This is a genomic window from Rathayibacter sp. AY1H2 (genome assembly GCF_002931985.1).
GTDB lineage: Bacteria > Actinomycetota > Actinomycetes > Actinomycetales > Microbacteriaceae > Rathayibacter.
The window spans coordinates 1-56178 of the sequence record NZ_PSUV01000013.1 but is presented as its reverse complement, the minus strand read 5'-3'; the positions used below and the strand labels follow the sequence as shown (position 1 = coordinate 56178).

Sequence of the window (56178 nt, the reverse complement as noted above, 5' to 3'; positions counted from 1 at the left end):
TTGAAACCGCCGCCCGCGCCGACGATGAGCAGGATGCCCGCGATCGGCGGCAGCGAGCTCGAGAGCGAGGCCTGCAGCTCGGTGCGGTTCATCCGGCCGCCGCGTCCGAGCAGGACCAGACCGGCCAGAAGCGCGATCCCCAGCGCGATGGTCGGTGTGCCGAGGAAGTCGAGGGCGCCCTTCCAGGCGTCCGTGGATCCGGGGGCCGCGATGTCGGCGATCGCCTTGCCCAGCATCAGCACGACCGGCAGCAGGATGCTCGCGACGGCGGCGGCGAAGCCCGGGCGGTGCTCGCGCGTCTCGCCCGCGCCCTCGCCGAAGAGCGGCGGCGTCTCCACCGGCGCCCAGCGGGCGGCGACCCGGCCGAAGAGCGGGCCGGCGACGACGACGGTGGGGATCGCAACCAGGACGCCGAACGCGAGGGTCACGCCGAGGTTCGCGCCGAGCGCGTCGATCGCGACCAGCGGTCCGGGGTGGGGCGGGACGAGGCCGTGCATCACCGAGAGGCCGGCGAGCGTCGGGATCGCCACCTTCATCAGCGGCAGACCGCTCCGGCGGGCGACCAGGATCACGACCGGGATCAGCAGCACGAGCCCGACCTCGAAGAACATCGGCAGCCCGATCAGCGCGCCGACGAAGCCCATCATCCAGGGCAGCGCGCGAGTGCTCGAGCGGGCGATGAGGGTGTCCACGATGCGGTCCGCGCCGCCCGAGTCGGCGAGGAGCTTGCCGTACATCGCGCCGAGGCCGATGAGGATGCCGACGCCGCCCATGGTGTTGCCGAACCCCAGCGCGAAGCTGGCGACCGCGTCCGCCGCCGCCAGCCCCGCGATCAGGCCCGTCGTCAGCGCTCCGATCAGCAGGGAGACGAAGGGGTGCAGCTTCAGCCAGGTGATCAGCACGACGATCACGGCGATGCCGACGACGGCGGCGAGGATCAACTGCCCCTGCCCGGCGGTGGTGGCGGGGGCGTCCCCGGCGGCGGCGCGGAGGGCGGGGAGGAGGGTCGGTGTCATGAGCGTCCTTGGTCGAGCCGACGGCCAGCGGCCGGCTTTTGTCCGACATAACCTGCGTGTGTCCCGATCATGCCTGAAGATCGGCCGGGGCGCGACTCCGGCGATGGCAGGATGACCGCATGCCCGCGCCGACGCCCTCGCTGCACCACTCGGTGCTGGACGAGCTCGGCTCGCAGATCGTGCGCGGCGAGCTCGCGCCGGGCACCACCTTCAGCGCCGACGAGCGTGCGGAGCGGCGCGGGGTCTCCCGCTCGGTGATGCGGGAGGCGGTGCGCGTCCTCGAGACGCTCGGGCTCGTGACGTCCCGCCGCCGCGCGGGGACGCGGGTACAGCCTCCGGAGTGCTGGAACGCCCTGGACACGCGGGTCGTCGCATGGGGACTGGACGGCCCGGACCGGCGGCGCCAGCTGCACCAGCTCAGCGAGCTCCGCCTCGGGGTGGAGCCGCTCGCGGCCCGGCTCGCCGCGGCGAACGCGACCGAGGAGCAGCGGCGGACGCTCACGGAGGCGGGCGACGCCCTCTCCACCCACTCCCGCGCAGCCGACCAGTCCGCCTACCTCGCCGCCGACACCGCCTTCCACCGCTCCCTCCTGGCCGCGTCCGGCAACCGGATGCTCGCGCATCTGGGCGATCTGGTCGCCGAGGTCCTCGCCGGCCGCACCCGCAATGCGCTCATGCCGCGCGAGGCCGACTCCACCGCGGTGCGGCTGCACCGGGCGGTGGCCGCCGCCGTCGCCTCGGGCGACGCGGACGCTGCGGAGGCCGCGATGCGGGCGATCGTCGAGGAGTCGGACCGGGCGGTGCAGGAGAGCTGACGGGGTTGCACGCCCGCAGCGCCGCGCGCACAGTGGAGCGCATGGTCGAGGGATACACGTCCGCGCAGGTGCGGGCCGCCGAGGCTCCGCACCTGGCCCGGCGGGAGCCGCTGATGCAGCGCGCCGCCGACGGCCTCGCCCGCGAGCTGCGTCTCGTGCTCGCCGGGCGCTCCGACCGCTCCCGTCCGGCCTCGGTGCTCGTCCTGGTCGGTCCGGGCGACAACGGCGGTGACGCGCTCTACGCGGCCGCCGAGCTCTCCTCCTCCGGAACCGACGTCGTCCTCGTCCTCACGGCCGAGCGGGTGCACCGCCGGGGCCTCGCCGTGGCGCTCGACGAGGGCTGCGGGCAGGTGCCGGCCGACGACGCGCCCGGCCTCGCGGCGGCGGTGGCGCGGGCGGACGTCCTGGTCGACGGGATCCTCGGCATCGGAGCGACGGAGCCCGCGCTGCGGGGGCGGCCGCGCGTCGTCGTCGAGGCGGTGCTCGACGCGCTGGAGCGGCGGGCCGAGCGCCCGGTGGTCGTCGCGGTCGACCTGCCGAGCGGCGTCCATCCCGACGACGGGTCGGTCCCCGATCCCACCGTGCTGCGCGCCGATGTGACGGTCGCCTTCGGCGCGATCAAGGCCGGTCTGCTGCTGCCTCCGGGCGACTCCTACGCGGGCCGTCTGCGCCTGGTCGACATCGGCCTCGGCCCGGACCTGGCCGGAGTGGAGCCCGCGGTCCGCGAGTGAGTGAGCGGCTCAGGAGGGAGCGAGGAGGTGCGCCTTCTCGGGGTGCTGCTCGAACCACTGCCCGACGTACCAGCACATCGGTACGACGCTCCGCCCGCCGGCGGCCTCGATGTCGTCGACGGCGAAGGAGACCAGCTCCCCTGCGAGCCCGCGGCCTCGGAAGGGCGGGGTCGTGAAGGAGCGGACGAGGGAGACGCTGCCGGGCGCCTCGCGGTAGTCGAGGACGCCCACCAGGGCGCCGTCGAGGTGGAGCTCGTAGCGCGACGCGTCGTCCGCCCGGCGGAAGTCCTTGGCCATGCCTCCAGAGTAGGACGGCCCGGACGGATCAGGCCTCGTCGCCGAGCATCTCGCCGTCGACGTAGAGCCAGCGACCGTCCTCGCGCAGGAAGCGGCTGCGCTCGTGCACGAGGCCGGGGCCGGCGGGCGAGCGGTAGGAGGCGCGGAACTCGACCAGGCCCTCCTCGTCGCCCTCCCCGCCGAACGAGGTGTCGACGATCTGGAGCCGGCGCCACTGGACGTCGGGATCGAGGTCGATGCGGCGCGGCCGGGTCGAGGGGTGCCAGCTCGCGAGCAGGTAGGGAGCGCTGCCGAGGACGTTCGCGCTGTAGCGGCTGCGCATCAGGCGCTCCGCCGTCGGCGAGGGCTCCTCGCCGAGGTGGGCGGGGCGGCAGCAGTCGGCGTAGTGGCGGCGGCTTCCGCAGGGGCAGGAGTCGGCGGGGTGCATCCGGCCAGTGTGGCAGGCGATGCGACGCCCCCGGCCCGCCGAGGCTCCGGCGAGCGCCGCGACTCCCCGGACCGTCCAGGTGTGCATCCCCTCCACATCCGCTCCGCCGCCTTGAGGGTGCCGCCGGATCCCGGCAACGTGGCCCCCTCATCGACCACGGACGGAAGGAACGACCCGATGCTCACGCTCACCGACAACGCCAGCACCGTCGTCAAGACCATCACCGGGCAGACCGAGACCCCCGTCGAGGGAGGCCTGCGCATCAGCGGCACCGATCTCGACGCCCGCAACTTCGCGGTCGCGGTCGCCGCGGCCCCCGAGACGACGGACGCCGTCGTGGAGCAGGACGGAGCGCGCGTGTTCCTCGACGTCGCCGCCTCCGTCGCTCTCGGCGACAAGGTCCTCGACGCGCAGGTGGACGAGGGCGGCTCCGTCAGCTTCGGGATCGCTCCCCAGGACTGACCCCGTCGACATCGGAGGCCGCCCCCACCGCAGTGCGGGAGGGCGGCCTCCGTCGTCCCAGGATCAGGAGAGGACGTCGCGAGTGGTGAAGCGGCCGATCGCGAGCGACCCGAACACGGCGACGTAGGCGAGCTGGAGCAGCGCGTTCTCGCCGAAGGAGCTCCACGCGATCGGGTCGCGCAGGAGATCGGCGAAGTCGAACCACCGGTCCGTCAGCAGGAACGGGTGGAGGGCGTCCAGCTGCGAGAGCGAGCCGACGATCTGCGCCGCGATGGAGACGACGACGGTGGCCGCCATGGCGCCGACCGGCACATCGGTCAGCGTCGAGATGAAGAGGCCGATCGCCGAGAGCCCGACGAGCGAGAGCGCCGCGTACACGGCGATCGCCAGGGCCCGGCCGATCGCGTCGCCGAGCGGGACGGTGCTGCCGGAGAGCAGCGTCACCGGTCCCGCCGGGAAGAGCGCCAGGCCGATCAGGATCCCGACCACCATGACGGTGAGCGCTGCGGCGAGGCAGAAGGCGAGGGAGGCGGCGAACTTCACCGCGAGCAGCCGCACCCGGCCGACGGGGCTGACCAGCAGGTAGCGCAGCGTCCCGAGCGAGGCCTCGCCCGCGATCGCGTCGCCGGCGACGACCCCGACCGTGAGCGGGAGGAACAGCGGGACGGCGACCGTGATGGCCGCGAAGCCGGTGAAGAGGCCGTTGCCGGCGATCGCGCCCACGAAGGAGGGCCCGCCTCCGTCGCCGCCCGAGAGCCGCACCGCGACGGCGAGCAGGATCGGGATGGCGGCCAGGGCCGCGAGCAGCGCCCAGGTGCGGCGCCGGCGGAAGAGCAGGGCGAGCTCGGAGGCGAGCAGGGACCCGATCCCCGCGCGGCGGACGGTCGCGTCAGCGCTCGACATCGAAGCCCTCCCCGGTCAGCTCGACGAAGCGCTCCTCGAGCGAGGGGCGGCGGACGGCGAACCCGCGGACGCGGACGTCGGCCCGCACGAGGTCGGCCACCAGCGTCTCGGCCGCGAGCAAGGGCGGCAGAGCGGCGACGACCAGCGGCGGATCGGCGGGGTGCGGGCCCGGCGCGGTGCGCGGCTCCAGACCCCGGGTGTGCAGAGCCACGATCGCGCGCTCGCGGTCGGGCGTCAGCAGCTCGACCGAGGCGGCGTCCCCGCGCAGCTCGTCGAGCCCGCCCTGGGCGACGAGGCGCCCGGTGCGCATGACGGCGGCGTGGGTGCAGAGCTGCTCGATCTCGGCGAGGAGGTGGCTGGAGACGAGGACGGTCGTGCCGTCCTGGTTCAGTCCGCGCACCAGAGCGCGGACCTCGCGGGTGCCCTGCGGGTCGAGGCCGTTCGTGGGCTCGTCCAGCACGATCAGGTCGCGCGGCGAGAGCAGGGCGACCGCGATGCCGAGCCGCTGCTTCATCCCCAGGGAGTAGGAGCCGACCTTCTTGCGCGCCGCGGCCGAGAGGCCGACGCGGGCGAGGGCCTCCTTCGCGCGGGTGTCGCGGGTGCGGGACGAGGTGCCCGCCTCCGCGGCGTCGAAGCGCCGGAGGTTGGCCGCTCCGGAGAGGAACGGGTAGAAGCCCGGCCCCTCGACCAGCGCCCCCACCCGGGGCAGGACCTCGGCCGCGCGCCGGGGCATCGCCTGCCCGAGGACGGTGATGCTGCCCACGGTCGGCGCGGCGAGGGCGAGCAGCATCCGGATCGTCGTTGTCTTGCCCGAGCCGTTCGGGCCGAGGAAGCCGAAGACGGCGCCGCGGGGAACGGCGAGGTCGAGACCGGAGACCGCCTCCTGGCGCCCGAAGCGCTTGGTGAGGCCTCGCGTCTCGACTGCGAGCTCGCCCGCCGTCACCGAGCGGAGGCCGCGTCGCGGAGCGCCTCGGCCGGGACCGCGCCGGCGAGGACGCGTCCGTCGTCGGTGACGAGGACGGTCAGCAGGGCGGAGGAGAGGATGCGGCCCCCGTCGACCGGCGTGGTGACCGCGTCGAGCGAGGAGAGCGCGTCGGCGTCACCGGCGGGCAGCTCGACGACGCTCGTCCAGCCGGAGCCCGTGGTGACGACGTCGGAGCGCTCGGCCGTGTCCGCGGCGGGCGCGTCGGAGGCGTCCGCCGCGTCGTCGACCGGAGCGGCCTGCTCCGTCACCTCGGCGCCGGCCGGGGGCGTGAAGGAGAAGAGGGACGCGTCGGGTGTCGAGAAGTCGATGCTCGTGTACGCGACGCTGAACGCGGGCGCGGTGCCCCCGCGGGCGGTCACGGCTACCCCGAGCGGGAGGCCCGTCTCGCCGTCGATCGAGACGGTCACGGAGCCCACGAGGGTGCCGCCGTCGCGGGGCGTGAGCACGAGCTCGTACGCATCGCGCCCGGCGACGCTGACGTCCGAGCCGACCGCGACCGTGGTCGTCGGGTCGATCGCGGCGAGCAGCTGCTCGGCGGCGGACGACGGCGTCACGACCTGATCGCCCGGCGAGGCCTCGGGCGCTCCGCCCGCGGGAGGCACGAGGTGGGTGGCGGTGTTCGCGCTCGAGTCGTAGATCCAGACTCCGTCGGTCGTCGAGGCGACGACGTCGCGCTCGGCCAGCCGGTCGAGCACCTGGAGGCGCGCGCCCTTCTCGGCGTCGACGTACACGCGCGCCTGGTGCGAGCCGGTGGCGAGCTCGACGAGGGAGTCGGCGGGGTCGGCGGACGCCGAGCCGGCGGAGCCGCCGAGCGCCGAGAGGTCGGGCAGGCCGAGGTCCGAGGTCTGCTGGATCTCGCCGGAGAACGCCGTGGCGTCGCTCTCGGCGACGAAGGCGAGGAGGTCGGCGGCGGACTTCTCGGGGAGGTCCCCCGCGGCGCTCGCCGAGAGGGGGAGGGCGACGGCCGCGGCGACGACGACCGCGGGGACGACGGCGACGGGCGTCCAGCGCTTCCAGTCAATGCTCATGCCGGGAACGCTACGCCTCGAACCTCCGCGGCGGGCCCGGAACGTGCCGGTCCACAGCCTTCCGGAAGGGGGTGCGGTCGGAGACCGCGGCCGGGATGATCAGGGCATGGACCTCCCGTTCGCGCTCCCCCTCGCCCCGATGCTCGCCAAGGCCGTTCCGGCGGTGCCGGAGCAGACCGCCGTCGCGGGCGGATACTCCTACGAGCCGAAGTGGGACGGGTTCCGCGCGATCGTCTCGGTCTCCGGCGGGGAGTGCGAGATCGGGAGCCGCGGCTCCAAGCCGCTGACCCGGTACTTCCCCGAGCTCGTCGAGGCCTTCCTCCGGCTGCTCCCCGACGGCTGCGTGGTCGACGGCGAGATCGTCCTGGCGACCGGCGAGCCGGGAGCGCAGCGGCTCGACTGGGACCTGCTCTCGCAGCGCATCCATCCGGCCGCGAGCCGCGTGAGGATGCTGGCGGAGACCACCCCGGCGATGCTCGTCGCCTTCGACCTGCTCGCCGTGGACGGGCGCAGCATGCTCGAGGAGCCGTACTCGGCGCGGCGGGAGGCGCTCGCCGCGGTGATGGCCGGCGTCCCGCATCCGCTGCACCTCGGCCGCGCCACCGACGACGAGGCCCTGGCGCGCGACTGGCTGGAGCGCTTCGAGGGCGCAGGACTGGACGGCGTCGTGGCGAAGCCCCTGGCCGCGCCCTACTCCCCCGGGAAGCGCGCCGTGCTCAAGGTCAAGCACCACCGCACGGCCGACGTGATCGCGATCGGGTACCGCGAGCACGCCTCCAAGCCGGGCGTGGGCTCGATCCTGCTCGGCCTGCACGGCGACGACGGAGAGGTCCGCCAGGTCGGCGGGGCCTCGGCCTTCAGCGACGAGCGTCGCGTGCAGCTGCTGGAGGAGCTCGCGCCCGCGGTCGAGCGCGACGCGGAGGGAGCACCGGTGCGCGGCGAGGGGGAGCGGAGCCGGTTCTCGAGCGGCCGCGACACCTCCTTCGTGCGCCTGCGTCCCGAGCTCGTGCTCGAGGTCCGCTACGACCAGCGCGAGGGCGACCGCTTCCGGCACACCGTGCAGTTCGAGCGCTGGCGCCCGGACCGCGACGCCGCCTCCTGCACCATGGAGCAGCTGGAGCAGCCGACCGCGTACGACCTCGGCGACGTCCTCGTCTAGGCCTTCTTCGCGCGGCTGGGCTGCACGCGGGGCGGCTCGCCCGGCATCTTGGGGAAGTCGGGCGGGAACGGCAGCTCGCCGAGGCCGGCGGCGACATCGCGCTCCCACCAGCCGAGCAGGGCGTCGAGGTGACCGGGGGCGTCGTGCATCCGGGCCCACGGATCACCGCGCTCGGCGAGGCGCGCCGGGACCGTGCGGATCGTGAAGGCCCGCGGGTCGACGCCGTCGAGCTCGTCCCAGTCCAGCGGAGTGGAGACGGGAGCGTGCGCGAGCGGCCGCGGGCTGTAGGCACCGGCGATCGTGCGGTCGCGGTTGGCCTGGTTGAAGTCGACGAAGATCCGCTCGCCGCGCTCCTCCTTCCACCACGCCGTCGTGACCTGCTCGGGCATCCGCCGCTCCAGCTCGCGCGCCGCGGCGATCACCGCGTGGCGGACGTCGAGGAACTCGTGCTCGGCGACGATCGGCGCGAAGACGTGCAGGCCGCGGTTGCCGGACGTCTTCACGAACGGGTCGAGGCCGGCCTCCCGCAGGACCTCCCGCAGCGCGTGCGCGGCGACGACCGCGTCGGCGACGTCGGTGCCGGGCTGCGGGTCGAGGTCGATCCGGAGCTGGTCGGGCAGGTCGGGCGCATCGGCGCGGGACGCCCACGGGTGGAAGACGACGGTGTTCATCTGCGCCGCCCAGACGGCGGCCGCGGGCTCGTCGATCACGAGCTGCGGATGCACCCGCCCGCTCGGGTACGTCACCGGGACGGACCGGACGTACTCGGGCGCGCCCTTGGGCGGGTTCTTCGAGAAGAACTGCTCGCCCTCGATCCCGGAGGAGAACCGCTGCAGCGAGACGGGGCGGCCGCCGTTCGCCGCGACGAACGGCTCGCCGACGGCGATCAGGTACTCCGCGACCTCGCGCTTGGTGATGCCCGGCTCCGGGAACAGCACGCGCTCGGGGCTCGAGATCCGCACCTCCCGGTCGCCGTGCGGTCCGGGGACGGTGAGGACGACGGCGTCGCTGCTGGGCATCTGCTGAGGCTAGCCCGCGGCGCCGCCCGGCGACAGGGGTCCTCCGGGGCGTCGCCGCAGCCGGATCGGGCCCTTCGCCCGCGAGGGGTCGACGACCTGTCCGCCCTGCACGATGTCGATCTCGCCCCGGTCGACCAGGCGGCGCGCGGCCCGGCGGACGGGCTCCATCAGCGGCCGCCACTCCTCGCCGCCGACCCGGCGCGCGACCTCGGACGGGCACGCCGTCGACGACGCCGCTCGCGCGAGCAGGACGGTGCGGATCTCCTCCTCGAGGCGCGCCTCCTCCGGTCCGACTCCGCGACGGCGGCAGGCGTCCGAGCAGTAGCGGACGTCGTTCCAGTCCCGTGCCCACTTCGCGCGCCACTCGATCTCGCGACCGCAGGAGGCGCAGGTCTTGCTCTCGGGATGCGCGGTGGACGTGCGCTGACGGTGGGCCATGCCCTCGAGTCTGCGCGCAGACCGCGGCCGCGGCGACGGGTTGCGCTGAGGGCGAGCGACGGGTGCGCGGGCTCCGGCGCCGAGGACGGGCACCCGATGCGGCGTGATCGGGAACAGGGAGCGGCGGATCGGCGTTCCCCGAGGTGGCGGCGTCATACTCCGCAATGGGGCGGCCCTCCCCCGGCCGGTGCGCCAGTCTGGAGGAGCCGTGCTGCGGCGCGACGGCGGGCCACCACCCCGTGCCGCATCCTCGATCGATCAGGAGTCTCCGATGAGCCGCGAGAACCTCGCCACCACCCCGGACCGCGAGCCGGAGCACCGCGCCTTCGCCGGACTCTCCCCGGAGGACTTCAAGCTCGCGTTCCGCAACCACGCCGCCGGAGTCGCGCTGATCACCGCCGACCCGGGCACCGGCCCGGTCGCCCTGACCGCGACCTCCGTCTTCTCGGTGAGCGCCGAGCCGCCGCTGTTCGTCTTCTCGCTCTCGTCCGCCTCGTCCAGCTCTCCGGCCATCCAGGCGTCCGAGACGCTGGTCGTGCACCTGCTCGGGGCGGAGCAGCTCGACCTGGCGCGCCTGGGCTCGACCAGCGGCATCGACCGCTTCGCCGACACGTCGCTCTGGTCGCGGCTGCCCACGGGCGAGCCGTTCTTCCCGGGCGCCGCCGCCTGGATCCGCGGCACGGTGATCAACCGCATGGAGGCGGGATCGTCCACGATCGTCGCCGTGCACGCCCTCGAGGCCCACGTGCCCGAGGACTCCGAGACCACGGCGCCGCTCGTCTACCACAACCGCACCTGGCACCACCTCGGCGAGCACTCCCGCCTCAGCTGAGCTCCGCGGGCGCTCCGGAGCAGGCGGTTCAGGCCTCCGACCCGGTCGCCACCGTCCGGCCCGGCGTGCTCGACCACTGCGACCAGGAGCCCGGGTAGAGCGCCGGCGCGAAGCCCGCGAGCGTGAGCGCGACGACGTCGACCGCGGCCGAGACGCCGCTGCCGCAGTACACGCCGACGGGGGCGTCCTCCCGCACGCCGAGCGCCTCGAATCCCGCGCGCAAGTCCGAGGCGGGCCGGAACCGCCCCTCGGAGTCGAGCGCCGCGGACGCCGGAGCGTTCCGAGCGCCGGGGATGCGGCCCGCCCGCGGGTCGATCGGCTCGACCTCGCCGCGGTACCGCTCAGGGGCGCGGGCGTCGAGCAGGACGCCCGCCGAGGGCAGCGCCGCCGCCTCGTCGATGTCCAGCACCGGGAGCCGACCGTAGGCCAGCTCGACGTCGCCCCGCTCGCGCGGGACGTCGCCCGTCTCGAGCTCCCGCCCCGAGCGGATCCAGCCGGCGAGCGACCCGTCGAGCAGGCGGACGTCCTCCACTCCCGTCGCCCGCAGCAGCCACCAGGCCCGCGCGGCCGGGACGCTACGCGCGTCGTCGTACACGACGACGGACCGGCCCCGGCGGAGCCCCCAGCCGCGCGCCGCCTCCTGCAGCACCTCGATCGGAGGCAGCGGGTGGCGCCCCTCCTCCGGCTCGCCGTGGGCGGCCAGCTCGTGATCGAGGTCGACGTGCACCGCGCCGGGCAGGTGACCCGCGAGGTACTCCGGGCGGCCGTCGGGCCGGTCGAGGCGCCAGCGCACGTCGAGGACGAGCGGCGGCTCGGTGGAGGCCATGAGCTCGGCGAGCTCGTCGGGGGTGACCAGCAGGCTCTCGCGGCTGGAGGGGGTCGTCGGGGTCATGGCGTCCTTCCGATCCGCGTCGTCGGCGGAGTCCTGCCCCAGCATGCCGGGTCGCCCGGCGGCGCGGGAGCTCGGGCGGCAGCGGAGCATCAGTGCGCGAGGCGCCTTGTCGATGGTCGTCTGCCGGAGAGCCTCTCGCGCAGGCGGGTCGTCTTCGCCACTCGATACCCGCGAGCGTGGCCCGGAGGCCTGCAGGGGACCGCTCGGGCCTGAGAGCGGAGGGCGGCGGCTCTCGTCGTCCGAGGACCGCCGAAGGCCCGCCCCTCCGGCAGGGGCGGACCTTCGCTGCCTTCAGTTGGACTCGCAGGCGAACCCGTCGTCGTCCCTGTCGAGCCCTGCGACATCGCCGTAGTACGGGTAGTACAGGTCGAAGTACCGCTGAGCTGAGGCCTGGTCCGGGAAGTCGTCGCAGTTCACAGCGTCGCCGGGATAAGCAGGTCGTCCCGGGCCGGGCGCCGGTGCCGGCGCCGGCGCCGCGGCCTGCGTGCTCGCCCAGAGTGCGCGGCCCTGCGGCGAGTAGATCACCAGGTTGCCGTCGTTCTGCATGACCATCCGGGAGCCCGGGCTGCCCGCCGTGCCGGACTGCCAGCGCGCTCCGCCGGAGCCCGCGTAGACCACGGCGTTGCCGTCGGACTGCATCTCGAGCCGGTTGCCGCCTCCGGACGTGCCGGCCGCCCAGCGGGCCGAGCCGCGCGAGTAGACGACGAGGTTGCCGTCGCCCTGCATGACCGCCTCGCTCCCTCCGTCGGAGGAGCGCAGCAGCTGACCGGACGTGAGCCGGTTCCCGGAGGAGAGGGTGTCCCGGACGGCGGGCGCGGGCGGCGCCGGAGGAGTGTCGCTCGCCCACAGCGCGCGGCCCGAGGCGGAGTAGACGACCAGGTTGCCGTCGTTCTGCATCTGCAGGCGGGATCCCGGGTTGCCCGCCGTACCCGAGGCCCAGAGGGGTCGGCCCGAGGCGGAGGTGACCACGGCGTTGCCGTCGGACTGCATCGAGAGCGTCTCGCCCTCGCCCTGGGTGCCGGCGCCCCAGCGGACGTCCCCCCGCGAGTAGACCGCGAGATTGCCGTCGCCCTGCAGGGAGGCGCGCGACCGGCCGTCCGGCGAGGTGAGCTGCTGTCCCCGGCTGAGCCGCGAGCCGGAGGAGAGGACGTCGCGGATCTCAGGCGCGCGCGAGGTCGAGCTCGCCCAGAGCGGCCGTCCGGAGGCGGCGGTGATCACCAGGTTGCCGTCGTTCTGCATCCGCATCCGCGCGCCCGGGTTCCCGGGCGTTCCCGCCTGCCAGCGCACGCCGGACCCGGCGGCCGAGACCACCGCGTTCCCGTCGGTCTGCATCGCGAGGCGGTTGCCCGCTCCGGAGGTGACGGAGCTCCAGCGCGGGGATCCGTCCACGGAGACGACGAGATTGCCGTCGCTCTGCATCGCGGCGCGCGAGCGGCCGTCGGAGGCGGTCAGCTGCTGTCCCGGAGAGAGCTCGCGCCCGCTGTCGAGGACGTCGGCGATCGGCTCCGGCTCGGGCTCCTGCTCGTCGGCCGAGGACCAGGCCGTGTCCCCGTTCGGGCGGACGAGCACGAGCTGCCCGTCGTCCTGGATGAGGGCGAGCGCGCCGGTCTCTCCCGCGGTCCCGGACGCCCAGACGGGCGTGCCGGAGCCGGTCACGACGACGAGGTTGCCGTCCTCCTGCATCCGCACCGTGGTCGCTCCGGTGCCCTGGGTCCTGGTGCTCCAGACGGGGCGGCGCCCGGCGTCGTAGATCACGGCGTTGCCGTCCGCCTGCATCTCGAAGCTCGCGGAGTCTCCGTTCGAGAAGATGCGCTCCCCCGCGTCGAGCGAGTCGCCGCCGAGGAGAGCGTTCGTGTAGGTCTGCGATCCGCGCGCCTCTGCGGGCGGAGTCTCCCCCGGGACGAAGGCGGTCGGAGTCTCGGCGACGGCCTGCGTCGCGAGGGCGGACGGCGCCAGAGCGGCGGAACCGCCCGCGGCGAGCAGGCAGGCGAGGGCCATCGCCGCGAGGCGATGAGGAGGTCGTGGCACGGAGAGCCCTTTCGGAGGCGGCGGCGGAAGCCGGGGTCGAGCGGAGCCTGGCACGCGCTCGCCACGGCCGTCCATCCGGGCCGCGCGGAACCACTCAGCCGGAGCGGGCGATCCGCGCCGGCTGCGCGGGCGCCGCCTCCGGACCACGGAGCCTCCGGCCGGCTCGCGCGCCCCGGTCGGGGGCGGCGGCGATCGACGCGGATCGACGGAGGACGTGCTCCCACGGCCGGAGCGCACCCCGCGCGGGCGCCCCGGGAGGCGGCTCGGACCTCCCGCGGCACGGAGGAGGTCCCCGTTCCTCCTAAAATCGGAGGCATGTCGAAAGTGTTGAGCAGTCTGCCCGTGGGCGAGCGTGTCGGAATCGCATTCTCGGGAGGCCTCGACACATCCGTCGCCGTCGCCTGGATGCGCGAGAAGGGCGCGGTGCCCTGCACGTACACGGCCGACATCGGCCAGTACGACGAGCCCGACATCGAGAGCGTCCCGTCCCGCGCGGCCCAGTACGGCGCCGAGATCTCGCGCCTCGTCGACGCGAAGAGCGCGCTGGTCGAGGAGGGGCTCGTCGCCCTGCAGTGCGGCGCTTTCCACATCCGCTCCGGCGGCAAGACCTACTTCAACACCACCCCCCTCGGCCGCGCCGTGACCGGCACCCTCCTCGTCCGCGCCATGCGCGAGGACGGCGTCGACATCTGGGGCGACGGCTCGACCTACAAGGGCAACGACATCGAGCGGTTCTACCGCTACGGCCTGCTCGCCAACCCCCGCCTGCGCATCTACAAGCCCTGGCTCGACGTGCAGTTCGTCAACGAGCTCGGCGGCCGCACCGAGATGTCGGAGTGGCTGGTCGCCCGCGGCTTCCCCTACCGCGACGCCACCGAGAAGGCCTACTCGACCGACGCCAACATCTGGGGCGCCACCCACGAGGCCAAGCGCCTCGAGGAGCTCTCCAGCGGCCTCGAACTCGTCGAGCCGATCATGGGGGTCGCGTCGTGGCGCGACGAGGTCGAGATCGCCTCCGAGGTCGTCTCGGTGCGCTTCGAGGCCGGCCGCCCCGTCGCGCTGAACGGCGTCGAGTTCTCGGACGCCGTCGCGCTCGTGCTCGAGGCGAACGCGATCGGCGGACGCCACGGGCTCGGCGTCTCGGACCAGATCGAGAACCGGATCATCGAGGCCAAGAGCCGCGGCATCTACGAGGCCCCCGGCATGGCGCTGCTGCACATCGCCTACGAGCGCCTGCTGAACGCGATCCACAACGAGGACACCGTCGCCCAGTACCACTCGGAGGGCCGTCGTCTCGGCCGCCTGATGTACGAGGGCCGCTGGCTCGACCCGCAGTCGCTGATGCTGCGCGAGTCCATCCAGCGCTGGGTCGGCTCGGCCGTCTCCGGGGAGGTCACCCTGCGTCTGCGCCGCGGCGACGACTACACGATCCTCGACACGACCGGCCCCGCGCTGAGCTACCACCCGGACAAGCTCTCGATGGAGCGGGTCGGCGACGCCGCCTTCGGCCCCGAGGACCGCATCGGGCAGCTCACGATGCGCAATCTCGACATCGCCGACTCCCGCTCGCGGCTCGAGCAGTACGCGGCCGCCGGCCTCGTCGGCGGTCCGACCGCCGAGCTCGTCGGCGAGCTCGAGATCGGCGAGGCCGACGCGATCACCGAGGGCGGCGGGTCCGCAGCGGCCGATGCGCTCGGACGCGCCACCGACCTGGCCTCGGAGGGTGCGGCGTTCGACGCCGGAACCGACTGACCCCGCCCGTCCGACGCCCCCGCGCGCATCCGTCCCACCGGGACGCGAGGCGCACGGGGGCGTCGTGCTGTGCGGGCCGACCCGGCGCGCCGGGTGCGAGGGCGGGCCCGGCGCGAGAGCAGTGTTCCGGCGTTCGTCGCGCCGGCCGTCAGGGCGCGGAGGATCGGACGAGCGCGAGCGCGGCGTCCACGGTGGCGAGCGACTGCGCCGGATCGACGCGGGCCAGCACGAGCGCGGCCACCAGGAGCGACACGAGGACGTCCGCCTGAGCCGACGCCCACGCCTGCGCGTCGGGCCAGCGGGCGAGCGCTCCGGCGCGCAGTGCGCCCAGCAGCTCGGCCCGGTAGTCGGCGATCACCTCGCGCACGGCGTCGTCGCGCGCGATCGGCGCGCCCGCGGCGTTGAGCAGCAGGCAGCCGCTCCTCGCGGAGAGCGTGCGGGAGTCGGCGAGCGCCGCCCGCAGCCCGGCGAAGTACTCCTCGAGCGCCGTCGGCGACGCCCCTCGCGGATCGACGAGCGGGGCGAGCCGGGGCCGCACCACCTCGTCGAGGTAGCTCTGCACGGCAGCGTCGAAGAGCCCGCGCTTGCTGCCGAAGGCGTGGTAGAGGCTGGAGCGGCGCAGTCCGGTCGCGGACTCCAGGTCCGGGAGGGACGCCTCCTCGAAGCCGCTCTCCCAGAAGACGGCGCGGGCGGCGCGGACGACCTGCTCGGTGTCGAAGCCCTGCGTGCGACCCACGGTGCTCCTCCTGAGGGGTGACAGCTGCGGCGCCGCACTGGCGCGGACCGCTCGCTCCAGTATATTGTGGACTGGTCGTTACACAATCGGTGCGGAGCCCTCCGCACCACGACCATCGCCTGGAGGCCCGCCGTGATCGTTCTCGGACTGGTGCTCGCCGCTCTCGCCGCGGCGCTGCACGTCTACATCTTCGTGCTCGAGTCGGTCCTCTGGACGACCTCGCGCGCCCGATCGACGTTCGGCACGACCGCCGGCGAGGCGGAGGCGACGAAGGAGATGGCCTACAACCAGGGCTTCTACAACCTCTTCCTCGCCGTCGTCACCGCGGCGGGCATCGTCGCCGTCGCGATCGGCGCCACCGCCGTCGGCGCGGCCCTCGTGTTCGCCGGCGCCGGATCGATGGTCGCCGCAGCACTCGTCCTGCTCCTCTCCGCTCCGACCAAGCGCCGCGCCGCGCTGACCCAGATGACCCCGGGTCTGCTCGCGGTGATCGCTCTCGCCGTCGGCACCGCACTCTGATCCCCTCCGCTCCACCACCACGAAAGGTCCTATGAGCACCGTCACCAGCACCCAGATCCAGCTCGTCCGCCGCCCCGACGGCTGGCCCGTCGCCGAGGACTTCCGGACCGCGACCGTCGAGTACGGCGATCCGGCCGCGGGCGAGATCCGCGTCGAGAACGCCTTCCTCTCGGTCGACCCCTACATGCGCGGCCGCATGAACGACGTGAAGAGCTACACCCCGCCCTTCGCCCTCGGCGAGACCATGACCGGCGGTGCCGTCGGCCGGGTGACCGTCTCCGACGACCCCGCGTTCCCCGTCGGCAGCGCGGTCCTGCACCAGCTCGGCTGGCGCGACGTCGTGCAGGCCGAGTCGTCGCAGTTCCGCGTCGTCCCCGAGATCCCCGGAGTGCCGCTCTCGCTCCGCCTCGGCATCCTCGGGATGACCGGACTCACCGCGTACGTCGGGCTCACCGCCATCGCGGGCATGAAGGAGGGCGACACCGTCTTCGTCTCGGGCGCCGCGGGAGCCGTCGGCTCGGCCGCCGGCCAGATCGCGCGCCTCCTCGGAGCCGAGCGGGTCGTCGGATCCGCGGGTTCGGCCGAGAAGGTCGCCCTGCTGACCGAGAAGTACGGCTACGACGCCGCCTTCGACTACCACTCCGGCCCGGTCCGCGAGCAGCTGGCCGAGGCCGCGCCCGACGGGATCGACGTGTACTTCGACAACGTCGGCGGCGACCACCTCGAGGCGGCCCTCGACGCCTTCCGCGACGGCGGCCGCGCGGCGCTCTGCGGAGCGATCGCCGGCTACAACAGCACCGAGAAGACGCCCGGCCCCGACAACATGGCGAACATCATCACCCGCGGTCTCACGCTGCGCGGATTCACGCTGTCCGGCTACCTCGACCACGCGCCGGAGTTCAACCGGCTGATGGCCGGCTGGTTCGCCGACGGAGAGATCGCCTACGACGAGACCGTCGTCGACGGCATCGACCACGCCGTGGACGCGTTCCTCTCGATGATGCGCGGCGGCAACACCGGGAAGATGGTCGTCCGCATCTAGCGCCGACACCGGTGCGGCGGGCGCGGGGAGGGGCACCTCCGGACGCCCGCCGCATCCGTCCTCCGCCTCCCTGACCGGGACCTCCGAGAATGCTCGCGGATCCGCGGGGCCGATCGGTCCGGGCGGTGGCAGACTGCGGACATGAGCACGTTCTCGCACCGGACCGGCGCCTCCGCGCTGGCAGCAGCAGCACTCGTCCTCGTCCTCTCCGGCTGCGCGGGCAGCGGCGGAGCCCCGTCCGCGCGGACGCCGCTCCCGACGCCGACCGCGACCGCGACCCCGACGTCTTCGCCGACTCCCGCTCCGACGCCGACTCCCACCGTGACCGTGACGGTCACGGCGACCCCCGAGCCCTCGTCGACCGGTTCTCCCGCCGCGGATCCGGCGGCGGCGCGCTGCACGGGCTCCGACCTGACGATGGAGTACCGCCCCGACCCCGACGCGTCGGGTGCCGGGAACAGCGCCTTCGACCTCGTGCTCACCAGCACCTCCTCCTCGGACTGCGCTCTCGCGGGCATCCCCGGCGTCTACGCGACCGACGCCGACGGGAACCGGATCAGCGCGGTCGCCGACGCGTCCGGCCCGAACCCCGATGCTCCCGTGATCCTCGTCCCGGGCGCCCGGGCGGACGTCCGGGTCGCCTGGCACTCCCCCGGCGCCTACAGCTGCACGGTCGGGACCTCCGCGTACCTCGTCGCCGAGGCCCTCGACGCCCCGGACGGCGCTGTCCGCGCCCCCGCCGAGCTCCAGGTGTGCACCGACGGCACCGTGATGATGGATGCCTCCGCCTACACGCTGCTCTGAGCCCTTTCCGAGCGCGCACGCCTCCCGCGCGGCCCGCTCACCGGGCGCGACCCCTTGACCGGGCGCGGCGCAGCCGGGACCCTCGCACTACACGTCCCCACCCCACCCCGGAGGTCACCATGAAGGTCGGCTCACTCGTTCTCCGTCTCGCCGTCGGCGGGCTCTTCGTCGGACACGGTCTGCAGAAGCTGCGGGGCTCGTTCGACGGCCCCGGCCTCGACGGCACCGAGCAGATGATGTCGAGCCTGGAGATGCACCCGGCCCGGCGCAACGCCGTCGCCGCAGCGGTGACCGAGACGGCCGGAGGCGCCGCTCTCGCCCTCGGCGCCGCGACTCCGCTCGCCGCCGCCGGACTCGTCGCCACGATGGTCACCGCCGTGCGCAAGGTGCACTGGAGCAACGGCCTGTGGAACGCGGGCGGCGGGTGGGAGTACAACGCCGTCCTCGTCGCGGCGACGGCCGCGATCGTCGCGGACGGCCCCGGCGCGCTCTCGTTCGACGCCCTGATCGGCAAGCGCAAGTGGGGAGCCGGCTGGGCGCTGTTCGCCCTGATCGGCGGAGCGGCTGCGTCGACCGCCCTGATCCAGGCCGGGCGACGCGCCGCGCCGGTCGGAGCGGGCACCTCCGGCTCCGACGACGGCGGGTCGGACGACGACGGCGCCGACTCGACCGCCTCGTAGCTCCGCTCCGCCGCACTGTGCGGGCGCGGTAGCGTCGGAGGCGTGACCGAGACACGCGCCTCCGACCCCGACCGCCCCGAGACCGACGCGCTCGCCCTCTGGCTCGCGGCGGTCGAGCGCCTCGACGCTCAGGACGACCCGGACGGCGTCGTCGAGCGGATGCGCGTCCTCGCAGCCCGCTACCCGGGACACGACGGAATCGCCGCTTTCGAGCTGGGCGGCGCCCTCGACAGCGCGGGACACGAGGCGGAGGCGGCGGTCGAGTACGAGCGCGCCCTCGCAGCCGGCCTGGATGACGAGCGGCGGGCGCGGTTGACGATCCAGTACGCCTCGACACTCCGGAACCTCGGCCGCACCGATGAGGCGATCGACCTCCTCGCCGGCGCCGCTGCGCACCCCGCGGTGGGCTCCGCGCGGGAGGTGTTCCTCGCACTCGCCCTGCACAGCGCCGGGCGCGTCGACGAGGCCCTGCGGATCGCGCTGGAGGCGCTGGCTCCGGGGCTCCCCCGGTACCAGCGCTCCGTCCGCGCCTACGCCGCCGCCCTCACCGACTCCGAGCAGTAGCGCGGGCGGCTCCTCCACACGGAGGCTCGGCGCGGCGAGCGCTGAGCCTCCATGGGCGCCGACTCAGTCCTCGAGCAGGATCGCGTCGATCTGCCCCATCGCCTGGCGGAGTCCCTCCTCCATGCCCATCTGGACCATCTGCTCGAGCTGCTCGACCGACTCGAAACGGCTGCTGAGGACCATCCGCGTGCGCCCCGGCTCGATCTCGTCGAGGGTGACCGTGGCCCGGGTGATCCCCAGCGCGTCGACCGGGTCGCCGCGCTCGTCGGCGAAGCCGTCCTCGAACTCGAACCGCGTCGGCTCCTCCACCCGGGTCACGCGCCACCAGCCGCGCGCCTGCTCGCCGTCCGGTCCCGTCATGACGTAGGCGCTCCGTCCGCCCTCGACCGGCTCGTGCCGCTCGAAGGTCGCCGGCCAGGTCGGCGGCCCCCACCAGCGCTCGAGGCGGCGCGGATCCGTCCAGAGGAGCCAGACGCGCTCGATCCCCGCGTCGAACTCGGCGGTCACGGTCAGGGTCAGTTCCTCGATGTCCTTCACGGACTGCAGCACGCTCATCGCGCCTCTCCCTCCAGCAGATCCCGCGCGCCGGTCGGCTCGCGGGTGTCACTCCTCGTCGAGGAGGTCCGACATGCGGTCGATCCTCCCCGCCCACAGCTGCTCGTAGGCGTCGAGCAGGCGCGACGCCCGCCGCACTGCGGCGACCTCGCCCTGCACCAGCTGCTCCCGCCCCCTCCTCCGCTTGCGGACGAGTGCCGCCCGCTCGAGGACGGCCACGTGCTTCTGCACCGCCGCGAACGACATCTCGTAGCGCGCCGCGAGTGCGGAGACGGACTGCTCGCCGACCAGCACCCGGGCGACGATGTCGCGGCGGGTGCTGTCGGCCAGCGCCCGGAAGAGCAGGTCGATGTCGGCGTCCATTCGTACAACCATGTGGTTGCACATTAGGGCCGTCCCCTCCCCCGCGCAAGAGCATCCGTCTCCGGGGCGAGCGCACCGACCGGCGCCCGACCTCAGGCGCTCGCGGCGTCGAGGGCCTCGGCAGCGGCCGCGAGCACCCAGTCCGGCAGGGGGCGGGCCGCGAACAGCGAGGCGTAGAGCCGGGCCATCGAGTCGTCGGGGTCGAGCCGCAGCGCCTCGTCGAGGTGGAGCCCCGCGAGGCTCGAGACTCCCCTCGCCCACCAGCACCACGCGAGAACGGTGAGCACGGAGGAGCGCGCCTCCTCCGGCGCCAGCGCGGCGGCGCGGGCGAGGAGCCCGGTCGCCCGCGCCAGACGGCCGCGCTCCGGAGCACGCCCGCTGCCGAGCAGCAGGGCCGACAGCTCGAGGTCGTGGTCGTCGTCCGTTCCGGCGCGGGCGTCGCCCACCGCGCCGGGCGGCACTCCCACTCCTGCCTGCGGGCTCCGCGCGATCTGCACGGTCACCCGGTCGCGGAGGGGCGGCGACTGCAGGGTCCGCACGATCAGTCCTTCGCGGCGGACGTCCCGCGGTCCGCTGAGCCAGCGCTCGACGAGCCGTTCCGTGTCGCCGACCAGGGGCGGCCGGCGGAGCACCTCCGCGACGAGCGCGCGATCCTCCTCGGCGACCGGCGGCAGCACGGAGAGCGCGTCGATGTCCAGTGGCTCGTCGGCCACCGCTCGGGCGAGGACGCCGGTCTCGCTCCGCTCGATCTCGAGGAGCGGACGTGGCCTGCGGCACTCCTCGGCGTCCGTGTAGCGCCCCCATCCGTCGGCGGCGATGCAGGCCACGGCGATGATGTCCAGGCGCGTGCGCTCCAGGCGCCGGAGCACCGCGTGGCCGAGGTCGAGATGCGGGATCCCCCGCTCCTCGGCGTAGCCCGCACGGGTGCAGACCACCACCAGCACACCGGTGGCCCGCGGCATCGTCTCCATCATGGCCGCGCAGCCGCCCGCCAGCGCCTCCGCCTCCATCCCGCGCAGCGTCTCCGGGAGCGGGATCCGGAAGCCGCCTCCGGCGCGCGTGCCGAGGAACGGCACCACCACGACGGACTCCTCCGGACGGATGCCGATGATGGAGGGGACGGCCGCCAGGAGGTCCTGGATCGCGCTCGCCCGCAGGACTTCGGGATCGCGGCGGCGGGACGGAGGAGCAGGGGTTCGCTGTGTGGATGTCATGTCCGACACCCTGCTCGCGTCGCCGGCGGCGCGAGATCCCGCCGGCCCGGACCGGGGAGAACCGGAGCGGATCGGCGCCTGTGGAGGAGCGCCCGGGGCCGGCGGCTCAGCCGGCCGCGGGAGCCCGCAGCACCTTCGCCATCGGCCGTCCCTTCGCGATCTCGTCGATCAGCTTGTCGAGGTACCGGATGCGCTGAATCAGCGGATCCTCGATCGTCTCGACCCGCACGCCGCAGATCACCCCCGTGATCGCCGAGGCCTGCGGAGGCAGGCGCGCCGCCGCGAAGAACTCCTCGAAGGTCGTCCTGCTCTCGAGGTGCCGGGCCGGCTCCTCGTCCGAGAAGCCGGTGAGCCAGCGGACCGCCTCGTCGACCTCCTCCCTCGTCCGGCCCTTGCGCTCCGCCTTCGCCACGTAGAGGGGGTGCACGTCGGCGAACGCCACGGAGAAGATCCTGCTCATGGCCGGGAAGCGTACTCGCGCGACGCCCGGCGCGGCAGAGGCGCCCGCCCCGCTATCCTCCCCAGTGGCCCTCGCGCCTCCACCCCGCAGCCCACAGAGAGAACCACCGTGAGCCTCCTCCGCACCAAGTCCGTCGAGCAGTCGATCGCCGACACCGATGAGCCCGAGTACAAGCTCAAGAAGTCGCTGACCGCGCTCGATCTCACGGTCTTCGGCGTCGGAGTCGTCATCGGCGCCGGCATCTTCACCCTCACCGGCCGCGCCGCCCATGACATCGCCGGACCGGCGATCGTCCTGAGCTTCGTCGTCGCCGCCTTCGCCTGCGCCCTCGCGGCCATGTGCTACGCCGAGTTCGCCTCCACGGTCCCGGTGTCGGGCTCCGCCTACACCTTCTCCTACGCCTCCCTCGGCGAGCTCTTCGCCTGGATCATCGGCTGGGACCTGATCCTCGAGCTGTTCCTCGGAGCGAGCGTGGTCGCGCAGGGGTGGAGCGCGTACCTCGGGTCGCTGCTGCAGCAGCTGGGAGTGACCCTCCCGCCGGCGCTCACCTACGGCGGCGTGGTCGACGTGCCGGCGATCCTGCTCGTCCTCGTGCTCGGCGCGCTGATGACCTTCGGGATCAAGGAATCGCTGCGCGTCAACCTGGTGCTCGTCGCGATCAAGCTGTTCATCGTCCTGTTCGTCATCATCGCGGGCCTGCAGTTCGTCAACACCGCCAATTACACGCCGTTCGTCCCCGCCGCCGAGCCCTCGCAGTCCGCGTCCGGTCTGACCCAGCCGCTGCTCCAGTTCCTCTCGGGCATCGAGCCGGCCACGTTCGGGGTCGGCGGCATCATCGCCGGCGCCTCCCTGGTGTTCTTCGCCTACATCGGGTTCGACGTCGTCGCGACGACCGCGGAGGAGACCCGCCGCCCCCAGCGCGACCTGCCCATCGGCATCATCGCCTCGCTGATCATCTGCACGGTCCTGTACTGCGCCGTCGCCCTCGTCGTGACCGGCATGGTCCCCTACCGCGAGCTCGACCCGTCGGCCGCGCTCGCCAACGCGTTCGCCTACCACGGGCAGACCTGGATGGCGACGGTCATCTCGGCCGGCGCCGTCGCCGGTCTGACCACCGTCGTGCTGACGCTGCTGATCGGAGCGACACGCATCATCTTCGCGATGGCGCGCGACGGACTCCTCCCCCGGCGCCTGGCCACCGTCCACCCGCGCCTGCGCACGCCGTGGTTCACCTCCGTGGTCGTGACCATCGTCGTCGCGCTGCTCGCCGGGCTCACTCCGATCGGCGTGCTCGAGGAGATGGTCAACATCGGCACGCTCTCGGCGTTCGTGCTGGTCTCGGTCGGCGTCGTGGTGCTGCGCCGCAAGCGGCCCGACCTGAAGCGCGGCTTCCGGGTCCCGCTGAACCCGTGGCTCCCGCTGCTCTCGGCCCTGATCTGCACCTACCTGATGCTCAACCTCTCGATCGAGACCTGGCTGCGCTTCCTGATCTGGCTAGCCGTGGGCTTCGCGATCTACTTCGCCTACTCGCGCAGCCACGCGAAGATCGGCGAGCAGCCCTAGGGGGCCAGGCCCACCTTCGGCCTGGCCCAGGAGCGTCCGCGCGTGTCCTTGAGGATGTCGTACTCCACCTCGACGTGCGGCTCGATCGCGCTGTACTTGTCGTTCGGGGCACCGATCACGAGCTGGAAGCCGAGACCGCGCCACGCACCGATCGCCCGCTTGGTGAAGTGGGCGTCGGCCTTGATCAGCGCCTCGTCCATGAAGACCGGGGCGTACCGGGGACGGTCGGCTCCCGCGTCGCCGAGCTGGTAGCGCAGCGCTGCTCCGACGATGAAGGCGATCAGCTCCTGCGACTCCCCGCCGGACTTCTCGCCGATGTGGTCGTACAGCGCCACGTGCGCTCGGGTGACGGCGTCCACGCGCTCGGCGCTGACCCGGACGTGGTTGCGGACGTCGACGAGGTCGCCGAAGTCGGGCGCGGTGCGCCGCAGCCGCTGGATGAGCCGGGACATCCGCCGGTAGACCTGCTCGCGCTCCTCCTCCGCGGACACGGCCTGGATCTGCGCGCGCACCTCGCGGAGCTCGCGGCGGAAGCGACGGCGCACCTCCGACTGGTTCTCGCGCGTCGTGATCTGCAGGCGGTGGCCGTCGTCGTAGAACGGCAGGTCCTGCATGATCACGTTGATCGGCTCGATCCGCTCGCGGATCTCGCGCAGCGAGCGGCCGAGCGTGGAGTCGAAGCTCGTGAGGTCGTTGCCGGAGAGCGTGAGCAGGCTGTCGCGCCACTCGGTCTCGAGCCGGTGCAGGCCGCTGGTCTCGAGGGCGTCGAGCAGCCGCTCGAAGTCGCCCGCGGACGCCTCGGGGTCCGCGAGCAGGTTGGGATTCGGCCAGCGGTCGAGGAAGCCGGCCATGATCCGGCCGGCGCTCTCGCGCTGCTGCTCGTGCGCCTCGGCCGCGGAGCGGCGGTCCTCCGCCAGTCGCTGCGCCGCCGTGGCGAGTGCTGCGTCGAAGCGGACCAGGACGTCCGAGGCGCTGCCGGACGCCGCGGCCTCGGTCAGCGTGAACCGGGCGTCCAGGAAGGCGCGCTGGTCGTCGTCGAGCTCGCGTCCGGCGCGCTCCGCCGCATCGAGAACCGCCTGGCTCGCGTCGACGTCGTCGACCACGACGGCCCACTCCGCCTCGATCCGCTCGCGCTCCACACCGGCGCGCGCGATTTCCTGGCGGAGGCGCTCGAGGCGGCCGCGCAGCCCGTCGATCTGCTCCTGCAGCCCGGCGAGCTCGGGGTTCGCCTCCGCCGCCTCGGCGCCGACCGCCTCCCAGCGCTCCTGCTCGGCGAGCAGCGACTCGACGTCGACCGTCTCCCAGCTCACCAGCGCGAGGCGGGCGTGGCGCGTCATCCGGTCGTCGAGCGCATCGAGGGCCTCCTCCGCCGCCGACGCCGCCGAGACGGCCGCCGCGCTGCGGGCCCGGGCCGCCTCGACCAGGGCGTGCAGCTCGCGGAGACGACCGGTGTTGGAGAAGCCGAGGACGTTCGCGGCGCCGTGGCCGCCGTGCGCACCGCGCTGCCCCTGCGAGAGCTGACCGGTGAGGGTCAGGGCGAGCCGGTGGCGCCCGAGCTCCGCAGCGCTGTCGACGCACACGTAGCCGAAGCGGTCCTCGAGCCGGTCCTGCAGCCAGCCGGTGAAGGCGGTGGCGCGGTAGTCGAGGCGCCCGGGCAGCGTCTGCGGGTCGAGGCCCCGCACCTCCTCGAGCCCGGTCTCCACGCCCTCGTAGCGGAGCCGGACCGGGAGCCGGAGGGAGTCGATGGCGCGGCGGAAGCGGTCAAGGTGGGCGGAGTCGATCATCAGCGTCGTCGCGAAGCCGCCGAGGGCGAGCGTGAACGCCTCGCGCCAGGGCTCGAACTCGGCACGCACCTCGACCAGCTCGCCGACGAAGGGCAGGTCGTCGGCGGTGAGGCCGGCTGCCTCCGCGATCCGCTCGCGCGCCTCGTGCAGAGGCCGGGGGATGCTGTCCCGACGGTCCGAGGCCGAGCGCTGCTCCGCCTCGAGCTCGGCGAGCTCGCGCGCCGCGGCCTTCCGCTCGGCGACCGCGTCCGACCAGGCCGCACGGGTGCTGCGCTTGGCGTCGGCCGCGCTCGCCGCCCGGGCGAGCACCGCCTCGAACCGCTCGCGGGTGGTCTCCGGCTCGCCGAGAGCGCGCAGGTCCTCCTCGAGCCGGGCGCGGTTCTCGCGCGCCGCTCCCAGCCGCCGCTCCACCTCGCGGAGCTCGCGCTGGGCCGTCTCGAGGCGGTCGCCGCCGGAGGCCCGCAGCACCTCAGCGAGCCCGTCCCGCTCCGACTCCGCCGCCTCGGCGAGCGCCCGCTTCTCGCGGAGCACGGCGTCGACGGCGCGGGTGCGCTCGCGCAGCTCGACCTCGACGTCGCGCAGCAGGCCGAGGCGCTGCTCAGCGCGCCACAGGGCCGCCGGCGACACCGGGGCATCGAACTCCCCGAGCGCGTCGATGAGGCGCACGCGCTCCGCGGACGCGGCGATGCGCAGGCGCAAACCCCGCAACGGCTCGAGTGCCGCGACCTGCTGGCGCGCGGTGAGCATCCGCTGCCGCGTGCTCTCGAGCTCGTCGAAGTGGGCGACGACCGCGTCGGCGGAGGCCAGGGTCTCGGGCTCCTCGAGCACGAGCCGCTTGTAGAGGTCGTCGACGGTCGTGATCTGCTGACCGGCCTGGATGCGGGCGAGCAGGCTCATCGCCTTCGATCCGGCTCCCGCCGCTCCGATGCCGAGCACCGCGTGCAGACGCGCCGAGAACTCGCGGTCGGTGCCGAGCGGATCCAGGCCCGCCGCGCGCAGCGACGCGTCGGAGAAGCGGTGCGCCGCCGCCCGGTCGAGCGCGGCGAGGTCGACCGGGCCCTCGGCGCTCGCGCGGATCCGCACGGTCTCCTCGAGCACCCGGGAGCCGGCCGGGACGTACCAGGCGCGGACCGCGCTGAAGCGCGAGCCGTCGTGGTCGACCCAGGTCATCGCGACGGCGGTCCAGGTGTCGACTCCGTCGCCGCGCAGGACGCGCATGGTCGTGCCCTCGTCCGTGCGCGACTCGTCGAGCTTGCCGCGCGCGTAGGAGAGGATGTTGCGCTGGTCCTCGCCGCGCGGACGGCCCGTCACTCCGCCGTTCGAGGCGCCGTTGAACGGCGTGGTGTGCGGCATCATCAGGGCGATGTAGGCGTCCATCAGCGTGGACTTGCCGGAGCCGGAGCCGCCGCAGAGCAGTGTGGCCCCCGGCGAGAAGCGGACCCGGTGCGCGCCGTCGTAGCCGCCCCAGTTGACCAGCTGCAGGTCCTCGGCGAGCCACTGCTGACCGCGGGAGGCGGCGGGGATCAGGCCGAAGAGGGTGTCGAGCATCGTCATCGGGGGTCGTCCTCCGGGTCGGGGGTGTCGTCGTCGGTCGGCTCGTCGTCCAGCGGCTCGTCGTCGGCCGGCTCGTCGTCCGCGACATCGGTCCCGGGCAGGACGCCGTCCGTGGGCGGGTCCGCGTCCTCGTCGAGGCCGTCGTCCTCGAGCGCGTCGTCGTCCGCCTGCTCCGGATCGTCCGAGCCGGGCTCCTCGGCGACCGCCGCTTCTGCGACCACCGAGGAAGCGTCTTCGCCCGCCCGCCCGCGCAGCCAGTCGCTCAGCTCCCGCAGCTTCGGCGCGCTCAGCACGATCTCCACGATCGGGCTGATCCTGTACCGCCCTGCGGACTCCTCGTCGACGATGCCGTCGCGCCCGAGCCGCTCCAGCGCCTTGCGGACCATGCGCTGCCGGCGGGCGGTGTCGCGCTCGGCGTCGGCGAAGTAGCTGAGCACCGTCTGCTCGACCTCCTCGACGTCCACGCGCGCCGACGCCTCGCCGGCCGCCGACTCCCGCTGATGGACCGTGCGCAGGTGCACCAGGACCAGCGTCTCGGCGCGGGTGTAGGGGAGGTCGCGCAGCAGCACCGGCATCTCCACCTCGTCGGAGCGCACCTGCTGCTTGTAGGCGACCCCGCGCTCGTGGTCGACGACGAGCCGCACGAACAGGTCGTTCAGCCGCGACTCGATCAGCTGCCGGTGCTCCTGGAGCACGGCCCACTGCTCGCGGTGGCGGTCGGCGAGGAGGAAGCGGCGCTGCAGCACGTGCACGAGCACCCGGCGCACCTCGGTGTCGAGGACGCCGCGGTCGCCGGGGAAGAGCTCGTCGGGGTCCTCCTCCATCGACACGGGCGCGATGAACGGATCGGCGGCGGGCCCGTCGGTCGCCAGGGTGTCACTCATCGTCGGTCTCCTCCTCGATGCGGGCGGTCACGGATCCGAAGGCGAAGCGGCGCACGGTCCCGTCGGGTCGGCGCGTGCTCACGACGGAGTAGCCCTCGCGGTCGACGAGGCCCGTCCGGTGCGCGATCTCGAGCAGCCCGAGCAGGTCGACGGGCCGTCGAGTGTCCTCCGGAGCCGCGCTGAACGCGTCCGCCAGATCGAACTCGTCGCCGAGCTCCGCCACGTAGGCCTCCAGCTCCGCGTAGCGGGGACCGCCCCAGGCCCGGCTGTCGTCGCCGACGAACTCGGCGTCGCCGTCGTCTCCGGCCAGGGGCGCCGGCCCGCCGGCCGGACGCACGTCTCCCAGGGTCTGGCGCAGGTGGCCGATCCCGGCGACGGGCAGGTGCCGCAGCGGCGCGACCGGCGCGTCCGGCGAGATCCCGCCCGTCCACTCCTGGAGCCCCGCCATCACGTCGCGCAGCAGCTCGTCCACCTGGCGGTCGCGAGCGGGGTCGTGGGTGCGGACTTGGCCCGTGATGACGTGGGACGCGCGACGCTGCGCGGTCAGGACCTCCTGCACGCCCAGCTCCACCCGGCGGCCGATCGCGGCCAGCTCCCCGCGCTGGGCCGGGTCCATCAGGCGGGAGAACGGCTGCACGAGCACGGTGTGCAGCTGATCGGCGAGCGCGTCGATCCGCTCGGGGTCGCCCAGGAGGCGGAGGGCTCCGGCGAACGCACGGCCCTCGCTGGTCGCCTGCATCACGTGCTGCCCGCGCTCGAGGTACTCCCGCAGCACCTCGCCGGTCGGGCGGACGTCGCGGCGCAGGTCCGCGACCACGTCGCGCTGCATCGCCTTGATCGACTCCGCCACCCGCGCGAAGTCGGCCGGCAGCTCGCGGGCGAGGTGCACCACGTTCTCGGCCTCCTCCAGGAGCTGCTCGTCGTCGGCCGGCTCGAGACCGGCGCCCTCCTCGAGGGCGGCGATCTCGGCGTCCAGGCGCGCCCGCTCCTCGCGGAGCCGCGAGAGCCGGGCCTCCGGGTCGGGCTCGACGTCCGCGGCCAGCCGCTCGACCGCCTCCAGCAGGGTGCGCACCCGCGAGTTCGAGACGCGCGTGCGTCCACCTCCGGTGCGCCCGGTGATCTCGAGGGCGCTCACGGCGTGGGCGCTCAGCCGGTAGACCTCGGCCTCGCCCTCGATCTGCGGCACGAGCCAGCCGACGCGGACCCAGTAGCGGCACACCTCGCGCGCCGTGCCGCTCGGCAGCGCGCGCTCGCCCTCGTCGTACCCGGCCGAGCGCAGCTCCTCGAGCAGCTCCCCCACCTCGGCGTGCGCGTCGGCGACCGCCACGGCCTGCCGGTCGACCGTGAACACGAGCGACAGGGCGGCGACGACGAACGGCGCGTAGCGGCCGTGGAGGAGATCGAGGGTCGGCGTCCGGAAGGCGCCGAGGGAGCGCAGGTAGGCGGCCTCGGCGCGGGAGTTGGACATCGCCCTCAAGGATAGGCGGCGGGCCGGGCGCCCGAGGACGGCCGCGCCTGGGCCGCAATCCGACCAGCGCCTTCAGGCGCCGTCGGGGCGGAAGCCTTTGTAGAGCGTGAGCGCGAGGGCGGTGCGGTCGCGGAGGCCGAGCTTGCGCAGCAGCGCCGAGACGTGGTTCTTCACGGTGCCCTCGGCGAGCACGAGGGCGGCCGCGATCTCCCTGTTGGTCCGCCCTTCGGCCACCAGCTCGGCGACCACCCGCTCGCTCCGCGTGAGCAGCGTCAGCGGGCTCTCGCCGGTGCGACCCGGCTGGACGGCCGGCCGGGCGACGCGCGGATCGATCACCATCCCGCCGGCGATCACCGCGTCGAGGGCCACGACGAGACCCTCCACCGAGGTGTCCTTCAGGAGGAATCCGGAAGCGCCGGCCGAGAGGGCCGCCTGCACGAGCGCGTCGTCGTCGAAGGTCGTCAGAAGGAGGACGGGCAGACGCGGATGGAGCTGCGCACACTCGGCGGCGAGCTCCACGCCGCCCATGACCGGCATCCGCGCGTCGGTGACGACGACGTCCACCTCCGTCGTGCGCAGAATGTGCAGAGCAGCCTGTCCGTTCTCGGCCTGGGCCGAGACCACGACACCCTCGACCGTCGAGAGGAGCATGACCAGCCCACGGCGGATCATCTGCTGGTCCTCCACCAGCAGCACTCGCCTCGGTGTCGTCTCCGTCACGAGGCGCGGCTCTCCCGTTCCCCGTCGGCGCCTCCGAGAGGGATCGAGAGGCGCAGGAGGAACCGGTCGCCGATGCGCCGCGCCGTCAACCGACCTCCGCGAGCCGTCGCGCGATCGTCGAGGCCGCGCAGCCCGAACCCCAGCACAGGCTCGCCGTCGCTGATCCCGTTGCTCCTTCCCGCGCCGATGTCGCTGAGCAGCGAGAGCTCGAGCCGGACGTCGTCCGTCTCGATATCGATGCGGACTCTGCGGGCAGCGCCGTGCCGCAGAGCGTTCGTCAGCCCTTCCTGCACGCCTCGGTAGACGACGAGCGCGGTCTCATCGTCGCTGGTGAGCACACGGTCCGACGCCTCGTCGCCGACCACATCCACGGTCACGCCCGTGCCGCGGAAGGACTCCGCGATCAACTCCAGCGCAGCCAGGCCGCGGGCGCCCGCGTCCCGGAAGGGACTGAGCGCTCGTACCCACATCCGCATGTCCGCGAGAGCCTCGCTCGACGTGGATCGGGCGGTGCGGACCTCGGCCCACGCCTGCTCGGCATCGGCGGAGCGCAGGCGATCAGCGAGCTCGAGACTCATCGAGACGAGGGTCAGCTTGTACCCGAGGCCGTCGTGGAGCTCGCGTGCGCTCCGGGCGCGCTCGTCCGACAGCAGCAGCTCCTTCTCCGTCTCGGAGGCGCGATGCAACCGCCTGATCACACGCTGGTCGGCGGATCGCTCGCTCTCGAAGCCGCGAAGAGAGAGTCCCAGGGCGATCCCGAAGCACATCAGCACGGCCACGGGCACCACGTTGAGCAGACCGTCGAGCACTCCGGAGAGCAGCGCCCTCCCCGAGCCGACGGCGCCCCCGACATGGAGGGCCAGTCCGACGGAGGCGATCCAGATCATCGCGTGCGCCCCTGCGCGGAGCGAGACGTCGACCACCGCGAACGCCACGACGAGGAGGAGGACCGGGATCGTGAAATCGAGCCGGCCGAAGACGACGACCGGCGTCGCCGCGACGATGGACACCGTCGTCACGGCGACCCCGTGTCCCGCTCGGATCAGTCGGGGCCGGACGGCCCAGAGCCCGGCGATCACAGGCACCAGCGCGAGCCATGTGACCGCGACCGCTGCACCCGTGCCTCTCTGCGCGGAGTCCACGACGCCCAGGATCCCTGCCAGGACGAGGCAGCACAGGGCGATCGCCTGAAGTGCGATGACGGTCCTGTCCACGGTGCTCGACGGGGACGGCGCGACCGCGACCCGCTCGTGTCCTGCCGCTGACGGCGCGGAGATCTCCGCCGCCATCTCCGGAGTTGAGCCCATGTCGACAACTGTAGCTCCGACTCCGGGATGCCGACCCGTGACCGCAGTCACGCCCTCACCGTGACTCCGGTCATCCTCATCCGTGACTTCGGCGGGAGGTGGTCGACTGCGGACCTTCCTAGCCTCGAAGTCAGCGCCGGGAGCCGCATCCCGCACCGCGAGACAAGTCGGACAGGAAAGGGAAGCGATGCCGCTCGACCTCGAATATCTCCGGTACTGCCGCCCGGGCAACCCGTTCTACGCGGTCGCCGAGGAGGGGGACGACATCGATGGCGACGCCTTCGACGTCGCGTCCTTCGCTCCGGAGGACTGGCAGGTGAGGGAGTCGCGGCCGTGGCGGAACTGGATGCCGGACGGTTGCCTCCTCCCTCGTCAGGGATGGAAGCTCCACCTCTCGTCGACACTCGATGACGCGGAGAAGGTCCTCGCCGCTGCTGCACGCTACTGCTTCGCCTCCCGACTGCCTTTCAAGCATCTCTCGACCACCTCTCACCTTCTGATGCAGAACGGCAAGTACGCCGATCGAGCGGGAGCTGGGAAGTTCATCACCGTGTATCCCGGTTCGGACGACGAGTTCGCCCGAGCGCTGGAGGACCTCGACGTCCGTCTTCGCGGGTTCAGAGGCCCGTACGTACTGTCCGACCGGCGGTGGAAGTCCGGGCCTGTGCACTTCCGTTACGGCGCCTTCGTCCCGTCCGAGACGGAGAGCGGCTTCGTCTCGACGGTGCTCGACCCGGACGGGAACGAGGTGGAGGACGTCCGGCGGCCGACGTTCACACCTCCCCCGTGGGCTTCACTACCGGAGTCCGTCACTGTCGGGGCGGAGAACGAGGAAGAGGTCGCCTTCGGCTTCACGATGCTCTCAGCGCTGCACTTCTCGAACGGTGGTGGTGTCTATCTCGCTGAAGCGACGACCGACGAATTCGTGCCGATCGGGACGATCGTGGTCCTCAAGGAGGCGCGCCCGCACGCCGGGTTGGACGCCGACGGAGTCGACGCCGTGACTCGCCTGGCTCATGAGGAGGAGGCGCTCGTCGATCTGCAGTCCCTGGACTGCGTACCCGTCTTCTACGGATCCTTCACGGCCTGGGAGCACCGATACCTGGTCATGGAGCACATCGAGGGGAACGATCTGAAGCGCGAATGGATGACGAGGACTCCGCTGCTCCGACCAGCACCGTGGCGCGTCGGTGACCCTGCATACACCTCCTGGCTGACCACGACCGTCGCTCGCCTCGACGCCGCTCTCGCCTCCGTGCACCGCGCAGGATGGCTGCTCGGCGACATCCACCCGAAGAACGTCATCATGCGGAACGGCACGCACCCGTGCTTCCTCGACTTCGAGTTCGCGCATCGAATGGATCCGGAGTGGCGTTGTCGCCAGGGAGCGCCCGGCTATGAGCCCCTGGAAGGCCTGAAGGGGACGGAAGCGGACGAGTGGTCGCTCGGCATCCTCGAACTCGATCTCCTCTTCCCCCAAGCGACGATCGCCGACCAGGGCAACGTCGCGAAGATCGAGCAGCTCCTCCGAGCAGCCGCAGACGATCTCGCGGTTCCGCCCGCCGTGCTGCGGTCGATCAGGACCTCCACCCTCGACGTACTCCCCGCCTCCGGTCAGAGGTCGATCGACGAAGACGTCGGTCGACTCGCCGCCCTCTCGGACGACCAGCTGCGCGGCCAGATCGCCCGCGGTGTCGCATCGGTGCTTCAGTGGACGGACGACTCGCCGGTCGTCTCCGGAGACATCCCTGTCCTCGCCCGCGACAGCGCGGACCACCGTGCCGGATTCCCCTACGGCGCGGCTGGAGTCGTCGCTGTCTTAGGACGATCCGGAGATGTCGACCTCGAGGCCGCCGATCACTGGCTCGCCGCTCGCGTGGCCCAGGTTCGGTCGCGTGGTCTCTGCGGACGCGAGGGAATTCGCTACGCGGCTCGCCAGGCAGGACTCGCGCGCACACTCGAGGTCCTCGACCGCAGGCCCTCGGCCGCCCCTTCAGGTCCGACGCTGTGGTCGGGGTGGGCCGGTGCAGGGCTCGCCGAGCTCGCAGACGGAGGGGACCCGTCGGAGGCGGCCCACCATCTCACCACGCTGCTCGATGAGGACGTCCGAGGAGCCTCCGTCGGCCTCCTGCACGGATGGTCTGCGGCCGCGATCCTGTTCGCCCGACTCCACGAAGCCACTGGCGACGATTTGTACATCACGCTCGCGATACGAGCCGTCGACGTCGATCTGGCGCGCTGTGCGATCACCCGGAACAACACTCTCGAGTTCGATGAGGGATGGAGGACTCTTCCTTACCTGGGGATCGGCTCGACCGGGCCCGGCCTGGCGATCCTGGAGCTGCGGCGGGTCACGGGCGAGGAGCTCTTCGCCGATCCCCTCGCGTCCATCGACGCCGCCGCGTCCTACCAGCAGTGCGCGCAGGCCTCACTCGCCCACGGTCTGTCCGGATTCCTCGTCTACCTCCGCCGCCGCGTACTGCACCGCCCGAGCGCGGAACTCGAGGAGGTCCTCCGCTCGCACGTCCGGTCGCTGCGCCTGCACGCCGTGCTCGACGACACCGGCGTCTTCTTCCGCGGCAACCAGAACCTCCGACTCTCGTCGGACTACCTGACCGGCTCGCTCGGAGTGCTCGCAGCGCTCGACGAGCTCGAGACCGGACGCTCCGCCCTGCCGTTCGGACTCTGACCGAGTCGGCCCGAGACGAGGAGAGGAGGTGATCACATGAACCGGATCCTCGATTTCCAGACCCTCGAAGGTGAGGCCGACGCGCACGACGCCGCGCGCGTCAGCACCTTCAGCGTCATCTCGCCGTGCCCGGGCTGGCCCAGCTCGATCACGTGGGGCAACTGCTGATAGTCGCTACCGGGCGCCCGCGATCCAGCATGACGTGGATCGCGGGCGTCTCACGAGTAAGACGTCCCCACCTTCGTCGAGGAGAAACGCTCATGATCCCCACCCTCCAGGCTCGAGCCGTCGAGCAGGTCATCACCGTAGGCCGGCAGCGGACGACCGTCCTGCGGGGCTGCGACATCGATCTGGAAGGGGGCGGGCTCACCGCTGTCGTCGGCCGCTCCGGCTCCGGCAAGTCCTCTCTCCTGATGTGCCTCAGCGGACTGGACCGGCCGACGTCCGGCGTCGTCGAGGTCAACGGCCGGGACGTGAACAGGCTGTCAGCGGCCGATCGCGCTCGCATGCTCCGCGCCCAGATCGGGTTCGTGTTCCAGCAGTACAACCTCGTGCCCTTCCTCGATGTCGAGGAGAACATCGCGCTCCCCTTCAGGCTCGACCGATCACCCGTGCCGCACGACCTGATCGGTGGACTCGTGGAATCGTTCGGCCTGCGCGACCGGCGCCGTGCGCCGGCGCGAACGCTCTCGGGAGGTGAGCAGCAGAGGACCGCTCTCTGCCGCGCCCTTGCACGGCGGCCCGGCATCGTCTTCGCCGACGAGCCGACCGGCGCCCTCGACTCGCAGAGCTCGCGGGTCGTCCTGTCGACTCTGAGGACGATGGCGGACGAGGGCCAGATGATCGTGATGGTCACGCACGATCTCGACGCCGCAGCCCTCGCGGACACGGTCGTGGTGATGCACGATGGTCGGACCGTGCGGACGACCGGACGCTGCACCAGCCATGAGCTGCTGAGCATCCTCGAAGAGGCCGGGGCCTGACTCGTGTCCCGTTACGTCGTACGCCTGTTCGCCGACGAGTGGCGCCGATGGTCTCCCGCGATCGCTGTGGTCGCCCTGATGGCGACGCTGATCGGGTTGTGCGTTCAGCAGTTCGCCTGGACCGGCGACCCTGCATTCACCGCCTCTGTCACGGAGGCCGGCGTCGCGCTCGGTGAGTTCCGGATCCTCTCGATCACGATCTACACTGTCGTGGCGCTCGTCGGCTGGGTCGCCCTGACGATCGTCGGCCGAGCGAGCGTTCTGGCCACAGGACGCACGCACGCGCTCTGGCTCCTGCTGGGCGCCTCCCGAGCCCAGGTGTTCGACGTCACTCTCCTCGTGCTCGGCATCGTGAGTCTCCTCGGCGCCGGCATCGGAGCGCTCCTCTCGACACTGCTGGCGTTCTGGGCGGTTCCCGCATTCAACGGTGCCGTCTCGTCCGAGGTCGATCTTCCGAGCTTCTCGCTCGCGCCCTGGGCTCCGGTGGTCACGCTGGCGCTCGGCACGCTCACCGCTCTGGCGGGCGGAGTCCTGCCCGCGCGCCGCGCCGCCCGCACGCCGCCGAGCGCCGCGCTGCGTGAAGTCGGGAGCGGTCGACCGGGTACGGCGATGCGCGCGGTGCGGATCGGCTGCGGCATCGCCCTCCTCCTCATCGCCTCCGGCCTTGTCACGGCATCCGCCTCTGCTCGAGAACTCGGAGCGACCGGACCGGCGCCGATGTTCAACCTGGCCGTCGACGTAGGAGGCAGCGTCCTCGTGGCCGTCTACCTCCTCTGCCCGGAGGTGATCGCGCTCGTCTTCCGGGCTCTGCACGCGCTCTCCGCCCGATCGGGTCTCGTCGTCGCGGCTCTCGGAATCCGCGCGGCAGCAGCCCGGGTGCAGGTCAGCACCGCCACGATCGCGCCGCTCACGGCAGGGCTGGGGGCGATCGCCGTGCTCCTGTGCGCGGTGGAGTCCGTCGTCGCCATGACGACGGCGGTCCGGCCCGGGACCCGCGCCGATCTCACCGATGTTCTGACGATCGTCGCAGTCGTAGCCGTGTCGATGCTCGCCACCAGCGCCACTGTCGTCGCTCTCTCTGCGCAGAACCGCGAGCGCGAGATCGCCCTGCTCCAGGCAGCGGGCCTGCAGCGCCGACAGATCATCGGGCTCGTCGTCTCCGAGAGCCTCGCGATGTCCCTCGCCGCTTCCACAGCAGCTGCCGCACCCGTCGCCGCCACCGGCGCGGTCTGCTGGCTCGTCAGTCGCGCAGCACTGGGCGAAGGGGTAGTGATCTGGCCGGTCCCGAGCGTCGTTCTCGGCCTCATCGGCTCGTGGATCGTGCTCTCGCTGATCCTCCTGATTCCCGCGCAGGCTCGGCTTCGCCGTCCCCCTGGACCGAGGTTGCGTGAGCAGGGTGTCTGACGTGATCACGGGTCGCGACGCACTGCCGCCTCGGGTTTCTGCGATCGCCGGACGGCTGCGACATCTCGCAGCTCTGCAGCCGTCGAGCGCAGCCGCGGAGCCGACAGGCCCCCGGCAGGTGCTCCTCCGGGATCCCGACGGGCGCCCCGTGCAGCACACCCTCGTCATCGCACCGCAGGAGTCTCTGGTGCTCTCGCCGGGCGCCGCCGCTTTCCCACTTGTGAGCGATCAGGACGGTGATGAGCATCACCGCATCCGCGTCGCCGTCGCGACCAGGAGCGGAGCCGTCGAGATCGTTCAGGACGAGCGCCCCGTCTCCCCGCGCATCCGATCGTTCTCGGACGGATTCCTCTGGATAAGGCGGAACGACGCGGGTCGGCCCTGGCAGGCGGTCTGGTGGCATCGCAGCCTGACGACTCCCCACGTGCTGCTCGAAGAGCCCGATCAGGCTCGGAGGCTCGATCTGCGCAGCGTCGCCGGGGCGATCGCCGTACTCGCATCGAGAGGGGCGCGCGACTCCCGGTACTGGGTGCTGACCGGAGAGGAGAGCAGTCCCCCGACGTGCCGTCGCCTCGACCTCGGCACGGAGAACGCGGATGTCTCCGCCTGCAGGGGCGGCCTCGCGGTCCTGTATCGACGGCACGGAGTCGTCCGGATGACCGGCTCGACGCGTCCTCTCGAGGTTCCCGTTCCGAAGGCCCTTCAGGCGGAGCACCTGCAGGAGGCCCAGGGTGAGCTCTTCGTACTCGGTCGGTCGTCCGGCAGGAGAGCGGTGTGGCTGCCCGGCGGCGGGGCAGACGCGCTCTGGCTCGCGCCGGCGGCCGGGACCCTTGTTCCCGCCGTCGATCCGATCACCCGCCACCCGATCATGCTCGTCTCCTCCCCTGCTCACCGCGCCCACTGCGTCACCCCTGTACCGGGTAAGGCACTCGCCACCGAGGTCACAGAACGGATGAAGGTCACGTCACTCACTGCGCCGAGCCGGGACGGCACCCTCGTCCCGCTCACCCTGATGACTCCTGACGGCGCCGACAGCTGTCCCGTCGTCGTCCACGTCTACGGCGCCTACGGCATCAGCCTCGAGGGGCCGTTCGATCCCTTCACGGACGACCTCCTCGCGCGCGGAGCCGCGATCGCCTACTGCCATGTCCGCGGGGGCGGAGAGAACGGCCCGGAGTGGCATCGGCAGGCGACCGGCCTCGGCCGCGAGCGCCCGATCGAGGACCTCCTCGCCTGCCTGGCGTTGCTTCGTGAGCTTCCAGGGATCGACTCGCACCGGCTCCTTCTCACCGCGGCGAGCGCGGGCGCGCTGGTCGCTGCGACGGTCTGCCTCCGTCGCCCCGCAGAACTCCGTGGCCTCCACCTCGTGCATCCCTTCCTCGATCCCGTCGGCGCGCTCGATGATCGCTCCGCAGCCGCGGCGGCGTCCGACCGTGAGGAGTTCGGTGACCCTGACTGGATCCTCGCGAGCGGGCTCTCTCCACTCGCGACGATCGCCACAATGGTGGGGCGGAGCCGACCGCTTCCGCGCGCGTGGATTCGAGCCGGTCTCCGCGATGCCCGAGTCGACGCGTCGGCGATCGCGGAATTCGCAAGCGCCTACCGGGCAGTGGCTGAGCGCGACGATCCCGCGCACGTCGTCCTCCGTGCGACCTCGGGCGGTCACCTCAGCGGACTGACGCCCGAGGAGTCCCACCAGGAGAACGTCCTCGCTCACGCCTGGACGCTCGACCTCCTCGGCCTGGCCTGACCCGTCGAGCGCAAGGACGAGGGCGATCGTTCCGGCGGGAGCCGATCTCGTCCAGGCGAGAACTGCCCTACGGCGTCACTGGCCGGCACCCGACACCCCGCCCGCCGAGCCGTGCGGCATCGCCACGCACCGCCACAACGAGAACCCGGTGACCGCGGAGGCGTGCTCTCCCGACTCCGTCGCCGCCGGCCCCCACTCCTGCAGCTGTGTGCATCCGTCCGCCACCACGGCCTTCCGCACCGACTCGGTCGGTGGCGCCGAGTTCTTCAGAACCAGCAGAGGCGTGCGTCCTGCCGCGATCATCCCGGCGACGTCCTGCTCGGTGAAGACCCGCGCCTGGCCGGAGTAGCCGCCGTCGGTGAGCACGCTCGCGCCGGTCGCCGTGATGATCGGCGCCGAGATCGCCCAGGAGTCGGTGAGGAACAGGGGCGCTCCGTCCACCCCGCCGCCGGCGGCACGAGCAGCGGCGACCAGTGCGGTCTCGTCGGCGGTCATCGAGTCGTGCCCGCCGACCGCGTCCGGCGACGAGACCGCGAACGGAGCCGAGGTCTCGGCCCTCTGCGGGAAGCGCAGGCCGACGAGCGCGTCCCCGCCCGACCCGTCGAGGGACGCGTCGAGCACCTGGAGGCTGAACGCGATCGGCCCTGCCAGGATCACGACGGCCGCTGCGAGCGCGATCGAACGATGCCGGGCCGCGCCTCTGCTCGCCGCCGCACCGCCCCTACTCCACCGGGCCGCCACCGCGACCACGACGAGCCCTGCTCCGGCGAGCGCCGCGAGCGGCAGGCCCAGCACCGACGGCAGCTGCCCGCCCACGGCGAGCGCCGCGCTCCACGCCGTCTGCCCGACCAGGAGGAGCGGCAGCACCAGCCGCGCGCCGACCCGGGGCGACGCGAGCAGCCGCACCCCCTCCGCCCAGCCCAGCGCGGCGAGGAGCGCCAGCTGCACGCCGATCGCCGCGACGTACGCCATGTGCGGCACCGTCGCCACCGAGAGCACGCCCGCCGCTGTCACCAGCCACACCGCGAGGCAGACCAGGAGGGCGAAGGCACCGCGGGCACCTCCCCGCCTCCCCCGCCGCGGCCACCAGCGCACGGCGCCGAGCACCAGCCCGGCGAGCGCCGCGGGATACAGCCAGCCGACCTGCGTCGCGTACTGCGCCAGCAGCAGCTTGGCCGGCGAAGACCCCGCTGCTCCGCCCATCGTCGCCATGTGGGCGGAAGCGACGACGGCGCCGGGCACCGCTCCCGGGATCAGCCGGTCGAGCCCGTTGAACCCGAACACCATCGCGAAGACGTCGTTCCCCGTCGACCCGTCGATGTAGGGCCGGTCCCCTGCCGGCACCGCCTGCATCGCGACCATCCACGCCACCGAGGCGCCCACCACGACGGCCAGGAGCCCGCCCGCCCAGGCGAGGGCTCGGCGCCACCCGCGCACCCCGACGAGAGTCGCCACCACGAGCGCCGGCAGGACGAACCAGGCCTGCATCATCTTCGCCTGGAAGCCGATCCCGATGGACAGCCCGGTCATCAGCAGCGGCCACCACCGCTCCGTCAGCACCGCGCGCTGCCACCACACCAGCGCCACGGCGAGTGCCGCCGTGAGCAGCCCGTCCTCCATCGGGTGCCCGAACATCGACACGAGGATCGGCGTGCTCGCCGCCGCTGCCGCCGCGACCAGCCCGAGCCCCCGGCCGCCCCACCGGAGCCCGACGACCGAGCACGCCGCGACCGTGATCAGCCCCTCGATCAGCTGCGGCAGCGCGATCGACGACGTCGACATGCCGAACAGCCGGATGCTCAGCGCCTGCGGCACCGCGAACCCCGCCAGCTTGTCCAGCGTCACCGTGGCGGCGGGATCGAAGGCTCCGAACGCCAGCGCGTGCCACGACTCCGACATCGACCGTGCCGCCGCCTCGTAGAAGACGGCGTCTCCGCCCCGGGCGAGATTCCAGCCGGTGAGGGCCGTCGAACCGCACAGGATCGCGAGGAGGGTGAGCCGCGCCCACCAGGGTTCGCGCCACCAGCGGGCGAGCGGAGCGGAGTGGGTCACGTCCACCGACGCTAGGGAGCCGGCCTGCCGCCGCCCTTGCGGGCGGTCGGGGAGACGCCGTGCATGCCGCTCCGGCCTCTCAGTCCGGGCGCCGCCGGCACGGCCGACGACCAGGAAGGGTGCCGCGCCGCCCCGGTCACCCTCTAGAGTGCGGACATGCCCCGCTCCATGGCCGACCTCTCCTTCCGCCGCGCCCAGTGGGAGCAGCGCTACGCACCGCACGTGGCTCCCGTGAACCGCTGGGTCGACGAGCTGCGGAACCCCTACGGACGCGGCTGGCTGCCCTACGTCGCGCCCCTGCACGGCGGAGTGGAGGCGCGCGTCCTCAGCGTCCTCCGCGATCCCGGCCCCGCCACTCAGGACGGCATCGGAAGCGGCTTCCTCTGCACCGAGAACGACGACCCGACGGCCGAGCTCATGGCCGGGCTGATGGACGAGGTGGGGCTCGCCCCCGTCGACCTGCTGCCGTGGAACGCCTACCCCTGGTACATCAACCAGGCGCCGAACGCCGAGCAGCTCGACGCCGGCGTCGAGACCGTCCTGCATCTGCTCGCGCTCGCCCCCGACGTCGAGGTGGTCCTCCTGCAGGGCGGCGACGCCGATCACGGCTGGCGGCGCCTCCTCAGGCGGCACCCGGCGATCGAGCGCGAGCGCGGCCTCACGGTGATCCGCACCTTCCACCCGTCGCGACAGGCGCTCTGGGCACGGGATCCCGCCGAGCGGGAGGCGCGCTCCGCCCGACGTCGCGAGGCCTTCGCCGAGGTCGCCGCAGCGCTCCGGTGAGCGGCCCGCAGCATCACGACGAGGCCCGGAAACGACGGAAGCCCTGACGACGACCAGTGGTCTCATCAGGGCTTTCCGTCGGGCTGACAGGATTTGAACCTGCGACCCCTTGACCCCCAGTCAAGTGCGCTACCAAGCTGCGCCACAGCCCGTGGCAGACCGGGCCGAGGCCCGGGCAACTCGACTACCTTAGCGGATGCCGACGCCGGAAGTGAAAACGAGCGGGCCCCGTAGACTCGCTGCGCGGAACGCGTCGGCACGGGTCGACGCGCCGTCGGCAGCTCGGGAGGCGTCAGCAGTGGATGCGCGGCAGAAGCGATCACAGGTGGCCCTGCACCGGGCGATCGTCGAACTCGCGACCGGCCGCGACGTCGCCACCCTCACCGTCTCCGAGATCACCGATCTCGCCGGCGTGAACCGCTCCACCTTCTACGCCCACGCCTCGTCCGCCGCGGAGCTGCTCTGCGCCGCCCTGCAGGACGAGCTCGACGCGATCCGGGAGGGCTACCTCCAGCAGCTCCGGAGCGGTGCCGCGACCGACGCGAGCATCCGCGAGGGCACCTCCCGCGTCCTCGGCCACCTGGACGGCCACCGCGACCTCTACCTCCGCGCCTTCGACGCCCCCGGCGGGGACTCGGGCCTCCGCGCGATGCTGGCAGGGCACTTCCGCACCGCCGTCTCCGCGACGCTCGACACGGGGATCCTCGACGTCCCGGCCGCGGACGCACCGCTCGGCTTCCTCGAGGACGCGACGGCCTCGTTCCTCGCGGCGGGCTCCGTCGGCCTGATGGAGCAGTGGCTCCGTCTGCCCGCGCCCCGCGATCCCGGCAGCTACCTCGCCGCCTACCGACGGCTCCTGCCGCCGTGGTGGCCCTTCGCCACCGGCGACTGACCGGCCTCGTCGGGCGCCGCTGCGCAGACGCTCGCCGAGAGAGTCGACCGCTCGGCTCGAGGGCGGCCGCAACTCCGCAAGCCGGACCGCGCGGCTCCTCGCTCCCTCTCGAGAGAGCTGTCCCGCTCGGCCGTGACGCCTCGGCAGCAGCATCCGCCCCCTCGACTCGACGACCGCTCCTCCCGGAGACGCGGACGGCCCGCGGGAGGAGCTCCCACGGGCCGGACACGGTACGGCTGCGCTCAGCGCGCGCGCTTCTCGCGGACGCGCATGTTGACGTTCACCGGCGACCCCTGGAAGCCGTAGATCTCGCGCAGGCGGCGCGCGATGTAGCGGCGGTAGCCCGGGTCGAGGAACCCGGTCGTGAAGAGGACGAATGTCGGCGGGCGCGACGAGGCCTGCGTGCCGAAGAGCACGCGGGGCTGCTTGCCTCCGCGGAGGGGGTGCGGGTGCGCCGCGGTGAGCTCGGCGAGGAACGCGTTGAACTTGCCCGTCGGGATGCGCGTGTCCCACGACTCGAGGGCGAGCTCGAGCGCCGGCACGAGCTTCTCGAGGTGGCGGCCGGTGCGGGCCGAGATGTTGACGCGGGGCGCCCACGCCACGTGGGCGAGGTCGGTCTCGATCTCGCGCTCGAGGTAGCGGCGGCGCTCGTCGTCGAGGAGGTCCCACTTGTTGAAGGCGAGCACGAGCGCCCGGCCCGACTCCAGCACCAGGTCGATGATGCGGACGTCCTGCTCCGAGATCGGCTGCGAGACGTCGAGGACGACGACGGCGACCTCGGCCTTCTCGAGCGCGGTCGAGGTGCGCAGCGACGCGTAGAAGTCGGCGCCCTGCTGGAGGTGCACGCGGCGGCGGATGCCCGCGGTGTCGACGAAGCGCCAGACCTTGCCGGCGATCTCGACCTGCTCGTCGACCGGGTCGCGCGTGGTGCCGGCGAGCTCGTTGACGACGACCCGCTCCTCCCCCGCCGCCTTGTTGAGCAGGCTGGACTTGCCGACGTTCGGGCGGCCGAGGATCGCGACGCGGCGCGGTCCGCCGACCTCGCGCTTGGCGACGGCCGACTCCAGAGGGAGCTTCTCGAGCACCGCGTCGAGCAGGTCGGCGACGCCGCGGCCGTGGACCGCCGAGACGGGGCGGGGCTCGCCCAGGCCGAGCGACCACAGCGAGGCGGCGTTCGGCTCCTGGCGGGCGTCGTCCACCTTGTTGGCGGCGAGGAAGACCGGCTTCTTCGTCTTGCGCAGCAGCTTCACGACGTGCTCGTCGGTCGCGGTCGCGCCCACGTTCGCGTCGACGACGAAGATGACGGCGTCGGCGAGGTCGATGGCGATCTCGGCCTGCATGGCGACGGAGGCGTCGATGCCGCGGGCGTCGGGCTCCCAGCCGCCGGTGTCGACGATGGTGAACGCCCGGTCGATCCACTCCGCCTTGTAGGACACGCGGTCGCGCGTGACGCCCGGGGTGTCCTCGACGACGGCCTCGCGGCGGCCGAGGATGCGGTTCACCAGCGCGGACTTGCCGACGTTGGGGCGGCCCACGATCGCCACGACCGGGAGGGCGGGGAGGTAACGGACCTCGTCCGAGTCCTCCCCGGCGAACTCGAGGAGGTCGAGGTCCTCCTCGTCGAGGTCGTAGTCCTCGAGTCCGCTGCGGAGCGCCTGCGCGCGTGAGGAGGCGAGCTGCTCGTCGAGGTCGCCGAGGCGCTCGACGAGGTCGTCGTCTCCGAAGTTCAGCTCGTCGTCACCGACGTGCGTGTCCTGTGCCATGACCGGCCCTTGCTCTCGAAGTTCGGACCTCGGCGACGACCGCGTCGACGGTCTGCTCGAAGTCGAGATGAGTGGAGTCGAGAAGAGTGACTCCTTCTGCGGCGTTCATGAAGTCGACCACCTGCGAGTCGGCGCGGTCCCTCGACCGCAGCGCCTGACCCGTCGCCTCGGCGGATTCCGTGGTGACCTCGCGCGAACGCCTGGCCATTCTAGCCTCTTCGCTCGCCGTCAGCAGGATCCGGACCGGAGCGGTCGGTGCGACGACCGTCGTGATGTCGCGGCCCTCGACGATGATGCCCTCCCGACGCGTCTCGCCGATGATCCTCCGGAACAGCAGTGTGATCCTCCGACGGACCTCGGGGACCTTCGCCACGGCCGAGACGCGCGCGGTCACCCGGGGCTCGCGGATGGCGGCGGTCACCTCGGTCGGACCGACCCACACCGAGTACGACTCGGGGTCGGTGCCGATGGAGTAGTCGAAGCCGTCGAGCGCGTCGACGATCGCGTCCTGGTCCTCGAAGTCGAGGCCGCGGTCGAGCCCGTGCCAGGCGAGCGCGCGGTAGGCCGCTCCCGTGTCGAGGAACTCGAAGTCGAGGCGGCGGGCGGCAGCCCTCGACACGCTGGACTTGCCGCTGCCGGCCGGGCCGTCGATGGCGACCACGACGGCCTCGCCGAAGTCGCCCTGCTCGGCGGCCTCGGAGCGCGCCTCGCGCTCGGGAGCCGCGCCCCCGTCCTCCGGGATGCTCTGCTGTGCCCGGCGGGCGGGCGTCATCCTGTTCAGGCCGCCCTCCTGCCTGTTCTGCTCGGTGCTCATCCGGCGATCCTCCAGCCGCGTATGGTCAGTTCTTCGGTCAGCGGCGCGACCGCTTCGGGCACCACCGAGATCTCGGCGAGACCCACTCGGCGCCCCTGCGCGTGCTCGAGGCGCACGTCCTCGAGATTGACGCCCGCCTCGCCGATCTCCACCAGGAGCCGCGCGAGGGTTCCGGGAGAGTCGTCGACGAGGACGATCAGGGTCGAGAAGCGCTGGTCCTGGCCGTGCTTGCCGGGCAGGCGCGCCACTCCGGCGTTGCCCGCGGCCAGGTGCTCGGCGAGCACGCGGCGCGAGCCGGGCGCCTCGAGGTCGCGGAGCGCGTCGGCGACCGCGGCGACGTCGTCGCGGAAGGCGTCGAGCACCGCGACGACGTGCTCGCGGTTCGCGGCCAGGATCTGCATCCAGAGCTCGGGGTCCGAGGCCGCCAGGCGCGAGACGTCGCGGACGCCCTGCCCGGCGAGGCGGAGCGCCGCGTTCGGGGCGTCGAGGAGGCGCTGGCCGAGCAGTGACGAGATCACCTGCGGGGCGTGCGAGACGAGGCCGACCGACAGGTCGTGCTCCTCCGGGTCCATCTCGACGATGGTGCCGCCGAGGTCGAGAGCGAGGCCCTCCACCCTTGCGAGCGCGTCGGGCGCGGTCTCGCCGTCGCGGCAGATCACCCAGGGTCTGCCGACGAAGAGGTCTCCCCGCGCGGCGACCGGTCCGCCGCGCTCGCGGCCGGCCATCGGGTGCGAGCCGATGTAGCGGGCGAGGTCGACGCCTCGGGAGCGCAGCTCGCGCAGCGGCTGGGTCTTGACGCTCGCCACGTCGGTGACGACGGCTCCGGGGTGCGCCGCGAGCTCGCGCTCGACGACGCTCGCGGTGACGTCAGGGGGGACGCAGACGACGACGACGGAGGGCCGGTCGTCGGCGGAGGCGGCGCGGCCGGCCCCGTAGTCGATGGCGAGGGAGAGGCTCGCGGGCGAGGCGTCGTCGAGGACGACGTCGATCCCGCGGGAGGCGAGGCCGAGGCCGATGGAGGCGCCGAGCAGTCCGGAGCCGACCACCCGCACCGTCCCGGTCGTCCGCATCGCGGGCGGCGCGGGGTGCAGGAGCTCGTTCACCCCGACAGCCTAGCGATCGGCGCGGCGCTGCTTGTCGGCGCCGGACCGGCGCGGAGGACCGTCGCTCCGCCCGCCGCCGGCGGAGGAGCCGCCGCGATCGGACGACCGTCCCGCCGAGCCGCCGCGGTCGGACGACCGTCCGGACGATCCGCCGCGATCCGAGGATCGCCCGGCCGAGCCGCGCTCCGCCGGGGCGACGTGCTCGCCGCTGTCAGGCCGGGGCCGCCGCGCACCCGCGCTCGCCTTCTTCGAGGGGACCGCGGGAGCGGCCGCCACCGCCTCGCCGCCCTGCCGCGCGATCGTGAGCAGCGCGCCCAGCTCCTCCCGGGTCAGGTCGCGCAGATCGCCCGAGCGCAGGGTGCCCAGGTGCAGCGGCCCGAACTGGCGCCGGACGAGCTCGATCACCGGGTGGCCGACCGCCGCCATCATCCGGCGGACGACCCGGTTGCGACCGGAGTGCAGGGTGATCTCGACGAGCGAGGCGTTCGAGCGGCCCTCCGGCCGGCCGAGGAGACGCGCCTTGTCGGCGGCCACCGGTCCGTCGTCGAGCTCGATCCCGGAGGTCAGGGTCGCGATCGTCTGCGGGAGGACCTGCCCGTGCACCTTCGCGATGTAGGTCTTCGTCACTCCGAACGACGGGTGCGCGAGGACGTGGGCGAGCTCGCCGTCGTTGGTCAGCACGAGCAGGCCCGAGGTCTCGGCGTCGAGGCGCCCGACGTTGAACAGCCGCTCCTCGAAGTTCTTCGTGTAGTGGCTGAGGTCGGTGCGTCCGTTCTCGTCCGCCAGCGAGCTGACGACGCCGATCGGCTTGTTGAGCATGACGTAGCGGCGCGAGGTGTCCAGCTGCACCGCGACCCCGTCGACCTCGATCCGGTCGGTCGCCGGATCGATGCGGCGGCCGAGCTCGTCCGCCACCTCGCCGTTGACGCGGATCCGCCGCGCCACGATCATCTCCTCGACCACTCGTCGGGAGGCGACCCCCGCTGCCGCGAGGACCTTCTGCAGTCGTTCGCCGTCGGGGCCGCTGTCAGGCGCGCTCATCGAATCCGTCTCTTCCGTCGCTCAGTAGGGGGGAGATCTTCGGCAGCTCGTCGAGCGAGGTGAGGCCGAGGTGCACGAGCAGCTGCTCGGTGGTGCCGTAGAGGACCGCGCCCGTCTCGGGGTCGTGGCCGACCTCCGCGATGAGGCCGCGGCCGAGGAGGGTGCGCGCGACGGAGTCGACGTTGACCGCGCGGATCTGCGCGACCTGACCGCGCGAGACCGGCTGCTTGTAGGCGATCACGGCGAGCGTCTCGAGCGCCGCCTGCGAGAGCCGCGTCGGGTTCTGCGTCAGGACGAAGTCCTTGACCACCGGGTCGTACTCGCGGCGCACGTAGATCCGCCAGCCGGCACCGACCTCGCGCAGCTCGAAGCCCCGGCGGATCGCTCCGCCTGCGCCGTCGTAGTCGGCGACCAGGCGCTCGATCGACTGGCGGACCACGGCGATCGGCCTCGACAGCGCGGTCGCGAGGGAGGCGAGCGGCTGCGGCTCGTCCGCGACCATCAGGATCGCCTCGATCGCCCGGTCGATCTCGAACGCGACGGTCCCGGGGCCGGCGTCAGGAGTCATAGTCGGCTCCGAGCGCGGCGAGGCTCGCATCGCTCCACTGCTCGGCGACCCACCGCAGCGTGAGCTCGCCGAGCGGCTCCGGCTGGTCGAACGAGATCGCGGCGTGCCGGTAGAGCTCGAGCACGGCCAGGAAGCGCGCGACGATCACGCCTTTCTCGTCGGCGTCCGCGATCAGCTCGCCGAAGGTGGCCCTCCCGCGGGCGCGCAGCATCGCCACGACGTGGGCGGCCTGCTCCCGGATGCTGATCTGCGGGGCGTGCAGGTGGTCCAGGCCCACCGTCGGCAGCTCGCGCGGAGCGAGGGCGACGGTCGCGAGGGCGGCGAAGTCGGCGGGCGACAGGGTCCAGACGAGCTCCGGCTTCGCGGACCGGTACTCCTCCTCCAGAGGCACGTCGCGCACGTGGCGGGCGGTCTCGATCGCGATCCGCTCGGCGAACCACGACGACACCTGCTTGAAGGCCCGGTACTGCAGGAGCCGGGCGAACAGCAGGTCTCGCGCCTCCAGCAGCGCCGCGTCCTCCGCGTCCACGAGCTCGCCTTGGGGCAGGAGTCCGGCGATCTTCAGGTCGAGGAGCGTCGCGGCGACGACGAGGAACTCCGACGCGCGGTCCAGCCCCTCGAGCGAGTCGATCCCGTGCAGGTACGAGAGGAACTCGTCCGTCACGGCGCTCAGCGCGATCTCGGTGATGTCGACCTGCTGCTTCGCGATGAGGCTCAGCAGGAGGTCGAACGGACCCTCGAAGTTGGTCAGCGCGAGGTGGAACCCGGTGGGAGCGGCGCGCTCCTCGAGGAGGACCTCAGGCGACCGCGCCACGCGAGATCAGCTCCCTGGCGAGCTTGCGGTACGCCTTCGCGGCGTTGTGCTCGGGCGCGAACTGGGTGATCGGGACGCCGGACACGCTGGCGTCCGGGAACTTCACCGTGCGGCCGATCACCGTCTCGAGCACGCTGTCGCCGAAGGCGTCGACCACCCGGTCGAGCACCTCCCGCGAGTGCAGGGTGCGGGAGTCGTACATCGTGGGCAGGATGCCGTCGAGCTCGATCACCGGGTTGAGCCGGTCGCGGACCTTGTCGATCGTCTCGATCAGCAGGGCGACGCCGCGCAGCGCGAAGAACTCGCACTCGAGCGGGATGAGGACGCCGTGGCTCGCGGTGAGCGCGTTGACCGTGAGCAGGCCCAGCGAGGGCTGGCAGTCGATCAGGATGACGTCGTAGTCCGCGCTCACCTTGCGGAGCACCCGGGCGAGGATCTGCTCGCGCGCGACCTCGTTGACGAGGTGGACCTCGGCGGCGGAGAGGTCGATGTTGGCCGGGATGACGTCCAGGCCCGGCACGCGGGTCCTCCGGATCGCCTCGGCCGGGTCCTTCACGGTGCCGAGGAGCAGGTCGTAGATCGTGATGGCGTCGTAGGTCGTGACCCCGAGGCCGGCCGAGAGGGCGCCCTGCGGGTCGAAGTCGATGGCCAGTACGCGTCGGCCGTACTCGGCGAGGGTCGCGCCCAGGTTGATGGTCGTCGTCGTCTTGCCGACGCCGCCCTTCTGGTTGCAGAGGGAGATGATCCGAGCGGGGCCGTGACCGGTGAGCTCCACCGGCAGCGGGAAGTCGCGCAGGGGGCGGCCGGTCGGGCCGAGCGTCGGGGCTTCGAGACCGGTGAGCTCGGCCTTGTCGTCCGTCTTGCGTGTCACCTGCGTCGTCCTCGCTTCCGTGGCGGCGTGCGCTCCCGCGCGGCCTCCGACGAGTGTACCGGCGCCCCGCTCCCCGGCCGCCGCGCCCCGCCGCGCGGGGCCGCGGCTCTAGCGCCGCGCTCGCGGGTGCGCGGACGTGTAGACGTCCCGGAGCGTGTCCGCCGTCACCAGCGTGTAGATCTGCGTCGTCGCCACCGAGGCGTGCCCGAGGAGCTCCTGCACCACGCGGACGTCGGCACCGCCCGCGAGCAGGTGGGTCGCGAACGAGTGCCGGAAGGTGTGCGGCGAGATCTCCCGGTCCAGCCCGGCCTTCTCGGCGACGGCGCGGATGACCAGCCAGGCGCTCTGCCGCGACAGGCGGCTCCCGCGGACCCCCAGGAAGAGCGCCGGCGTCGCGCGTCCCCTCCGCGAGAGCTCGGGCCGCGCACGCACGAGGTACTCGTCGACCGCCTCGCGGGCGAAGCGGCCGAGCGGCACCATCCGCTGCTTGGACCCCTTGCCCGTCAGCCGCACCACCTCCGCGGCGACCACGTCGTCGACGTTCAGGTCCACCGCCTCCGAGATGCGCGCGCCCGTCGCGTAGAGCAGCTCCAGCAGGGCCCGGTCCCGCAGGTCCGCGAGCTCCTCGCCGCGCGCCGCGTCGAGCAGTGCCGCCATCTGCTCGACCGTGACCGCCTTCGGCAGGGTCATCGGGACCTTCGGCGGCATCACGTCCCGGGCAACGTCGTCCGCGACGACCCCCTCCTCGAGGGCGAAGCGGTGCAGCCCTCGGACGCTCGAGAGGATCCGTGCGCGCGAGCTCGCCGCGAGCGGCCGCTCCGGGCGTGCGGCCAGCCAGGAGGAGAACTCCCCCACGTCGACCCGTCCGAGCTGCGCCAGATCGACGGTCCCGCGCTCCTCGAGCCAGCCGAGGTAGAGCTCCAGGTCGCGCCGGTAGGCCGCGAGCGTGTGCGCCGAGAGCCCGCGCTCCACGCTCGCCTGCCGGAGGTACGCCTCGGCGCAGGCGCGGGGGCTCACCCCCGGGGGTGGCGGACCCGCGGGTGGCGCGTCCACGGCGAGGACGCGTCGCCCAGCCCGTCCCAGTCGCGCGAGCGGAACGCGTGCGCCGCGAGCACCGCGATCGTCAGCGAGGGGTTCTGCACCCGGCGGGCGAGGACCGCCTCGACCGCCTCGTCCAGCGGCACCCACCGCAGCTCCATGTCCACCTCCTCCGCCTCGCGGTCGAAGGCGGAGCCGGTGGACGAGAGCCCGCGGGCCAGGTAGATCCGGATGACCTCGTCGCTGCCGCCCGGCGAGGTGGCGAACTCCGAGAGCAGGTCCCAGCGCTCGGCCTGCAGGTCCGTCTCCTCGCCCAGCTCCCGCTGAGCGGCGACCAGGGGATCCTCGCCCTCGACGTCGAGCAGGCCGGCCGGGATCTCCCACTCGCGGGTGCGGACAGGGTGCCGGTACTGCTTGATCAGGGCGACGCGGTCCTCGTCGTCGAGGGCCAGCACGGCGACGGCTCCCGTGTGATCGAGGAACTCCCGGCGCAGCTCGCCGCCGCCGTAGCGGAACGTCTCGGCGCGGACGCCCCAGACCATCCCGTCGAAGACGCGCTCACTGGTCAGGACCTCCGGCTCGACGAGCTCGTCCGACAGCGGCTCACTCATCGGCGCCCGCCTCCGATGCCGGGAAGAGGCGCGAGGCCTCCTGGCGCTCGAGGGCGGCGGTCACGAGGCCGCGGAAGAGCGGGTGCGCGGCGTTCGGGCGCGAGCGGAGCTCCGGGTGCGCCTGCGTGCCCACGTAGTAGGGGTGCTTCTCGCGGGGCAGCTCGACGTACTCCACGAGGTGGCCGTCGGGCGAGAGGCCCGAGAACCAGAGCCCCGCCTCGGCGATCCGGTCGCGGTAGCGGTTGTTGACCTCGTAGCGGTGACGGTGGCGCTCGGCAGCCTCAGGTGCGCCGTACACCTCGGCGACGATCGAGCCCTCGGCGAGCTCGGCCGTGTAGAGGCCGAGGCGCATCGTGCCGCCCATGTCCCCGGACGCGAGGATCTCGACCTGCTCGGCCATCGTCGCGATGACGGGGAACTCCGTCTCCGGGTCGAACTCCGACGACGAGGCCCCCTCGAGGCCGGCCTCGTTGCGGGCGTACTCGATGACCATGCACTGCAGGCCGAGGCAGAGCCCGAGGGTCGGTATCCCGTTCTCCCGCGCGAAGCGCAGCGCGCCGAGCTTGCCCTCGATGCCGCGGATGCCGAAGCCGCCGGGCACGCAGATGCCGTCGAGCTCGGAGAGCGCCTTGGCCGCAGCCTCGGGGTCCTCGAGCCCGTCGGAGGCGATCCAGCGGATGGCGACCTTCGTCTGCTGCGCGAAGCCGCCGGCTCGCAGAGCCTCCGTCACGGAGAGGTAGGCGTCGGGCAGGTCGATGTACTTCCCGACCAGGCCGATGGTGACCTCGTGCTTGGGCTCGTGCACGGCCTCGAGCAGTCGCGACCAGCCGTCCCAGACGACCTCGCCGGCCGGGAGGCCCAGCTGGTCGATGATGTAGGCGTCGAGGCCCTGCTCGTTGAGCATCTGCGGGATCTCGTAGATCGACGCGACGTCCTTGGCGTTGACCACGGCCTGCTCGTCGACGTCGCACATCAGCGCGATCTTGCGCTTGTTCGACTCCGACACGGGCCGGTCGCTCCGCAGCACCAGGGCGTCCGGCTGGATGCCGATCGAGCGCAGCGCCGCGACGGAGTGCTGGGTGGGCTTGGTCTTCTGCTCGCCGGAGGCGCCCATGAAGGGCACCAGCGAGACGTGCACGAAGAAGACGTTGCGGCGGCCGAGCTCGTGGCGGACCTGGCGGGCCGACTCGATGAACGGCTGGCTCTCGATGTCGCCGACGGTGCCGCCGATCTCGGTGATGATGACGTCCGGCTGCGGGTCGTCCTCCGACTGGAGGCGCATGCGCCGCTTGATCTCGTCCGTGATGTGCGGGATGACCTGGACCGTGTCGCCGAGGTACTCGCCGGCGCGCTCGCGCGCGATGACCCTCGAGTAGATCTGGCCGGTCGTGACGTTCGCGGCCTGGTTCAGGTTGATGTCGAGGAAGCGCTCGTAGTGGCCGATGTCGAGATCGGTCTCGGCGCCGTCGTCGGTCACGAAGACCTCGCCGTGCTGGAACGGGTTCATCGTCCCCGGGTCCACGTTGAGGTACGGGTCGAGCTTCTGCATGACGACGCGCAGCCCGCGCGCGGTCAGCAGGTTGCCCAGGCTCGCGGCCGTGAGTCCCTTGCCGAGCGAGGAGACGACACCGCCGGTGACGAAGATGTGCTTCGTGATCTTCGAGGGGGCGTCCTGCCCGGCCGTCGAAGCGTTCCGGGTCGAGGACCCGGAGGAGCCCTCGGGATCCGAGGGAGAAGAAGAGGAAAGGCCCGCGTTCGTAAAGTCCACCACGGGGTTCCACCGTAACAGCAGAACGGCGGCGGCGGACCGCCCGGGACGGATCGATGTCGTCCCGGGCCGCTCGCGATCAGCCCCGCCGACTCGATTCGAGGAGCTCCCGCGCATGAGCGAGAGCGTTGGCGGAGTCGGTGAGCCCCGAGAGCAGGCGCGCCATCTCGGACACCCGCTCCTCGGAGTCGAGCTGCGTCACGGCGCTCGAGGTCACCGCGCCGTCCGAGCCCTTCTCGACGCGGAGGTGGTTCGTGGCGAATGCGGCGACCTGCGCGAGGTGTGTCACCACGATGACCTGCGAGGTCTCGGCGAGCCGCGCGAGCCGTCGGCCGATCTCGATCGCCGCTGCTCCGCCGACCCCCGCGTCGACCTCGTCGAAGACGAACGTCGGCACGGGGTCGTTGGCGGCGACCACGACCTCGATCGCGAGCATCACCCGCGAGAGCTCGCCGCCCGAGGCTCCGCGGGCGAGGGGCCGGGGTGCGGCCCCGGTGTGCGGCTGGAGCAGCATCTCGACGGAGTCGCGCCCGTGGATGCTCGGCTCCCCCGCGGCCGTCACCTTCACGTGCAGGCGCGCATCCGCCATGGCCAGCGCGGTGAGCTCGTCGCTGACCCGCTCCCCCAGCTCGGCGGCCGCCGCGGTCCGCAGCTCGGTCAGCCGGGTCGCGAGGCGGTCGACGAGGTCCGCGTCGGCCGCGGTGTCGGCCTCGAGAGCCGCGATCCTCTCGTCGTCGCCGTCGAGCTCGAGCAGGCGGAGTCCGGAGGAGTCCACCAGGTCGAGCACGTCGTCCAGCGTCGGTCCGTAGGTGCGGGCGAGCAGGGACAGCTCCGCCCGACGGTTCTCGATCAGCTCCAGGTCGTGCGCGCCGTCGAGGTCGAGCTCCGCCAGGTACGAGGAGAGCCCTCCGGCGGCGTCGACGAGGAGCACCGCCGCCTCGCCGAGCGTCTGGACCGTCGGCTGCAGCGCGGCGTCGTGCTCGGCCGCCCGCTCCAGCACGCGCCGCGCCGTCTCGAGGAGCCCGAGCGCGTCCCGCCCGTCCAGCTCCTCGGACGAGATCGCCTCGCGGGCCTCGCCGGCGGCGAGCCGGAGCTGCTCGATGCTCCCGAGCCGGGCGGACTGCGCCGCGAGCTCGACGTCCTCCCCGCGCTGGGGGGCGACCACCTCGATCTCGGCGAGGGCGGAGCGGAGCCGTTCGGCTTCGCGGGCGCGCGTCTCCCGGGCCTCGGTGAGCGAGTCGAGCTCCTCCCGGTTGGCCCGCCAACGCTCGAAGGCGCTCGCGTAGTCGCGGAGGGCGTCGGCGAGACCGGGTCCGCCGAACCGGTCGAGCGCCTCGCGCTGCGCCGCGGCGGAGCGGAGGCGGATCTGGTCCGACTGCCCGTGCACGACGACCAGCTGATCGGCGAGCTCGCTCAGCACGCTGACCGGTGCGCTCCGGCCGCCGACGACGGCTCGCCCGCGTCCCTCCGCCGAGACGGACCGCGCGAGGAGCAGCTCCGGGCCGTCGAGATCGCCGCCGGCGTCGTGGACGCGCTCGGCGACCGGGCCCTCCTCGGGGACCAGCCAGCGCCCCGACACCCAGGCCTGCTTCGCTCCTGAGCGCACCGCGGACGCGTCCGAGCGCGCGCCCAGCACGAGGCCGAGCGCCGTGACCACCATCGTCTTGCCGGCGCCGGTCTCGCCGGTGACCGCGGTGAAGCCCGGTCCGAGCGGGAGCGTCGCCTCGGCGATCACTCCGAGGTCGCGGATCTGCAGCTCTTCGAGCATCGGGCCTTACTCCGTCTCCGCCGACCCCCGCCATCCGCGGATGGGGAGACCGAACTTGTGCACGAGTCGATCGGTGAAGGGGGCGTCGTGCAGGCGTGCGAAGCGCACGGGCACGGGCGAGCGCCGGTAGACGACGCGCGCTCCCGGCGGCAGCTCGTAGGCGCGCCGGCCGTCGGCCCAGAGGACGCCGACGCCGTCGGTCCTCTCCTTGACCTCGACGGCGAGGCTCGACGACGGGCCCACGACGAGGGGCCGCGCGAAGAGGGCATGGGCACTGAGCGGAACGAGGAGCATCGCCTCGACGGTCGGCCACACGACGGGGCCGCCCCCGGAGAAGGCGTAAGCGGTGGAACCGGTCGGAGTGGACACGACGATGCCGTCGCAGCCGAAGCTCGACAGCGGACGTCCGTCGACGCCCACCATGACCTCGAGCATCCGCTCGCGGCTGCCCTTCTCGACGGTCGCCTCGTTGAGCGCCCAGGTCTCGTAGACGACGGCCTCGTCGATCTTGACGCGCACCTGCAGGGTCATCCGCTCCTCGACCGCGTAGTCGCCGTCGAGTGCGCGAGCGACGGCGTCGTCGAGATCGTCCCGCTCGCTCTCCGCGAGGAACCCGACGTGGCCGAGGTTCACGCCGAGCAGAGGGGCCGTCCCGGACCGGACGATCTCCGCTGCGCGGAGGATGGTCCCGTCCCCGCCGAGCACGAACACGAGCTCGATGGACTCGAGCGGGACGTCGGACCCGAGCACGGCGACGTCGCTCAGATCCGGAGCGACCGCGACGATGTCGCCCTTGTCGTCGGCGCAGAGGACGGGGTGGGCGCCGGAGTTCCGGAGGCGCTCGACGACGAGGACCGCCGCATCGAGGGAGTCCGTCCGTCCGGTGTGGGCGACGACGAGGATGTTGCGCTCGTCACGAGGGGACTGCATCGAGGGTGTGTCCTTCTGGTCGGTCGACAGCGGCGGACACGATCGCGTCATCCGGTGGTGAGCGCGGTGACCGCGTCCCTCCATTCTGTCGGAATCGTTCCGCGGTCGCGGTGGAGGTGCGCCAGATACTCGCGATTCCCAGCGCCCCCCGGGAGTGGCGACTCGGCCAGCCCGACGACGCCGAGCCCCAGGTCCCACGCCGACCACAGGACGTCCGAGAGGGCCTCGCGACGCAGCTCCGGATCCCGGACGATCCCCTCCCGCACTCCCAAGCGGCCGACCTCGAACTGCGGCTTCACCAGCACCACGAAGTCGGCGAGCGGATCCACGGAGGCGGCGACGGGAGGCAGAACCATCCGCAGGGAGATGAAGGACACGTCGGACACGACCAGGTCCGGGACGATCTCGGTCCTGGCGGCTTCGGCGAGCCGGGCGGCGGTGAGATCCCGCGCATTGAACCCCTCCACCACGTGGACGCGATCGTCGGACCGGATCCGGGGAGCGAGCTGCGCGTGCCCGACGTCGAGGGCGATCACCGAGGCGGCGCCGCGCTCGAGCAGGACCTGCGAGAACCCGCCCGTCGACGCCCCGACGTCGAGAGCGTTCCGGCCGGCGACTCGCACCGTCGCGAAGGTGTCGAGGGCGGCGAGCAGCTTGTGGGCGGCCCGGCTGACGTAGTGGTCGAGGCCGGCGACCGCGACGTCCTGATCGTCGCGGACGCGGATCGAGGGCTTCAGTGCAGGGACGCCGTCCACCGTCACCAGACCGTCGGCGATCATCCGAGCGGCATGGGTGCGGGACCGGGCGATGCCCCGTTCGGCGAGAGCCGAGTCGAGTCGCGAGTCTTCGGTCATCGGTCGCGGTCGGCGTTCTCGAGTCGGATGCGCAGCTGCTCCTGCAGCTGGACGTATCCGGCCGCCCTCTTGTCGAGCGCAGTCTGCTCGATCCGGAGGAGCTCGTCTGACAGGACGTGTTCCTCCACGACGTCGAAGCCGTTCTGGAGCGGCCTCGATTCCGGAGAGGACGTCGGGTCGTGCTGAGTCATCGCTGCTCCTCGTTCCGGAGTCGGGCGACGACGGTCATCGTCGCTCCGGCCGGCCCTGTTCGTCCTCGAACAGAGACCGACCGGTTAAACAGCGATGGCCACCCATTTCTGGGTGGCCATCGTGAATGGTGTCCGGCGGTGTCCTACTCTCCCACAGGGTCCCCCCTGCAGTACCATCGGCGCTGAGAGTCTTAGCTTCCGGGTTCGGAATGTGACCGGGCGTTTCCCTCTCGCTATGGCCGCCGTAACCCTGGCGACACACGCACCCGAGGGCACATGGTCAAATCTGGGTTACACGCCGTGCGTGTATTCAATTGTTCCGCTCCTCCCGAAGGAGGATGCGGGGTGCCCGTCTTCTGGGAACCACAAAGTGGACGCAAGCAATCTCTGACCACTCCTACCAGCCTTTACAACGGTATGAGTGTAGTGATTATCAAGTTATCGGCTTATTAGTACCGGTCAGCTCCGACAGTCTTTAGTCCTGTCTTCC

53 protein-coding genes, 1 tRNA gene, 1 rRNA gene and 1 pseudogene (1 of these 56 only partly in view) are annotated in these 56178 nt (G+C 72.8%); 19 read left to right on the top strand and 37 right to left on the bottom strand.

What is annotated here, in order from left to right; genetic code table 11:
* Positions 1-1016, bottom strand: the 5' portion of a protein-coding gene (locus tag C5C29_RS10825; protein WP_104273301.1) for a GntP family permease. It extends 391 nt beyond the left edge of the window; 1016 of the gene's 1407 nt are visible here — the first part of the coding sequence; it begins with the start codon at positions 1014-1016; its stop codon lies beyond the left edge, outside the window.
* A gap of 119 nt (positions 1017-1135) precedes the next feature.
* On the opposite strand from C5C29_RS10825, the gene C5C29_RS10820 reads away from it, so the two are divergent.
* Positions 1136-1831 (top strand): FadR/GntR family transcriptional regulator, encoded by a 696-nt coding sequence (locus tag C5C29_RS10820; protein WP_104222556.1) that lies wholly within the window; start codon positions 1136-1138, stop codon positions 1829-1831.
* A gap of 41 nt (positions 1832-1872) precedes the next feature.
* Complete coding sequence (locus C5C29_RS10815; RefSeq protein WP_104267409.1) at positions 1873-2562, top strand: NAD(P)H-hydrate epimerase; 690 nt, start codon at positions 1873-1875, stop codon at positions 2560-2562.
* 9 nt (positions 2563-2571) lie between these two features.
* Here C5C29_RS10815 and C5C29_RS10810 read toward each other — a convergent pair whose 3' ends face one another.
* Positions 2572-2859 (bottom strand): GNAT family N-acetyltransferase, encoded by a 288-nt coding sequence (locus C5C29_RS10810; protein WP_104222554.1) that lies wholly within the window; start codon positions 2857-2859, stop codon positions 2572-2574.
* Between the two features lie 28 nt (positions 2860-2887).
* The gene (locus C5C29_RS10805; RefSeq protein ID WP_104225449.1) at positions 2888-3286 is read right to left on the bottom strand and encodes a YchJ family protein; all 399 of its coding nucleotides are present in this window, start codon (positions 3284-3286) and stop codon (positions 2888-2890) included.
* A 177-nt stretch (positions 3287-3463) separates the two neighbouring features.
* Between C5C29_RS10805 and C5C29_RS10800 the strand changes: the two genes are divergently transcribed.
* Complete coding sequence (locus tag C5C29_RS10800; RefSeq protein ID WP_104222553.1) at positions 3464-3748, top strand: hypothetical protein; 285 nt, start codon at positions 3464-3466, stop codon at positions 3746-3748.
* 63 nt (positions 3749-3811) lie between these two features.
* Here the strand turns inward: C5C29_RS10800 and C5C29_RS10795 are convergent, their stop codons facing one another.
* Genes C5C29_RS10795 through C5C29_RS10785 form a run of 3 tightly spaced genes read right to left on the bottom strand, consistent with a single transcriptional unit; the run spans position 3812 to position 6664 of the window.
* Positions 3812-4651 carry an ABC transporter permease gene (locus tag C5C29_RS10795; protein WP_104250736.1) on the bottom strand — a complete coding sequence of 280 codons (840 nt, stop codon included), beginning with the start codon at positions 4649-4651 and terminating at the stop codon, positions 3812-3814.
* Positions 4638-5594: an ABC transporter ATP-binding protein gene (locus C5C29_RS10790; protein WP_104222551.1), complete on the bottom strand. Its 957-nt coding sequence runs from the start codon at positions 5592-5594 to the stop codon at positions 4638-4640. Before C5C29_RS10790 ends, C5C29_RS10795 begins: the two co-directional genes overlap by 14 nt.
* A complete protein-coding gene (locus C5C29_RS10785; RefSeq protein WP_104222550.1) occupies positions 5591-6664 on the bottom strand; it encodes a DUF2092 domain-containing protein in 1074 nt (357 codons plus the stop codon). The genes C5C29_RS10790 and C5C29_RS10785 overlap by 4 nt, the downstream gene beginning before the upstream one ends.
* A 106-nt stretch (positions 6665-6770) precedes the next feature.
* Here C5C29_RS10785 and C5C29_RS10780 point away from each other — a divergent pair, with 106 nt between their 5' ends.
* A complete protein-coding gene (locus C5C29_RS10780; RefSeq protein ID WP_104222549.1) occupies positions 6771-7823 on the top strand; it encodes an ATP-dependent DNA ligase in 1053 nt (350 codons plus the stop codon).
* Here the strand turns inward: C5C29_RS10780 and ligD are convergent.
* Together ligD and C5C29_RS10770 are read right to left on the bottom strand one after the other, a co-directional pair.
* On the bottom strand, positions 7820-8842 hold the full coding sequence (gene ligD / locus C5C29_RS10775) for a non-homologous end-joining DNA ligase (protein WP_181027141.1): 1023 nt from the start codon (positions 8840-8842) through the stop codon (positions 7820-7822). The genes C5C29_RS10780 and ligD overlap by 4 nt on opposite strands.
* Positions 8843-8851: 9 nt before the next feature.
* Positions 8852-9280 (bottom strand): DUF2256 and DUF3253 domain-containing protein, encoded by a 429-nt coding sequence (locus C5C29_RS10770; RefSeq protein WP_104222548.1) that lies wholly within the window; start codon positions 9278-9280, stop codon positions 8852-8854.
* 271 nt (positions 9281-9551) lie between these two features.
* Here C5C29_RS10770 and C5C29_RS10765 point away from each other — a divergent pair, with 271 nt between their 5' ends.
* Positions 9552-10112, top strand: a complete 561-nt coding sequence (locus C5C29_RS10765; RefSeq protein ID WP_104222547.1) for a flavin reductase family protein — start codon at positions 9552-9554, stop codon at positions 10110-10112.
* 28 nt (positions 10113-10140) lie between these two features.
* On the opposite strand, the gene C5C29_RS10760 is transcribed toward C5C29_RS10765, so the two are convergent.
* Together C5C29_RS10760 and C5C29_RS10755 are read right to left on the bottom strand one after the other, a co-directional pair.
* A complete protein-coding gene (locus tag C5C29_RS10760) occupies positions 10141-11004 on the bottom strand; it encodes a sulfurtransferase (protein WP_104222611.1) in 864 nt (287 codons plus the stop codon).
* Positions 11005-11295: 291 nt separating this feature from the next.
* Positions 11296-13002: an excalibur calcium-binding domain-containing protein gene (locus C5C29_RS10755; RefSeq protein ID WP_146082213.1), complete on the bottom strand. Its 1707-nt coding sequence runs from the start codon at positions 13000-13002 to the stop codon at positions 11296-11298.
* Positions 13003-13347: 345 nt separating this feature from the next.
* Here C5C29_RS10755 and argG point away from each other — a divergent pair, with 345 nt between their 5' ends.
* Positions 13348-14784 (top strand): argininosuccinate synthase, encoded by a 1437-nt coding sequence (gene argG / locus C5C29_RS10750; RefSeq protein ID WP_104222545.1) that lies wholly within the window; start codon positions 13348-13350, stop codon positions 14782-14784.
* A 148-nt stretch (positions 14785-14932) separates the two neighbouring features.
* Here argG and C5C29_RS10745 read toward each other — a convergent pair whose 3' ends face one another.
* A complete protein-coding gene (locus C5C29_RS10745; protein WP_104238589.1) occupies positions 14933-15520 on the bottom strand; it encodes a TetR/AcrR family transcriptional regulator in 588 nt (195 codons plus the stop codon).
* 132 nt (positions 15521-15652) lie between these two features.
* Here C5C29_RS10745 and C5C29_RS10740 point away from each other — a divergent pair, with 132 nt between their 5' ends.
* The 5 genes from C5C29_RS10740 (at position 15653) to C5C29_RS10715 (ending at position 19129) form a co-directional block, all read left to right on the top strand.
* Positions 15653-16039, top strand: a complete 387-nt coding sequence (locus tag C5C29_RS10740; RefSeq protein WP_104308386.1) for a DUF1304 domain-containing protein — start codon at positions 15653-15655, stop codon at positions 16037-16039.
* A gap of 31 nt (positions 16040-16070) precedes the next feature.
* Positions 16071-17081, top strand: coding sequence for an NADP-dependent oxidoreductase (locus C5C29_RS10735; protein WP_104267418.1), 1011 nt, complete (start codon positions 16071-16073; stop codon positions 17079-17081).
* Positions 17082-17222: 141 nt separating this feature from the next.
* Positions 17223-17885, top strand: coding sequence for a DUF4232 domain-containing protein (locus tag C5C29_RS16825; RefSeq protein ID WP_146083485.1), 663 nt, complete (start codon positions 17223-17225; stop codon positions 17883-17885).
* A 119-nt stretch (positions 17886-18004) separates the two neighbouring features.
* Positions 18005-18565 carry a DoxX family protein gene (locus tag C5C29_RS10720; RefSeq protein WP_104308383.1) on the top strand — a complete coding sequence of 187 codons (561 nt, stop codon included), beginning with the start codon at positions 18005-18007 and terminating at the stop codon, positions 18563-18565.
* Positions 18566-18607: 42 nt separating this feature from the next.
* Positions 18608-19129, top strand: coding sequence for a tetratricopeptide repeat protein (locus C5C29_RS10715; protein ID WP_258069490.1), 522 nt, complete (start codon positions 18608-18610; stop codon positions 19127-19129).
* Between the two features lie 63 nt (positions 19130-19192).
* Here C5C29_RS10715 and C5C29_RS10710 read toward each other — a convergent pair whose 3' ends face one another.
* From C5C29_RS10710 to C5C29_RS10695, 4 genes are all read right to left on the bottom strand, one after another.
* Positions 19193-19684, bottom strand: coding sequence for an SRPBCC domain-containing protein (locus C5C29_RS10710; protein ID WP_104222538.1), 492 nt, complete (start codon positions 19682-19684; stop codon positions 19193-19195).
* Positions 19685-19732: 48 nt separating this feature from the next.
* A complete protein-coding gene (locus tag C5C29_RS10705) occupies positions 19733-20047 on the bottom strand; it encodes an ArsR/SmtB family transcription factor (RefSeq protein ID WP_374953252.1) in 315 nt (104 codons plus the stop codon).
* Between the two features lie 92 nt (positions 20048-20139).
* Positions 20140-21261 (bottom strand): DUF4192 family protein, encoded by a 1122-nt coding sequence (locus C5C29_RS10700; RefSeq protein WP_104222537.1) that lies wholly within the window; start codon positions 21259-21261, stop codon positions 20140-20142.
* Between the two features lie 106 nt (positions 21262-21367).
* Positions 21368-21721, bottom strand: coding sequence for a DUF2200 domain-containing protein (locus C5C29_RS10695; protein ID WP_104308382.1), 354 nt, complete (start codon positions 21719-21721; stop codon positions 21368-21370).
* A 108-nt stretch (positions 21722-21829) separates the two neighbouring features.
* On the opposite strand from C5C29_RS10695, the gene C5C29_RS10690 reads away from it, so the two are divergent.
* The gene (locus tag C5C29_RS10690) at positions 21830-23284 is read left to right on the top strand and encodes an amino acid permease (protein ID WP_104222535.1); all 1455 of its coding nucleotides are present in this window, start codon (positions 21830-21832) and stop codon (positions 23282-23284) included.
* Here C5C29_RS10690 and C5C29_RS10685 read toward each other — a convergent pair.
* From C5C29_RS10685 to C5C29_RS10665, 5 genes are all read right to left on the bottom strand, one after another.
* Positions 23281-26622 carry an ATP-binding protein gene (locus tag C5C29_RS10685; protein ID WP_104308381.1) on the bottom strand — a complete coding sequence of 1114 codons (3342 nt, stop codon included), beginning with the start codon at positions 26620-26622 and terminating at the stop codon, positions 23281-23283. The two genes, C5C29_RS10690 and C5C29_RS10685, sit on opposite strands and share 4 nt — an antisense overlap.
* The gene (locus C5C29_RS10680) at positions 26619-27506 is read right to left on the bottom strand and encodes a DUF4194 domain-containing protein (RefSeq protein WP_104308380.1); all 888 of its coding nucleotides are present in this window, start codon (positions 27504-27506) and stop codon (positions 26619-26621) included. The genes C5C29_RS10685 and C5C29_RS10680 overlap by 4 nt, the downstream gene beginning before the upstream one ends.
* The gene (locus C5C29_RS10675; protein ID WP_104308379.1) at positions 27499-28974 is read right to left on the bottom strand and encodes a DUF3375 domain-containing protein; all 1476 of its coding nucleotides are present in this window, start codon (positions 28972-28974) and stop codon (positions 27499-27501) included. The genes C5C29_RS10680 and C5C29_RS10675 overlap by 8 nt, the downstream gene beginning before the upstream one ends.
* Positions 28975-29046: 72 nt before the next feature.
* Complete coding sequence (locus tag C5C29_RS10670; RefSeq protein WP_258059250.1) at positions 29047-29694, bottom strand: response regulator transcription factor; 648 nt, start codon at positions 29692-29694, stop codon at positions 29047-29049.
* Positions 29691-31001 (bottom strand): sensor histidine kinase, encoded by a 1311-nt coding sequence (locus C5C29_RS10665; RefSeq protein ID WP_104308378.1) that lies wholly within the window; start codon positions 30999-31001, stop codon positions 29691-29693. Before C5C29_RS10665 ends, C5C29_RS10670 begins: the two co-directional genes overlap by 4 nt.
* A gap of 187 nt (positions 31002-31188) precedes the next feature.
* Here C5C29_RS10665 and lanKC point away from each other — a divergent pair, with 187 nt between their 5' ends.
* The 5 genes from lanKC (at position 31189) to C5C29_RS10645 (ending at position 37827) form a co-directional block, all read left to right on the top strand.
* Entirely contained in the window at positions 31189-33690 is a 2502-nt protein-coding gene (lanKC, locus tag C5C29_RS10660; RefSeq protein WP_104308377.1) for a class III lanthionine synthetase LanKC, read from the top strand.
* Between the two features lie 36 nt (positions 33691-33726).
* Positions 33727-33858: a hypothetical protein gene (locus C5C29_RS17520; RefSeq protein ID WP_258059251.1), complete on the top strand. Its 132-nt coding sequence runs from the start codon at positions 33727-33729 to the stop codon at positions 33856-33858.
* A 92-nt stretch (positions 33859-33950) separates the two neighbouring features.
* Complete coding sequence (locus C5C29_RS10655) at positions 33951-34673, top strand: ABC transporter ATP-binding protein (protein WP_104225415.1); 723 nt, start codon at positions 33951-33953, stop codon at positions 34671-34673.
* A 3-nt stretch (positions 34674-34676) separates the two neighbouring features.
* The gene (locus tag C5C29_RS10650; protein ID WP_104308376.1) at positions 34677-36077 is read left to right on the top strand and encodes an FtsX-like permease family protein; all 1401 of its coding nucleotides are present in this window, start codon (positions 34677-34679) and stop codon (positions 36075-36077) included.
* Positions 36078-36849: 772 nt separating this feature from the next.
* Complete coding sequence (locus tag C5C29_RS10645; protein WP_146076898.1) at positions 36850-37827, top strand: prolyl oligopeptidase family serine peptidase; 978 nt, start codon at positions 36850-36852, stop codon at positions 37825-37827.
* Between the two features lie 75 nt (positions 37828-37902).
* Here C5C29_RS10645 and C5C29_RS10640 read toward each other — a convergent pair whose 3' ends face one another.
* Complete coding sequence (locus tag C5C29_RS10640) at positions 37903-39879, bottom strand: glycosyltransferase family 39 protein (protein WP_104225454.1); 1977 nt, start codon at positions 39877-39879, stop codon at positions 37903-37905.
* Positions 39880-40035: 156 nt separating this feature from the next.
* Between C5C29_RS10640 and C5C29_RS17515 the strand changes: the two genes are divergently transcribed.
* The gene (locus C5C29_RS17515) at positions 40036-40662 is read left to right on the top strand and encodes a uracil-DNA glycosylase (protein ID WP_104247179.1); all 627 of its coding nucleotides are present in this window, start codon (positions 40036-40038) and stop codon (positions 40660-40662) included.
* 78 nt (positions 40663-40740) lie between these two features.
* On the opposite strand, the gene C5C29_RS10630 is transcribed toward C5C29_RS17515, so the two are convergent.
* Positions 40741-40814, bottom strand: a tRNA-Pro gene (locus C5C29_RS10630).
* Between the two features lie 173 nt (positions 40815-40987).
* Here C5C29_RS10630 and C5C29_RS10625 point away from each other — a divergent pair.
* Entirely contained in the window at positions 40988-41554 is a 567-nt protein-coding gene (locus C5C29_RS10625) for a TetR/AcrR family transcriptional regulator (RefSeq protein WP_104225419.1), read from the top strand.
* 242 nt (positions 41555-41796) lie between these two features.
* On the opposite strand, the gene der is transcribed toward C5C29_RS10625, so the two are convergent.
* The 15 genes and pseudogenes from der to rrf form a co-directional block, all read right to left on the bottom strand.
* The gene (gene der, locus C5C29_RS10620; RefSeq protein ID WP_104222506.1) at positions 41797-43317 is read right to left on the bottom strand and encodes a ribosome biogenesis GTPase Der; all 1521 of its coding nucleotides are present in this window, start codon (positions 43315-43317) and stop codon (positions 41797-41799) included.
* Positions 43292-44131 carry a (d)CMP kinase gene (cmk, locus tag C5C29_RS10615; protein ID WP_244229618.1) on the bottom strand — a complete coding sequence of 280 codons (840 nt, stop codon included), beginning with the start codon at positions 44129-44131 and terminating at the stop codon, positions 43292-43294. Before cmk ends, der begins: the two co-directional genes overlap by 26 nt.
* Complete coding sequence (locus C5C29_RS10610; RefSeq protein WP_104308388.1) at positions 44128-45201, bottom strand: prephenate dehydrogenase; 1074 nt, start codon at positions 45199-45201, stop codon at positions 44128-44130. Before C5C29_RS10610 ends, cmk begins: the two co-directional genes overlap by 4 nt.
* A gap of 315 nt (positions 45202-45516) precedes the next feature.
* Positions 45517-46275, bottom strand: a pseudogene (locus C5C29_RS10605) (pseudouridine synthase); the annotation flags it as partial.
* Complete coding sequence (gene scpB / locus C5C29_RS10600; RefSeq protein ID WP_104308373.1) at positions 46262-46843, bottom strand: SMC-Scp complex subunit ScpB; 582 nt, start codon at positions 46841-46843, stop codon at positions 46262-46264. The gene scpB and the pseudogene C5C29_RS10605, both read right to left, overlap by 14 nt.
* Positions 46833-47657: a ScpA family protein gene (locus tag C5C29_RS10595; RefSeq protein WP_104267431.1), complete on the bottom strand. Its 825-nt coding sequence runs from the start codon at positions 47655-47657 to the stop codon at positions 46833-46835. The genes scpB and C5C29_RS10595 overlap by 11 nt, the downstream gene beginning before the upstream one ends.
* Positions 47641-48528 (bottom strand): ParA family protein, encoded by an 888-nt coding sequence (locus C5C29_RS10590; RefSeq protein ID WP_104222502.1) that lies wholly within the window; start codon positions 48526-48528, stop codon positions 47641-47643. Before C5C29_RS10590 ends, C5C29_RS10595 begins: the two co-directional genes overlap by 17 nt.
* 108 nt (positions 48529-48636) lie before the next feature.
* On the bottom strand, positions 48637-49545 hold the full coding sequence (gene xerD, locus C5C29_RS10585; protein WP_104225422.1) for a site-specific tyrosine recombinase XerD: 909 nt from the start codon (positions 49543-49545) through the stop codon (positions 48637-48639).
* Complete coding sequence (locus C5C29_RS10580; RefSeq protein WP_104308372.1) at positions 49542-50177, bottom strand: NUDIX hydrolase; 636 nt, start codon at positions 50175-50177, stop codon at positions 49542-49544. The genes xerD and C5C29_RS10580 overlap by 4 nt, the downstream gene beginning before the upstream one ends.
* Entirely contained in the window at positions 50170-51834 is a 1665-nt protein-coding gene (locus C5C29_RS10575; protein ID WP_104222604.1) for a CTP synthase, read from the bottom strand. The genes C5C29_RS10580 and C5C29_RS10575 overlap by 8 nt, the downstream gene beginning before the upstream one ends.
* 190 nt (positions 51835-52024) lie before the next feature.
* Positions 52025-53713, bottom strand: a complete 1689-nt coding sequence (gene recN / locus C5C29_RS10570) for a DNA repair protein RecN (protein WP_104222499.1) — start codon at positions 53711-53713, stop codon at positions 52025-52027.
* Positions 53714-53719: 6 nt separating this feature from the next.
* A complete protein-coding gene (locus tag C5C29_RS10565) occupies positions 53720-54643 on the bottom strand; it encodes an NAD kinase (RefSeq protein ID WP_104222498.1) in 924 nt (307 codons plus the stop codon).
* A 47-nt stretch (positions 54644-54690) separates the two neighbouring features.
* Positions 54691-55497: a TlyA family RNA methyltransferase gene (locus C5C29_RS10560; RefSeq protein WP_104222497.1), complete on the bottom strand. Its 807-nt coding sequence runs from the start codon at positions 55495-55497 to the stop codon at positions 54691-54693.
* Entirely contained in the window at positions 55494-55688 is a 195-nt protein-coding gene (locus tag C5C29_RS10555; protein WP_104222496.1) for a hypothetical protein, read from the bottom strand. The genes C5C29_RS10560 and C5C29_RS10555 overlap by 4 nt, the downstream gene beginning before the upstream one ends.
* A gap of 130 nt (positions 55689-55818) precedes the next feature.
* Positions 55819-55935 (bottom strand): 5S ribosomal RNA (gene rrf, locus C5C29_RS10550).
* Positions 55936-56178 lie beyond the last annotated feature (243 nt).

Coding starts and splice junctions, on each gene's coding strand:
- C5C29_RS10820 (WP_104222556.1), top strand. CDS start 1,136: ATGCCCGCGCCGACGCCCTCGCTGCACCACTCGGTGCTGGACGAGCTC.
- C5C29_RS10815 (WP_104267409.1), top strand. CDS start 1,873: ATGGTCGAGGGATACACGTCCGCGCAGGTGCGGGCCGCCGAGGCTCCG.
- C5C29_RS10810 (WP_104222554.1), bottom strand. CDS start 2,859: ATGGCCAAGGACTTCCGCCGGGCGGACGACGCGTCGCGCTACGAGCTC.
- C5C29_RS10805 (WP_104225449.1), bottom strand. CDS start 3,286: ATGCACCCCGCCGACTCCTGCCCCTGCGGAAGCCGCCGCCACTACGCC.
- C5C29_RS10800 (WP_104222553.1), top strand. CDS start 3,464: ATGCTCACGCTCACCGACAACGCCAGCACCGTCGTCAAGACCATCACC.
- C5C29_RS10795 (WP_104250736.1), bottom strand. CDS start 4,651: ATGTCGAGCGCTGACGCGACCGTCCGCCGCGCGGGGATCGGGTCCCTG.
- C5C29_RS10785 (WP_104222550.1), bottom strand. CDS start 6,664: ATGAGCATTGACTGGAAGCGCTGGACGCCCGTCGCCGTCGTCCCCGCG.
- C5C29_RS10780 (WP_104222549.1), top strand. CDS start 6,771: ATGGACCTCCCGTTCGCGCTCCCCCTCGCCCCGATGCTCGCCAAGGCC.
- ligD (WP_181027141.1), bottom strand. CDS start 8,842: ATGCCCAGCAGCGACGCCGTCGTCCTCACCGTCCCCGGACCGCACGGC.
- C5C29_RS10770 (WP_104222548.1), bottom strand. CDS start 9,280: ATGGCCCACCGTCAGCGCACGTCCACCGCGCATCCCGAGAGCAAGACC.
- C5C29_RS10765 (WP_104222547.1), top strand. CDS start 9,552: ATGAGCCGCGAGAACCTCGCCACCACCCCGGACCGCGAGCCGGAGCAC.
- C5C29_RS10760 (WP_104222611.1), bottom strand. CDS start 11,004: ATGACCCCGACGACCCCCTCCAGCCGCGAGAGCCTGCTGGTCACCCCC.
- C5C29_RS10755 (WP_146082213.1), bottom strand. CDS start 13,002: ATGGCCCTCGCCTGCCTGCTCGCCGCGGGCGGTTCCGCCGCTCTGGCG.
- argG (WP_104222545.1), top strand. CDS start 13,348: ATGTCGAAAGTGTTGAGCAGTCTGCCCGTGGGCGAGCGTGTCGGAATC.
- C5C29_RS10735 (WP_104267418.1), top strand. CDS start 16,071: ATGAGCACCGTCACCAGCACCCAGATCCAGCTCGTCCGCCGCCCCGAC.
- C5C29_RS16825 (WP_146083485.1), top strand. CDS start 17,223: ATGAGCACGTTCTCGCACCGGACCGGCGCCTCCGCGCTGGCAGCAGCA.
- C5C29_RS10720 (WP_104308383.1), top strand. CDS start 18,005: ATGAAGGTCGGCTCACTCGTTCTCCGTCTCGCCGTCGGCGGGCTCTTC.
- C5C29_RS10710 (WP_104222538.1), bottom strand. CDS start 19,684: ATGAGCGTGCTGCAGTCCGTGAAGGACATCGAGGAACTGACCCTGACC.
- C5C29_RS10705 (WP_374953252.1), bottom strand. CDS start 20,047: ATGGACGCCGACATCGACCTGCTCTTCCGGGCGCTGGCCGACAGCACC.
- C5C29_RS10700 (WP_104222537.1), bottom strand. CDS start 21,261: ATGACATCCACACAGCGAACCCCTGCTCCTCCGTCCCGCCGCCGCGAT.
- C5C29_RS10695 (WP_104308382.1), bottom strand. CDS start 21,721: ATGAGCAGGATCTTCTCCGTGGCGTTCGCCGACGTGCACCCCCTCTAC.
- C5C29_RS10685 (WP_104308381.1), bottom strand. CDS start 26,622: ATGACGATGCTCGACACCCTCTTCGGCCTGATCCCCGCCGCCTCCCGC.
- C5C29_RS10680 (WP_104308380.1), bottom strand. CDS start 27,506: ATGAGTGACACCCTGGCGACCGACGGGCCCGCCGCCGATCCGTTCATC.
- C5C29_RS10675 (WP_104308379.1), bottom strand. CDS start 28,974: ATGTCCAACTCCCGCGCCGAGGCCGCCTACCTGCGCTCCCTCGGCGCC.
- C5C29_RS10665 (WP_104308378.1), bottom strand. CDS start 31,001: ATGGGCTCAACTCCGGAGATGGCGGCGGAGATCTCCGCGCCGTCAGCG.
- lanKC (WP_104308377.1), top strand. CDS start 31,189: ATGCCGCTCGACCTCGAATATCTCCGGTACTGCCGCCCGGGCAACCCG.
- C5C29_RS17520 (WP_258059251.1), top strand. CDS start 33,727: ATGAACCGGATCCTCGATTTCCAGACCCTCGAAGGTGAGGCCGACGCG.
- C5C29_RS10655 (WP_104225415.1), top strand. CDS start 33,951: ATGATCCCCACCCTCCAGGCTCGAGCCGTCGAGCAGGTCATCACCGTA.
- C5C29_RS17515 (WP_104247179.1), top strand. CDS start 40,036: ATGCCCCGCTCCATGGCCGACCTCTCCTTCCGCCGCGCCCAGTGGGAG.
- der (WP_104222506.1), bottom strand. CDS start 43,317: ATGGCACAGGACACGCACGTCGGTGACGACGAGCTGAACTTCGGAGAC.
- cmk (WP_244229618.1), bottom strand. CDS start 44,131: ATGAGCACCGAGCAGAACAGGCAGGAGGGCGGCCTGAACAGGATGACG.
- C5C29_RS10610 (WP_104308388.1), bottom strand. CDS start 45,201: ATGCGGACGACCGGGACGGTGCGGGTGGTCGGCTCCGGACTGCTCGGC.
- scpB (WP_104308373.1), bottom strand. CDS start 46,843: ATGACTCCTGACGCCGGCCCCGGGACCGTCGCGTTCGAGATCGACCGG.
- C5C29_RS10580 (WP_104308372.1), bottom strand. CDS start 50,177: ATGAGTGAGCCGCTGTCGGACGAGCTCGTCGAGCCGGAGGTCCTGACC.
- recN (WP_104222499.1), bottom strand. CDS start 53,713: ATGCTCGAAGAGCTGCAGATCCGCGACCTCGGAGTGATCGCCGAGGCG.
- C5C29_RS10565 (WP_104222498.1), bottom strand. CDS start 54,643: ATGCAGTCCCCTCGTGACGAGCGCAACATCCTCGTCGTCGCCCACACC.
- C5C29_RS10560 (WP_104222497.1), bottom strand. CDS start 55,497: ATGACCGAAGACTCGCGACTCGACTCGGCTCTCGCCGAACGGGGCATC.
- C5C29_RS10555 (WP_104222496.1), bottom strand. CDS start 55,688: ATGACTCAGCACGACCCGACGTCCTCTCCGGAATCGAGGCCGCTCCAG.